Raw genomic sequence first — 56,402 nt, 5'->3', positions numbered from 1 at the left:
CCGACGCGTTCGCACCGAGCACTCGGGAGGAAGCAGCCGAGCGCCCCTATGTCGACGATCCGGGGGCACTGGCCGTCTTGAGCACTCTTGGCGCGGTCTGTATCATGGACCATCCGAAACTCGAAGATACGCCACCCCGTCATCTCGCGCTCCTCGGTAATCTCCGCGAACTCTACGTCAACAATATCGCCTCACTCGTTCGCGAGTACGATGACTGGTCGCTCCACCAGGAGATCGCCGAAACCCTCTACGCAAAAGATCCCGGCGAGGACGGTGTCCATCCGGGGCGAGTCTGTACGGACATCACCGAACGCCCCAAGTTCGGTAAGGGGTACTACCTCGAGATCCCGCTCGTCGCCGCCTCACGAAAGTGCCTCGCTCGTGCGGATGGGGATGAGAACCAGCAGGGTGAGATCCAGGCCCACATCGCGGACAACCACCTGTACGTTCCTGTCTCGGATTTTATGGAAAAGTACCGCGAGTACGCCGAAGACGCCTTTGGACGCCTGCTCGCGGTCCAAGAGGAGACGCTGACGGCGGAACAGCGGAGCTGGCTCACCGCGAACGAAACGGCGATCACTGACCGCATCGACCGGTTCTTCCAGGCCGGACAGACCCACCGTGTGTGGGAGAACTGGAGTCGGAAGAAGCGTGACCTCCTGACGATCATCAACGCTGTCTCCGCTGCTGACGACGATGTTGCCCAACTCGGTGAGACGCAGACTGCACGCGACCTCTATGAGGCGGTTGAGATATACGAGCCGGAGCGAACATGGGAGCGAAGAGTCTGTGAGTCCATCTCCTCGCCGCGAAGTCTCGGCACAGTTCTCTCGCGGAACCGCGATCACGCGAGTGTCACCGTCGAGAACGCGCGCTTGAATCGGTATACACTCTCCGAATACAGCGACGGTGCACAACCCCTCCACGTCGACAAGCTCGAAAATCTGTTCGAGCTGCCCTGTATGGCGGCGATGGACGAGCGCCTGCAGGAGAAGAAACCCGTCCGGAAGGACCTGTTCAACCTGGTGCGATTGGCGTGGTGGCTTCCCCAGTACCGGGACGCGAGTACGGAGGAATTCATCAGCGACGTGAAAGACTTGTTCTCGCGGTGGCCCTGGTACGACGACGAGGTGACTGAGTACCAGATCCGGTACGAACTCGACAACGACATCGGCGGCGAAATCCCCCTCCCGATGAATTGTGGGAATGATGATATGCAGCGGTACTGCATTGGGCGCGACCAGTGCCCGTACTCGATCTATGGGAGCCTCCCCTTCCCCGACGAGATGTACGAGCAGATCGATGACCAAGGAGCGTCTCCTTCACAGTAACTGACCGAATCGAGCGGACGCGGTCACGTTTGACAGTTCGCGTATCTATCCCTCATCTGTATATCGAGAGCGTTCAGAACTGAGGTTTGCAAATACGAATGAAGGCTTCTCCGTGAGTAATTGAGCAGTCTTAGCGGTTCTGACCCCTCGGTTTTCATTTATCGTCGGAACTTGCGTTCATATAGGATCCGCAACCTTATTCCACCAGTTTCCCGTTTCATCGATATTCAGCGGGTAGCAGCCGTCACACGTTGCATATATCAACGAGAGTTCTGAGACTCGCTTTCAGATAACAAAATACGCCCTCAAACCAGGCTTCCGCTATCCTATGCAATTCTGCAGCCGTCAAATCAGACTTCGTACCTCGAAAACCGTCCAAAGGAAGGGTGGGGTACGAGGTGTGAATCCAGTGTGTTTCGTGAGAGGGATTCAGGGGGACGTTGGAGCGAGGCGTTATCTGTGGAAATATCAGTTTGAGAGGGTACTATACAGTGGCCGGGAGGGGGCGGAGATTGGGAGAGCAGTGAGGGTGGTAGATGTGTGGACAGGCGGGGGAAGTCCCGGGTGGTCACGTCTCTGGTAACAGTATCTACATCTGTTTTAGTTTTTGCATGAATTAACTGAAGGAGAGACACTCTCTCATCATCCGTCCAGGGTGTACTACTGCGTCGTGGTATCCGTGGCTACCCAGTCAGGTGTCCAGTGATAGCTTGATCTCTCCGCGTCTTGCGTCAGTCTGATAGGAGTTCGCAGAAGTGTTCTTTCTGACGCAGCAAATCCTGGACTGATTGAGGTCAACGTAACCGACTCAGAGGGTGTTTTCAGCTGTGCGACACCCGCTCTATACATCTGTCGCTAAACTCGACGGAAGTAACGTCCGAATACACCCCAACAAGTTATTATACGACAATGGACCTACTGTTGAGAATGTCAACAAACAGATTTCAATCTTTGGACGATCTCTACCGTAAACTTCGAGAGAGAGTTGGTGACCGCCATATCCACTACGGGTTCGGGAATCCGAAAGAGCCAACGGTGATGATCGTTTCATATTTTCCTAGCCACTTCCAGGATGTGCCGGATCTCGTACCGGGGATGTCCGCAGCGGAATATCGGCAAGTCTGTCAAGTAGAGCAATGGGAAAAAATAAAGAACTACGACCTTTTCAGGTCGTACTTCGCAAAATTATTTCTCCCATCTGGGGTGACCAACGGGACGTGGAGAGTCCACTCGAGTCGATGGTTGGATGTCGTCTACGAGACGTGTGCATGTAAAACGACAGAGCCAAAAAATGAGATACCCAGCGTCGTCGAAGAACGGTATCTCGATCTACTAGAACCCGAAATTCGACTCGTGGACCCAGACGTGATAGTCACTGCCGGAGAAGTGGCGACCCAGAGTGTGGCTGATGCCCTGCTCGGCGCCGATGCTCCAAGTATCGATAAGATCACTGAGAGAAAATACTGGGATCCCGGGTTGTACAATACCCACCCGACAATGATCCCCACAGTCCACTGGTCGGCCCCAAAGAACAATCCGAATAACTTGGAGCCATACAATCGAAGTCTGGCCAACGCCCGAGATCTTCTCCATCCATATTTTTCGCACGACGACTAATAGCTAGATTCGTTCAATCCTCAATCCATGCCTGTTATTATTAAAAATTTGAATGGTGTTTGTGATTTTGAATTCGACGAGGTAGAGTAGGCTGAATACGCTCGCTGGATCTCTCAACTGCTGGGGAGGATTCGCGCAAAACTATGGATTGCTCCGATCAGCCCTATGAGTACTCCCCCGTGAGGAGGCGTGGTGACCTGTATAGCGTTGTCCGCGCCGGTGAAGGGCGACGGCGCTCAGCGTACCCGGCCTTCAGGACTGAATCCGTCTTGTAGCGGAGGTCGTGGTCCGCTGAGCGTCCTCGGTGAGCGTCGCTTCGGAATCCTCGCTCGTGGCGGCCGTCAGGACGAGGACGTCGACATCCACAGGGAGGTCGAGGTCGAAGCCGGGATAGCCAGCAGCACGACGGGTCGTGAAATCACCGGTGACGAGGATAGTTCGCCGTTTGTCGTCGGCAGTGACCTCGAAGAGGAAGCCCGCAGCACCTCGCGTGTGGCCAGCTGGAACGGGATGAACGCGGAGGCCAGGAACGATCTGCGTCCACTCATCAATCGGTTCCAGCTGTTTGAGCACGCGCTCCGTATTCGAGAGTTCGTAGTGGTCAGCGCCAGCCGCGAAGACGTCCTCGAGGATGGTGGCTGTATCGGTGGATGAGAACCCCCGTCCGTGGCTGATCCTGAACAACGATACTAATCCGTTCGGCGACGAGGAGTACATGACGGTCACGCTGACGACGACACCCCATGATGAGGGTTTCCCTCGACGACGCCGACTGGGTCGAGGGCGGGATGCCACGCCAGAGCTACGCCTCACCGTGGGCAGTAGCGTCGCCGAAGCACACCGCGATTGTCCGACGGCAGGGTCGCCTCAAGGAAATATTCGTCCAAACCGTCGTCGACGAGCTTAAGACCTATCTCGAACCTCCAACGGACACTCCATGAGGATCCCATGCTCGTTCACGAGACAAACGGTGTTGATGCTGCTGGTAACGCCGACGTGATGGGTGGGTGATTCACCATTCGTCTAACCGGTGATTCTCTCTGTCATTCACCTCACCAGCTAGCTCGTCTAACACGCCTTCGGGAACGAACTGCATGAAGTACTCTCTGGGTTGGCCCTCCGCTGTTCCGTGACAGGGCAAACAGACCGTCACCAAATTTGGCAACCGGTGCGCGACCTCCTTACTCTCTGTCCGTTCAAATTCTACCAGAAACCGGTCAATGTGGTGTACAGTCAAATCCCGGTCGAACTCCTCCATGTGTACGTCGCGAGAAAGACCACAGATAACGCACTCTTCGTCATCTCGCTGAATCGCTTCTTCTCGTCGCGTTTCCCAGAGCGGGCCGTACGACGTTTTCCCCAACTCGCCCGGCGACCGATGCCGTGGGGTTTCACCGAACGCTCGTACAGCCTCGTTCCACGAGCCGAACCGATTCGAGTAGACCCCTACCGAATACGACCCCAATTCCGTCATCTCTGGGCCGGAGGGAACGTACCCGAATACATCTTTCAACCGATAGAACTCCTGCTCCAACTCGTCATCCGTCAACTGGTGTGGTTTATTCACATCCAGATTGGCAGCTTGGAGCGCCTCGTTCCAGGTTCCGAACATCGTGATATACAATGATGCCGGGTACTCGCCCAATTGAGAAGCGCCTGAGAATGACGGAGATTGACCTAGCTGCTCTGCAATCGCTTGGAGGTGTTCAATCGCTTCGTCACGTGAGACGTCCGTATTCCGATGTGGACTGAATCCTGCTTCTCGAAGGGCCTCACTCCAGGAATCAAACGCCCGGTAGTACCACCGCGACGGTAAGTGACTGTGCTCCCGCATATCGAATATTTTGGGAACACCTTCCACCATCACAGCAACCGACCTGATCTCCTTCAGTAAATCCTCACGCGTTACCTCTTCGAATCGTGGAACGGGCTCTAGGCCAGCAGCGTCCAACGCCTCCGCCCACGATCCGAACCGGTCGATGTACGGTACGTACGTGAACGCACCGTGTGTCTTTGTGTCGGTTGTGGTCGGGAGTTTGTCGAGACGAGTCGCTAGTGCCCGTAATTCATCCAGCAGTTCCTCTTCTGGAATCCGGTAGCGGTGGTTCGGCTCGAATCCAGACTCGGTTAATGCGGCATTCCATGACCCGAACCGAGACTGATACGTCGACACAGAATAGGCGCCATAGAGGTGTACATCCTCTTGTGTCGGTGTCCGACCCAGTTCAGTCGATAAATCGGTTAGTTCTGCACGAAGTGCGTCTGTCGAGATGTGTTCGACGGGGGCCGGTTCAAGACCTGCTCGGTCAAGTGTTGCACTCCACGACCCGAACGCTCGGTAATACCACCCAATCGGGTAGTCGATCTCCTCCCGCATCTCGGTTCTGGTAGGAGTGTATCCGAGTGACGACGCAACAGACTGTACCTCTGTCAGCAACTCTTCCGGTGTGACATCTTCATACCGAGTCGGTAAGTCGAATCCCGCTTCTGCTAACGCATTTCGCCACGACCCAAATCGTGCTCGATACGTTGCTGGTGTCGGGGCATCGTGCGCCACTAAATCTGCGGTCATTGGTCGACCGCCTCCAACGGCGGTCGAGACATGGTGCAGCTCTTCGAGAAGGTCATCGCGACTGTACTGCCTTGACCGCCGAGGGATCTCCAATTCTGCCTTACGAAGAGCATCGCTCCAGCTTCCAAACGCCCGCGTCACCGTTGAGGTTCCAAACGTTCCATGTTCATCGTAATCCTCTTTTCGAGGGGTGTATCCGAGTGAATCTGCCACCCGTTGAAGGTCCTCGATGAAGTCGGAGTCGGAGAATTCGGTATGTCGATTTGGAGTGAAACCTGCTGCGATAAGTGCCTCGTTCCATGTGCCGAACTGGTCAATGAATGGGCCACGGGAGCAGATCCCGTGTTTCTTCACGTCAGACTCTTTCGGTGTTCGACTTACAATCTCGGCTATTCGACGCAGTTCATCGAGTAACTCTGCTTCGCTGAGACCCCGAACCACATTCTGTTCGAGGCCTGCGAGCTCAAGCGCATTCGACCAAGATCCGAAGCGAAGACTGTAGGTTCGACTGCTGTAGTTACCGTGTCTGCGGAGACGCGTCGTGGTTGCCTTTCCATATTCGTCGTTGAGACGATGGATTTCAGCCAGCAGTTCTTCATCAGAGATCCGATTCCCCATACTGTCTCATCAACAGGACATAGGAAATACCGTCGGGGTGGCTCTACTATATCGATCCATCTCTTTCTGGATTTGCCAGACACCGGAAGGTTACTCTTTGAAAGCCCTCGGCCGCTCGGCATCCCCCGACCCACGCTGTGCCCTTCGTTTCACTCGGTGCTTATGGGGTCGGGGGACGACCGAGGCGGCCTCGCCCTTTCTGAGTCCGCCAGGCCTGTCGATGATCCACCGAACAACGTGGTCGGTCGGACAGGTGTGTACGTAACGGCCCGCCCCGCTCGCCGCTGCCGCCCTCCGCGTCACTCGCGACCGCCCATTCCGGGCGTGTGGGCGCTCTCCGCAATCAGATGTGGTCATCTCTGTTTTAGTGAATGCCGGACCAGCCCAAGCCCCACCGCCCCACCCTCCGCTCCCGGCTTCCCTCCGGTCGGCCGGCAGCCACAACCCTTGTCCCAGTTTGAGGGAGGGCGATCGATGAGGAGCCAGCAAGCTGGTGCGAGCGGTGTGTGTTTGTCTGCCCCCGGAGGGGCGGAGGGCACACTAGAACGTGTCCCTGAGCAACGATGTCCGAGAAACGTACTCTCACAGCCCGTGGCGGGATTTCCACATCTAACTGATGTGAGCGGGGGTCAAGGGACATCGCGCACTCTTTCCGAGCGACAAACCGAGAAATGCTCTTCAGCGGAAGCCTAGTGTCGTTCGAAGCTACGTGCGGTGAAGCAGCCGCTGAATACGATGCCTAGTTAGTTCTAGACGGTGGTACAGGTACTGGTTTAGCCGGGTGCTCATACAGAAATCCCACGAGATTAGATAGGGAACCAACAACTCCTTGATGCCTGGTGTTTTGATTACTGTTTAATGGGTAAGGCCGGGTCGAAACTATCCGCCAAAGAGCGGATAGGATACGAGGTTTTCTTCTTTACCGCAGTCTACGGCCTCTACAACGTCTTCCTTGCACTGCCGCTAACCATCGATACCGTTGTCTTCATAGCTCTTTTCGGCTCGTTGTTTGTCCGTTACCATCTCGTGGTCTCCGATGAAGACTTGGACGAGTCCCGTGCTGCACGAATGACCGGTACCGCCATGTTCGTGGTATCCGTAGCCATTAGCTCTCATCTCGCGTTCAAAGCGTTGAAATCGGCGACAACAGGGTTTGGACCGGGATTGGAGCCGTATCTTGTTCTGCTTGGGGGAGCGGCTTCAGGAGTATTTCTAATCGCCGTATTCAATCATTCCGTGTTCCGCTACGATGAGCAGCGACGGGCGACGTTCAGAGAGAAGGCCGAAGGTGAGGACGGACCGATGAAGTATATCGCTCGAGTATCGTTGTTTCTCGAGCAGCAATCTGAGAGGGGGAACTACGAATTCGATGTGGAGGATTCTGTCGACTTTGAGAAGTCCAGACGTCTGTTTCTGAAAATGCGTGAAGGCAAGATCTCACCGGACGAGCACAACCAGCTGAAGCAGCAATTGAAGAGGCAACGAGATATCACTCCGATCCTGGTCGTAGGGTTTCACACGTTGCTATCAATCATCCTCCTTTTCGCCTTCGTAGCGACGGCAGAACTCTTTACCTCGACAGAGTCGATGGAGATGCTCGGATTCAGCTTTCTGGTTATCGGTGTCTACAATTCGTTTATACTCCTTCATACCCGGTTCGGGTTGCGGAGAGAGATTTCTCGGAAGCTTCGAACGATGCCTGTCGAGCTAGTAACTTGTATTATTGTAGCGTTCGCGGCTGTGTCGAACGCCGATCTGATCCATGGAGCGGCGATACTGGTGGTTATGCCGGCTGCACTGTATCTGACCTCTGGTTGGGGATTCTCATCCAGTAAGAAGCTGTTCCTCATCTTGGCACGGTTCATCGGTGAAAATCCTAGTGAAGAGTACGTCGAGTTGATGAAAGAGGTGATGGACAAGGAGGAAGGGTCAATCTGACTTTTCTGGCAGCAATTATCCCTGTGATTCGGCGTTTCCTCAAACGCCTTCCTATTTCTCCAGCAGTTTGAGGTCGTGTTCCTTGAGTTTCTCCCTGCTTCGATCTGCTTCGTGGCACCTGCTGTTTTTCAGGGGCCAGTATGGGTGAGCCCCGCCATAGGCTCGTGATTCGATGACCTCAAACGACGATGCATTTCACGACTGCGTGTTAGCTCCCGACGCGATCCTTGGAACACACACCTTCGAAGACGTCCTGTTCACCGACGAGACGGAAACCCCGGTGAACGTCCTGACCGGCGAGACACCGGCACATTCGCAAGCAACCGTCGAGGAAGCGAGGGAGTTCGCTGCGAGTATCGACACGGAGACGCCCCAGATCGCGCTTCCGGCTTCCGTCGAGTCGCAGGTCGAAACACAAAGCAAGCCCTACACGCCGGCCGCGTTCTTCCACTTCAAAGCGACAGGCTCGCTCGAACGCCACCGCGCCTACCACACCGCCTACAAGTCGGACGCGTTCGCGGTCGACTTCGAGGCTGACAACGAATCGGGCGACCTGACCATCACTGTCGAACGAGCGGACGAGACCTGAGAATCCTCCGTCACGTCGCGAGCTACTCCGAGGAACTCGCTGAATACCGTGAGCGTGAGGCCCTCCTTTCCGAAGCGGAGGAGGAAGACGAGATTGAAAAACGGCCAGACGACCTCCCAGATGACGCCCCATCGAAGGCGACAATTACGATCAAGGGGATCAACGATAACCGCTACTACTACTGGCAGTGGCGGGACGGCGACAAAATCCGTTCTCAGTACAAAGGTCCCGTCAATCCCGACGAATAGACGAGATTACGCCACAGTCGGATGACCGATGGTTCAGGGAGACACCCCGTCTGCGAAGTGAAAGACGGGAGCTGTTAGCGCTCGGGTCGCGGGGCAGTCTCGTACCGTTCGATGTCGTCGGTCTTCTCCACCCGGTCGTAGATCTCGCGAAGCGTGTCTTGTGCCCGGAGGAGTTTGTGCTCATCGAGGAACTGCCGACCACTCTCACTGATTCCGTAGAACTTGTACGGTAAATCGTTCCTCCGGCGGTCTTCGGGCAGGAGGACTTCCTCAACGATGCCAGCGTCGACGAGCTGCTGGAGGTGCTGACGAATCGTCGTCTGGCTCTTGCTCGGGTTGACGTAGTCGAGTTCCTTCAGCGTCGGCAGTTCCGACGGATGCCCGAGGATGTCCTGGAGGAGCGCGAATCGTGTCTCCTGGGTGACGACGTTGAGCCGCTCCCGAACGGACTCCAAGTCGCTTGGCGGATGATCGGACGTACTCATTACACCACATTTCGTGTAGTGCGTGCAAAAGCGTTTCGCTCAAATGCGAATCGGTCTTTTGCGATACGGTCACCGATGTATTCGCCACATTGAAGCAGGGTACGGGAGAAGTCCCGGGTAGATGAGTGAGGGGCCGGTCACTATCGATGAGCTCGCCGAGAAAGCCGACGAGTATCTACATGATGCCTCACTCACACCGGAAGAATACGAAGCGCTGAAACAGAGTGTTGCGGAGCTCACGCCGATCTTCTCAGCTGAGAATTCGTACTTCGTTCTCGGCAGCTACGGGAAACACGAAATCCGTCGTCTCCAGCTCGTGAAAGATCGCCTCAACCGGCAGCCCGGTGCGTACGCGTTCCTGATGGTCGACATTCGAAGCGAGTGGACGAATACCTACCTCAAGTTCCGACTGCTCGCCGATTACACGGACATCATCGTGGGTGTCGCCGAACACGCCCAGGGCGGATTCCTCGTCGAGCAGGGCTACTTCACAGCCCTCGAGGAGTACTTCACGAAGACCCACGTATTCAAACGCGAGTATGATTCGTTGGATGTGGATACGATCGACACGGGCATCGATATCGAGAACCCGTATAGCGGAATGCAGACTGCGATCTTCGAGATGCTCGACGATGCTGGGCGTCTCTGTCAGTGGTCATCTGAGGACGACCTCGTCGAGTGTACCGAGGCTCTCGTGAGTGATCTGGATTACCCATAGACAGACACGAATCGTTGACATCCTGCGCCTGAAGACGCGGAAACCCCACGCTACCGCACCGCCGAGTTGGGATATTAGGGTTTTCGGCGTTGGAACTGCGTCAGCCGTTCGCGGACAACCGCGCTGATAATCACCTCTTCGTGAAGGAAATCTTCGAACCACAAATCCTCCTCGGGATTGCCATCACGGCGCTATCGCTCCACCTCGTGAATGGCATGCCCCCGACGCAGAGGCCACGCCGGTACTATCGAGCGACAGGCTGAACGGCTCGACTCGCTCGAAACCCGACTCGCGGCCGGAGAGGACGAGCTCGATGAGGCGGAACCGCCAGGGCCCCACGACTCGGCATGCGTCGCCGATCAGCGCAGCCATAGCGTGGCCACCTGTACCGGAGACACCGCCAGCAGCAGTGAGGCAAGCGGTGGTACCGACGAGGACGCTGAGAGTGGCACGACGGACTCGTTCATGGGCCGAGCATGGCGCTTCGTCGGCCAGGACTCGGAGTAACCCCTGCGTATTTCGCGCCCGCGAGCGGCGAGGGCGCACCCTGCGTGCCTTCGTACTCATGGCTAATAACCACACAGCGACCAGCGACACAGCGGCAGAGCCATCGAACCCGTTCGAGAGCGAGCAGGCCCACGAGTGGGTCGGAGAGGCGACAGACGAGCCTCTGAACGCGCAAGCGTCGAGCGAATCGAGTGCGGACGGTTACGAGGACACACTGGGGGGAGACGAGCAACAGCCCCTTGGATACACCCGGTGTCCCGAGTGTAACGCCCGGCAGTTCGTGGCGAGACAGCTCGTCTACGAGACACGCACGTTCGACGAGCACGGCGCGCTCGCGTCGATCGGCGCCAACCTGCGCGGCGAACTCGAGTTCGTCTGTGCGGACTGTGGGACCTGTCTGCGGGAGATGCCCGCCGCTCGGCGGACGTTCTACGACGAGGTCGGCGTCCTCCAGCGGGACCTCCAGACGGCGGTTCGTCGGCAACTCCGGTGCTGGTTCGTCAGTGTCTGCCGGTGGCTCCCAGGAGGACAGTTGTGAGGCGGACATCGTGTGTCTGATCGGCCCCGACGCAAACGGTTTGCTGGCGGGGGCCGTAGCGATGGATATGCCCGAGATCGTCACGACCGAGGACGTCCTCGATGGTGCGCCGCGGCTTGCTGGCCGGCGGGTGAGCGTCCTCCGTATCGTCGATTTCGCCCGGGTGGAGTCGGCGGAGTATGCTGCCGACCAGTTGGATCTCTCGCTCGCTGAGGTCCATACCACGCTCGCGTACTACTATGGGCATCCCGACGAGATGCGGGCGATCCGCCACCGCCAGCAGGCGCTCGACGATCGACTGCGCGAGGAGGCGCTCTCCCCACCAGAGCCGGTCGATCCCTCCGACTCGTGAGTCACTCACCGTCGATTCTCGCCGACGACTCCCCTGTGTGATCGCAGGGGTTCACACTGGAGGACGTCACGTCACTTCGCGACAAACTCCGAAAGTCCCTCTGGACCGAGCAACGCGCCGAGTCGGTCGACCTCTCGATGGAGCACGTCACCAAGTTGGTGCACGATGCGCGGGGCGCTGATGAATGAGAGCGGTTCTCGATACGAACGTCCTCATTTCGAGCGTCATCGCAACCGGCGTCCCCCACGACATCGTCGTCAAGGGATTTCCTAGCGAGTAGCAGATTGTCGTCTCCGTTGCGACGCTCACAGCGTTTCGAGACACCCTGCTCAAATATCCGGAGAAATGTCGCCACATAATCTCTCCGTCAACCGAAACCCAGAAACGTATTTATACGAATGCGGGTTAGTGTAGACACTGATGCTCTCCAAGGCCGGACTCGCCGTCATCGACGCATTGAGTACCGGTCGTGACGCGACGGCAACTGAACTCGCCGAAGAGAGCGGATATTCGCGGGTTCATCTCTATGACGTCCTGGATGAATTGCTGGCGTCAGGGCTCCTCGCCGAGCGCCGCGGTCCGAACAACCAGCGGCGGGTCCACGTGACCGACCATCCAGTCGTCGAAGCATACCGGACTCTCCAGTCGGACCTCGGCCACGTCACCTGGGTTGACCTCCTCTCGCCGTCGACCCTCCGGGTCTGCTGGTACCTCGACGAACCGCGTCGGGTCGCTGAGATTGCAGCGCGGCTGATGATTACGCGACAAGGCGTTCACAAGGCGCTGTCGCCGCTCAAGAATCGAGCGATGCTCTTCCCATCCGGGCCAGAGTACGCGTTGAGTGAGGATCTTTCGCCACTGCTGGCGTTCGCTCGTGCTGTCGTGCGCCACGAACACCGGACACGAGTTCGGGCGGTCGCTCCGAGTGCAACCGTTGAATGGTGTGATCCACAGCGGGCGCTCGTCCGCGTGCAGACGGCTGCGGATACCACCACGTTACGGGAGGACTCCGAGTGGGAACTGACCGGACTCGCTCGGTTCGAAGAGTACGGTCTGCAGTTCTTCCTCGCTGGCGAACCCGCGTTCTGGTATGCCCCTGATGAGGACCTCACCCCTGCTGAGGTGGTGTGTCATACGCTCGTCCTCGATAGCGGGTCCCGCCGCGTCAGCTATGCGATGCTCCTGATCGAGAGCGTCGGCATCGCACAAGAGACGCTCGCTGAGACTGCAACGTGGTACGATCTGGCGCCCGTGATTGATGCGATGTATCGACCACTCCACGGCGAGTTCGACGGTATAGAGGACCTCCCAGTCGTCCTCCCGAGCAAATCGGAATACACGGCGCTCAAAGAGCAGTACGGTGTCTCATGACTGTGTTCTCTGGCGGCGACGCGATCGAAGCGTTTCTCGAACAGTTCGACAGTTGGCTCTCAGAGTCGGTGACGGTGTATCTCCTCGGGGGATCTGCGATGACGATTCAGGGACTGAAAGACCAGACGGAAGATATCGACCTGGCGCTCGGCATCGTGTCTGAGTTTGAGCACGTCTGTGAGGCGCTCCAATCGCAGGGATTCACAATCGTCGACGAGCCGACTGCGGCGTTCGAGGGCGTCGGGACGACCATCGAGCTTCGTGACGCAGCGCGCGGCTTCCAGATTGACCTGTTCGAGCAGCAAATCGTCGGCAAGGTGTGGATTACTGACTCGATGCACGACCGGGCAGCGGAGTTCTGGGCCGGTACGCACGCCACCGCATACATCCTCAGTGATGAGGATATGTTCTTGCTGAAAGCGGTCTCCGGCGGGGACCTCGCGAGTGGCCGTCGACGCGATATCGAAGACATGCGAATATACGCCCAGCGTGGACTGGACTACGACGTAATTCTGAGCGAAATCGAGAACCAGCGACCGTTCAACACCGGCTCAACAGAGGCGCGGCAGATACGTGACCGCTCACATCCACTGTTCACGATCGAGATGGCAGTGACCTCACTATCGGGACTTCCACGCACGTTCACGACTCGTATCGCAGCGTTCGCCACGGAGTTCGAAGTCGAATACACTGTCCTCGGGGCTGTCGACGATGGGAGTAGCGATACCGAGGCAATCCGAGAGCGAGTCCTCGCGAATGTGCGAGCGCTGTCCGACGACCAGGGCGACGTCGTCGACGAAGCGATTGACCGACTCATTGCAAAGGACGTTCTCAAGCGCGATGGGGAGTCAATCCACCTCGATGAGAGGTAAGTGCTGTCTGGTACGTTCATTGGGCAACGTGTTGTTCTGACCGGGCGTCGCGTCTCCGTTCGGATTCGACGTTACCCCACAAAACGCAACGAAATTGCTGCCGTGGAACGACTGGCTGAAGGACCGGTACGTCCGCAAGAGGTGTTTGTCGGCCCCTGAGGGGTGCAGGGGGCACTGCTGAACAATCGAATTGGTGTGCCCGTGACTCGAATGATGACTCAACAACACTCGACAATCGACAGCACCGCCTGTGTCTCGTTTTCGGAGACTGAGGACCGCGCAGACCGGATGAGTGGCGCCATCGACGACTGGCTCGACCAGTTGCGCGAGGGCGTTGACGACGCTGAGACGAACGAACAGTTCCAGCAGTGGTTAGACGTGATGAGCCGGTTTCACGAGTACTCGATGCAGAACCAGCTGCTCATCGCGCTCCAGCGACCCGATGCGACCCGCGTGGCTGGGTTCAACACGTGGCGCGAGGAGTTCGACCGGACGGTCCAGAAGGGCGAGCAGGCCATCTGGATCTGGGCACCGATCATGGCCAAACAGTGCCCTGCGTGTGGAAACAGCCCGTCGTACTGTGCGGACTCGGCGTGTGAAGGAAGCGAGATACCGACTGACGAGTGGGAGCGCGGTGTGGTCGCGTTCAAACCCGTCCCCGTGTTCGACGTCTCCCAGACCGAGGGCGACCCACTGCCCGAGGTGGACATTGCTGCTCATGGGGACGCGTCGACACTCTCCCCGGCGCTGGCGGCCGTTGCACAGGAGCGGGGGTACGACTACTCGCTCGTTCCCGAGGCCGAATGGTCCCATGGATCGGCCAAGGGCGTCTGTGCCCCGATGTCTGACCCACCGGTCATCGAGGTTCTGGAACGCGGAAACACCGCCGACCAGGCCCGGACGACGATCCATGAGTTCGCCCACGCTGAACTCCACGCTGAGCGCTCGGACGATGCGACGTCGACAACGGAAGTCGAAGCCGAGGCGGTCGCGTACGTCGTCGCCCAGTACGTCGGGCTCGACGCCAGTACGTCGGCGTTGTACGTCGCCGCGTGGAGCGACGGGGCTGTCGACACTATCGACGAGCGACTCGGGCGGATTCAGTGGACCGCTCGTGAGCTCATCGAGGCGATCGAGAGGCAGTTCGATGCCTAATCGGAGCGCCACCGACACACTCTTTATCGATTCGCTGTAATCTGTACTAACCAGCCATGTCACGCACGTCGACGAACGCGAACGGTGCTGTCGTTCGTGAGTTCCTCTCGGTCGCGGACCTCCTCGAGGAGCCACCGCTGGCTCGTGTGTACGCCCATCTCGCTCAGAACGAAGAGTCGACCGTCCAGGAGGTCATCGACGCACTGGAGCTCGCACAGGGGACTGCGTACAGCTACATCAACCGGCTCGTTGATGCCGGTGTCATCGAGCAGACGACCGACGATCAGCCACGACGGTACATTGCCCGCGACATCGAGCTGACCGTACGAACGGGCGATCGGGAGTACACCATTACCCCGGTCCTCGTCGACGCGGTCGCGCGGCGCACGAGCGACGAGGACATCGACGCGTACATCGAGCGCCACGGTATCGACGGGCTCGCGACGGCGCTGACCTACGCGGTTGCCCGTGAGCGTGGGGAGACGACCCACCGGCTGATGGCACGAGATCTCGAGTGCTCGCCACTGGCAGCCGAGCTTATCCTGCAGGCGCTTCGCCCGGTCGTTCACGAGCACTACGACATCGAGGCGTCGGGCGCGTCGGTCGCGGCAATCGAGAACAGCGATGCCACCGACGACGCGTGAGTGCCATCCACATCGCCGACACGGGGCTGTTTCTCGCGATGGGCCAGCCCTCGAACGAGCGGTATCGGGCCGTTCGACGGTTCGCTCAGCGTAACGACATCGTGTTCGTGGTTCCCGAACGCGTCTATGCGGAACTGACTGCTGACGCGTCCGGTCCAGACCCACTCCCGGTCGACGTCGCCATTCAGGACGGATGGACCCGTGTCGCGGAACCCCTGACGTACTCTCATGGACTGGTTTCGCGAACGATGGACGGTGTGCAGCGATATATAGCGAACGCTGACGACCGACCGGCCGACGAGGTCGAACGGGCCGATGCTGCGCTCGCGGGCCTCGCCGCCCACGCGTTCGCCGAGGGGACCGCGACTCGGGCGTTCATCTATACGACCGACCGTTTAGCTGGGGAGGGTGCTGAGGCCGTCTTCGCGAGCGAGGGGTACGGCGACTCATTCACGTATATCGATGGGTTTCGGTTTCTCGATGAGTTGACCGAGTAGCTTTGCCGGTCGCGTACGTCATCTGGCACTTCAAGCTGAATATGAGCAGTCCGATTCGATCTGCTGTTCCGATGTCGACACCCTCTCGTCGGCTATCCGTGTCTCTTGCTGCGTCGTTCAGGACCACCCTCTGCAAGCGATGTGAGTTCCTCTGAGAGACTCGCTGCGCGCTGTGCCAGTCCTTGAAAATCCGGAGCGCCCAGTGCCACCGTCGATGTGGCCAGCTGGTCGTGAACGGTCCGATAGATGGCTTCTTTATTCGCCGCATCCACCTGCTGTCCCGTCTCAATGCCGATCACCCCTCGCGATTCGAGCTCTTGTTTGACGCCATCGGCGAACTCCGGCCCGACGATGACAACCACGTGCGGGCGCTGACAGAGCGCATCGATCCGTCCGACCTCCTCATCGATGATTGGCCGCCCGATTCGTCGCTCCGTGTTCTTACAGGAGACGTACGTTGCAAACGCCGCAGTCGGATGGGTCGCCCAGACATCGACCTCTCGTGACCCGCCATCGGTTGCGTCACACTGTGCATTCGTCGTCACGTCGTATCCGAGCGTCTCGAACGCACAGGCGACGACTTCCTCGAGCGGTTCTCGCGTTTCACCCGTGAATGCTGGTGGTGTGGGGGTAGATTGCCTCTGAGTCATCGTTTTCGGGTCGTGTGGCCTTGACTCACGGCGCTCGATACCGATCGGTCGAGCGTTATCATCCGTGATGAGTTGATGCAGTCGGAATCGAACGAATTCCTCGCTCTCGATGTCGTAGATATCGGTGACCCACTTTGGAAGGGCGAATTGGGTCGCGTTGTTGTGGCGGGTATCGACGACGAACGACTCTGTAAGCCCCGTATGCTTGTCGTCGCCCCAACGGTCAAGGACATCTGTGAGGGTCACGCGCAGTGAATCGCCTGCGTTGATGTCGTAGAGCCGTGTCAGCCCGTCGGCGAATCGAACCCGATCTCCGCTGACCTGTGACGTCGTTGGCTCGCCCGCCACAGCAGGACTCCCCGTGGATTCACTGATTGCCTTCTCACCCTCGTCGGAGATGAGCGATTGAATCTCCAGCGTGATGCGCGAGTCCTCCTCGATGTCGTGCATCGCCATCAGATCACTCCGAAGAGAGAACCGGGTCGCTGAATTGTGATTCAGGTCGACGACGAACGGTCCGTCTGGAACGGTGGTCGTCCGGCCATATGGCGTCGCCGCCTCGGTCATTCGGAGTCGAAGTGCGTCGCCTGCACTGAAGCCGTGCTGTCGAGCGATGCCCTCGGCGAACTCGATGCGTCCGTTGTAGCCGACGAGCGTCGTGAGTGACTCTGGCATGGTCAGGACCACCGCCGAAGTGCTCCCGCGACCTTCTGATCGATGGCCTCGATAACTCCCGACAGATCGTCATCGAAGTAGCCACTCGAGGACGCACAGTTATCGTACTCGACGGATTTCTCATCGCGATTGTGTCGGACACTGGCAACCTGGCGGAATTCGTTGCCCGGGCCGCGATAGTACACGGTGAACGTCGTCTCGTCAAATCCGATTGCGACAATCGTCCGACTGCTCTCTTTGCTCTCGAACTCCAGTCCCTCCGTGTAGCTGGTCCCGAGGTACCTTGGATTGGATGTGACTGACTCATCGAGGGTTCCAAGCGTTCGTATATGTTCGATGACGGCCTGTGCTGCCTCCCGGTGTTCGTCGAGCGGGAAGTACGCCCCGAGGGTGTCACTATCGGGAGTGGACACGAGTTCGAGTACCTGCTTGAGAACCGTATCGAAGCTATCTGCCCTTGAGGTCCGCTTTCGGCGCTCAAGTTCCGCGTGTACTTCCTCACTGACCTTGATTGTCTTGTCGGTGGTCACCGTTTCTACCTGTTCTACTAATTCTACCATATCTACTAATACTTTCCGCCCAGAGAGAATTTCACTACGTTCGTCTAGACGGTGCGAGTCAGGTTCAGATTTGGTTTGGATTCGGTTCGATGACCAACGCCTGCTGATAGAGCCTCACGACCCCCTGGCGAGGTGGAGAGGTGTCCGGTGAGTCGCAGTTCGGCCCGCCCCACTCGGCGCGTGCCGCCCTCCGCTGCGGTCCCTCGCTGTGCTCGGGCCCGCGGTTCGCTCGCGACCAACCAGTCCGGGCATGTGGTTCGCTCCGTTCGTCGCTCACCATTCCGGGCGTGTGCCCTCGACGCCAGCGGGTATCCGTCGGGGGGTCACTGCGCTCCCCCCGCGACGCATACTCCGCTGGCCGCTCGCTCCGGGCGGACGCCGCGCGGTGCTCTGGGGTGCCGGTCACCGCAGAGCGCGCTCGCTCGCGCCCGGGGGCGCTCGCGAAGGCGCGAGCGAGCGCGCAGTCGTGACTGGTCGGGTCGTCGTGTATGGAAAACTGCGATGTAGTAGCACCGCAGTGTCGGACGCTCAGAGAGCGCCTTCAGAGTCTGCAATGGCAACTAGGAACGTATTCAGTAATGAGGTTTCGGTCGATGAACAGGGCGTCGAACAGACGGATGAGCAAGTCGACGAGGACGGCTTTGATGTGGTCGAGGAGACACCAGAACTCCGAGCCTCCGTCGAACAAGAGATCCAGGCAAAGGTGGACGTGAACCACCCGGACGGGATGGTCGACACTGGTGAGGAGCGGATCTACGGCGTGACCCTCGAACAGGAGGAGTGCATCCGGGCGCGGGAGGAAGAGTTGGCGCATATCAGCGCCCAGGCGACGTTCGGCACGCAAGAAGGACGCGCAGAGCGGACGCGAGCGGTGGTTGAAGAGACGTGTGGGCGAGTGCGAGAGGAACGTATGCATCCCCAAGAAGACTTGACGAGCGCGGAGCTCGGCGTGGTGAATCGGCAGGCGAGTCGCGTCCATCAACGGATGCGCGGCGGTGAGAGTCGAGCGGTCGTGGCGCGGCGGATTGCAGAGCGAGTCGTCAGTGGCGAAGACGTGGGGAGTGCCGTCCTCAAGACGATCGAGGATGAGAAGCGCATCTCAGGGGTCATCGTGCCCATCGCAGAGGTGCCCGAGGTCCCAGTGGGTGAGGTGACGGTGGAAGGCGAGATCGTCGAACTGTGGGAGCCCTCGACGCCGAACATCCAGCAGGTCGGGTTGATTGCCGACAAGAGCGCGGTAACGAAGTTCACTGTCTGGGAGCGTTCGAATCAGCCCGTCGTCGCGGAGGGTGAGGTGGTGCGCCTCTGTAACGTCAAAAAGAGCTGGCACCGTGGTCGGTGTTCGCTCGTCGCGACGGGATGGAGTCGAATCGTCTTCCCCGAGCGCGGGCGCTGGTGGGCGTAAGCCGGTCGCGCTCTTTTTTCGCGAGCCACCGCCCCACCCACCTCCACGGTCCGGGCGGCCACGGCCGCCGGGCTTTCGCACTGATCACTGGTGGCGTGCATCGTTTGCCGGTTTTGTTAGACACAGAGCGTGAGTCTATCGAATAGGCCGACCCGACTACAAGTCAGAGTAGAGGGTGTGCACCATTACGAACTGGGCAATTCAATCTCTGTGTCAAACAAGTGCCCTCCATCCAGTTCTAAGAACGCGACGCGTGCTGTTTGGTCCTGTAACAGAGGTTCCTCAAGGTCTATCCGACGTACATAGTCGTATTTGGGACAAGATGTCGCGGTTGATGCTGACGGGTCACCGAACGTGATGAACGTGACCTCCGCGCTCGGGATAAGCGTGAACTCGCTGAACGTGTACTTCCGGGCCGTCTCGAACAAAACTCCGTCGCCAGTGAGGACTACTGGTGAGCGCCCAGTGTTTTGCAGCGAAATCGTCTCCTCCCAGCTGTCGGTATCGCCAGAAAGCTCCCCAGACACCTCGTAATTGACCCCCAACGTCTCCTCGGAGGGTTTCACTATCTGGTCGACCTTATACGATGAACAGCCCGGTTGCTCGACGGTCGTCGCATCTGCTGCCCCATCAGAACCGAATGGGATTGCGTCGGAACAGCCCGCGAGGCTGCTGAGAGCAGCCCCAGAGAGGGCAAGGAGGGCACGGCGTTTCATACGGAACATTACCTATTGGCGAGCAAGTATCTTCTGCTAACTCGAAATTGGACTGATACACTCGCGGCACGCGTCGCTCACTTGGGCCGTTCGATACACTCAGAGCGTGAGTGTATCGTCAGAGGAACGGCACTGACGGTGGGGCAAGGTTCAGCCACACTCGGACGCCGTATTCGATGCCACCAGCGACGAGGAGGACAGCGAGTATTACTGGAACCACGACGACGAATCCAACCAACGTCTGACCTTCTCCGGGAAGACTCCATCCGTGGATGGTGTATCCGCCTGCAACCACCAGCCACAGCGCGAGTGGTGTCATGAGACCCATCGTACAGAACAGCACTGCCGGGACGAACGCGAAGCCGAAGAGAACCAATGCAAAGAATGCAGCCACGGCGACGGCTCCTACGATTCCCTTCTCGATTTCAAGTTGTGGCAGGACGAACAGCGCCGTCGTAACGAGGCTGAAGAGTCCAGCACCGAGTGCCGCGACGAGAACGCCTGTCTCTACCGACTGGTAGCCAGTGAACGACGAACTCTGGAGGTAGACGGCGAGAGCGAGAGAAGAGGAGGACATGAGCACTGGTGAGTAGTAATGACTGACAAGTGTTGCGGTCAACCGTTAGACTCGTCGCACGCATCGCTCACTCCACCCATTCGATAGACTTAGAGCGTGAGTGTATCAGCTCGGGAGTCCATTTTTCACACGGTAGACGAGAGAGCAATCATGAACGAGAGTGACCGTGCTGTACTAGCCGAGCAGTATGCAGATGGGGCGAACCTGAGCGCACGCATTCATCTTCACGAGACGTACGAGGTCGCCGACCGGGACTGGTGGCCGTGGGTGTTCGACCACTACGACCCCGTGCCAGCTGATGCCGACCTGTTCGAGGTGGGCTGTGGCACCGCGAAGCTATGGCAGGACAACGCCGACCGAATTCCTGACGACTGGAGGCTTCTGGTAACCGATTTCTCGGAGGGAATGGCCGCTGACGCACGTGAGTCGCTCCTCGATGCAGGTCTCGAAGCGACCGTCGGCGTGGCACCCGCAGAGTCCCTCCCGTACGCGGACGAAAGCGTTGACACTGTCGTCGCGAACCACATGCTCTACCACACGGACCGTGACGTCGCACTCTCGGAGATGCACCGCGTGTTACGGCCCGGAGGCCGACTGTTCGCAACGACGAACGGTGAGGCGAACATGCGTGAACTCCGGGCGCTCCTGATGGCGACGACTGACCACGAGCCATCCGACAAGGGAGCGTTCACGCTCGAAAACGGTGGGGAACAGCTATCCCACCACTTCGACACTGTCCACAGGTACGAACGTGATACGTTCCTCCGTGTCCCGGAGCTCGAACCGCTTGTCGCATATGCCGCCTCGCTTCAGAAGGTAGACGGTCAACAGGTCGCCGACTTTGCCGACCGAACCGATGACCACCTCGACGACGGCCCATTGGAGATTCAGAAGTCGATGGGACTGTTCGTCGGACAGAAAGCGTAGAACCTGAACGAGAGACGTAGAGCGTGGGGCTATCAGTCGAGAACTGTCGGCATTATCGGGAGGGTGGCATCCGCAGTCCATAGAGGATGCTCAAGAGCCCGAGAATCTGACTCACCTCACCGAGCATTCCATAGACGAACCCCCCAACGAGTGGGACGAGATATGGACCGATGAGAAGTAACACCGGAGTCCAGAATACGAGGAAGAACCCGAGCGCGATGAACAACATTGGGCGTTTGCGACTCCGCCAGTAGCCGCGTAACGCGATGTACCCGACGGCGAGCCCGAGTACTGTGGAGGTGACCGTCAGGACGAGTGCGATGTGCGATTGAACTGCTGGAGTAAGTTGGAGTGGAGTCATCGGTCCCGAACCTCGTCGACGAATCGTGTGAACCGGTCTGCCATCTGATTTCGGCGTGAAATAGAGAGCTCAAGTCCTTCCGAAGTAAGCTCGACAACGAACCGGTCGAGCGTCGCTGTATACACCTTGTAGTGATGCCCCTCGGCGTCTGGTTTCGTCTCCGCTTCTACGAGGCCGTGGTCGAGAAGCCCGTCCAATCGGCGATAAATCGTCTGGGGGGAGACGTCGCAGACGTCGCTCAGTTCCCTCGCTGACATCGGCTCAGTAACGGTTTCGGTGAGTATCGTCTGTGTACATTCATCTGCGAGGAGAGACGCGATGTCACGAACGTCTTCGTCCTCAGTGCCCATTTCACGCGTCACCAGAGCAATCTATCGGACGAGATATAGTCGCCACGACACAGTTCCACGCCGTGGAATCGTGACCCCGGGTTGTTAATATGGGCCACTGTAGTGACACTCGCATGGTCCTCCGACGCGACACTTCGACGCTCGGGACAGTAGTCGGAATTGCCTTCGTCATCGTGGCTATTGGTGGGCGCATCTTCCTCGACTGGCGATGGGGAGAGTCGTTCGCCAATCAACCGGTTGCGTTCATAGTCGGCCTCGTCGCCGCTGTCGTCGCAGTGGGAGTCACCTACCGGCTTGTGCGAAGCTGACCTCAAGGCACTCACAGAAGACTCATTGAGTGCTTCCAGCCATTACGAGACGGTGACTGAGCACAGCCCTTCGTTTCCTACACGGTACGCATCTCTCGCTCGGTCCGTTTGAGAGATGTAGAGCGTGGGTCTATCGCCCGGCATTTGCTGAGCGAAGGTCCAGCGCCCACTCATCGGTGCTCAGACTCCATGGTCTGTCGTTTGTTGTCGGGTCTACGTACTCCAGCTGAGTCCCCTCATGGGACAGTGTGAGGTCGCCACCAGTTCGCTCGCAGAGATACGTAAGAATGACACTCGAATGGGGGTCGGCCTTGTTCGGGGGGACGTAGTAGACGCCGACATGCTGGATGACACGAACGTCGAGAGCAGTTTCTTCACTCGTCTCGCGGACGGCGGTCTCGTCTGGCGACTCCATCGTGTCCACGGCTCCACCCGGCATATCCCACTCCCCCGTGTCGGCTCGCTTCATCATCAGTGCCCGACCCTGTTCGTCGAAGATGCCGCACTTCACCCCGACAAACGGGGTCAGGACAGCGAGGCCGTCGGTGAGTTCTTCCTGAACGTGATTTGCTGGCAATTCGAGCGCCTCGCCATACCCCTCTGAGGCGAGTTCGAGGATTCGCTCGTACCGTTCCTCATCGTACGGGTCGTCGGCGTAGTAGAGCCCTTCACGAGCGATAGCTTGCAATTCGTCGTAGAGGGAGAGCGCGTCCATACCAGACTTATCAGCTGGGCTGTGTTTAGTGCTACGTGCCGTAGGCCCCACCGCACGCGTCGCTCACTCGGCCCGTTCGATAGACTGGGAACGTGGTGAATCACTCGGGGCTGAATGGCCAGTCCCGGTCGGGAACTGTTTCCGGGTCGAGGGTCGGTCGTTGAATCCGCCCCTCCAGCCGTGGGTTGAGACCTACTGTACGGACATACTCCACGAGTACCTCGTACACGAGACCATACGCTTCGACGACATCGTCCGGCCTGAATGCAGGGAACAGCGTGTCGTTCTCAACGAGGAACTCGGTCGTCGCGATATCGTACTGCTTGGTCGATTCGATGGGACCTCCGTTCACGTGGGCGGACCGAAGTTCGTTCGCCACATCATCCCACACTATACTCGCTCCACTGACGTGGCCGAAGAACCAGTGAGGCGCGTCGTCGAAGTGAGCGAGCGCGAGCTGTCGAAAGACATCACACAGCGTTTCGCCATCAACACGTAGTGAGACCAACTCTCGGTCGAAGGGCATGACACCTACGAGGTCGAACGCTGTGACGGTCCCTTCAAACGGCGGTCGGCGGCGGAACCCACCCGCGGCGAACACCGCAATGTCCGCGTCTGCTGTAGTCCGAAAGGCGTCAGTGACGAGATTGCCCAATCTGCTCTCACCCCGTTTCGAGGCCATCATGTCGCACACCACTGGCGTCTCGGCAGTGCCGACGACATCCATGAGTCCTGCTGCCTCCGCTCGATTGCGGAGCGCGGTTGCTACCTCGGTATCCGGTGGACCATCAGCTACCGAGTGATGTGTAGCTGTCGGGGCTTCTCCCTCGAACGACACTTCGAGTACGAATCGACCGTTGCCACCCGGCCGACAGACGAGCGTCCCAGCGACACAGTCGACAAGTCGGTCGTGGTCGTGCCCACCGAGAATGACGTCAGCATCAACCGCTCGGGCGAGGTCGGTATCGTCGCCGAGGTGTGACAGGACGATGAGTCGGTCGACACCACGCCCACTGAGGGTGCTAATCCCTTCCTCAACGGCTGGGACGGGGTCGGTAAACTCGACATCACCCGCATACGGGTTGATGCCGACAGTCTCGGGATGTGCAACCCCGATGATGCCCACTCGTGTGTTGCCTGCCTCTATGATGGTCCATGGGACGGCACCCTGCGTACCCGCGAATCGGTCGCCGTTTCGAAACGCATTCGCACACACCCATGGCTGAGGGGATTCGTCGACGAGCTTCAGTAGGTGTTCGGGACCGTGGTCGAAGTCGTGGTTGCCGAAAGTCTCAGCATCGGGGTCGACTGCCTCGAAGAAATCGAGTGCCTGCCGTCCTTTGGTGACGACCGAGAGGACGCCGGGTCCGGTATTATCACCGGAGCCACAGATGATGGTCTCCTCATCACGCAACTCTTTGATGAGGCCAGCGAGCCGTCCAATTCCGCTGGCATCGTCATAGGCGTTCTCAACGTCGGCGTAGTGTAGGATACGGAGGGTCATTGATTCATTAAAATTTCCGAATGTACAAGATTCATTCGACGTGATAGTTGAGTGCTCACTGTTAGCCTCGCGGCACGCGTCGCTCACTCAGCCCGTTCGAGAGGCGCAGAGCGTGGGTCTAACGATACAGCCACGCTCTGTCACTATAGTTCTATAGTGGCCATAGATACTTACGAATAGCCGTCGTCGCAGCTCTCATGGGTCGGACATCGATTCAAGCGAGTAACGAGCTGGCGGACGAATTGCACTCACGGAAAGCACGAGGAGAAAGCTACGAGGACGTCATCAGACGGCTCCTTGATGTTCCGGGCGAGTACCGTGTCGATTGCGATGAGTGCGGATTTGATGGCGGTGTGTACGGCTATCAAGACGATACGAAGCCGTCACATTGCCCGAACTGTGGTTGCGGAATCGCCGAAAGCCAAGCGATGGTTGTCCGGGTGAAATCCTCTATTCACGATAGTCTGTGAGATGGGTCGCAGACGATATACACGCGGCACGCGTCGCTCTCGGTCCGTTTGAGAGACTCAGAGCGTGAGTCTACCATTGGAATATTGTAGGCAGCACATTCCGAGAGCCCGGACGCAGCGAGCTCAATTCGGTGTCTGCTGTCCATCAGCCGCTGGTACTGGCACAATGTCAAGTGTTTTCTCGCTCGTCACTCGGAATCGGAGTTCCTCAAATTCGTAGAACTCGAACTCGACACGCCCGAATGTCCCGTCTTCGAGCGTCGCCATTGCCGTGAGCATCGGGCTATAGTCGGTATACGGAACGCCTTCGTCGAACCGATACTGTTCACCACTGCTGAGCTGTCTCCAGTCGATAAAATACTCTGACGACCCAACCTCCCCAGTGAATTCACTGGTTACCGAAAACATCATGCGGTGTAATTCGTCGTGGTTGTTCTCAACGACAACGGGGAGATATTCCTGTGGTCCCCCGAACACATAGTCAGTACAACCTGCGAGAGCACTCACTGACGCGGTGGCACCAAGTGCCAATACTCGCCGACGGGAGAGAGGGGAAGTCATACGGACACTGGTGAGTTGGCGAGTATATCTTTTCTGGGTACACACATCTTGTGAACTGACCGATACACTCGCGGCACGCGTCGCTCGCTCGGCTGTTCGAGAGACGTAGAGCGTGGGTGTATCACAGGTCTATTCGGTGAGTTCGAATTTGTACCCGAGTGCCGCTTCGTCCAGTCCCCAGTAGACAAACCGATACGTTCCGGCGGAGAGCGGCTCACAAACGGCGTAGGGCACGTTGAACTGGGTCGAGTGAGCCAGCCCGTCTTGGGTCGTGGTAAATGACCACTCGAACCACGTGACTGGTGGCGATTCGTTCGATGGGGCAGTGTGTGCGAGGCTGGTCCAGCCCGCATTCGGTGGGTCCCGAATTCGATAAATCGACTGCCACCCGTTCTCGGTCTCCCAGTCGATGGTGAACATCTCGTTGTTGCCCGTCTCCGGGTCTTCACCAGTCGATTCGACCCACTTGAGCGTGAACCCGATGTCTTCGCCGTGTGCGACCGTATCGGCACTCGCTGCCAACTCGAAGCCGTTGACCTGACTGTACGAGACCGACTCGGATGGGCGGTCCAGTCGAGTGAGACTGCTGTCACACGTTGGCGGTGTGACGACCGGAACCTCCTCAGGGGTTGATGATGCCGTGGGTTCGGAGGTCTGCGTACTCGTCGGTGATGTGGGCGGACGTGTCGCCGCCGTCGTTTCGGAAGGTAGAGAGTTGATGGAGGACTGATTACCAGCCGGTTGGTCACTCGCACAGCCTGCAAGGAGTGCAACCCCTGCCCCACTGAGTCGGAGGATACCGCGTCGGGACCATGACGGAGCCATGTCCCAGATAAACTGATACGTTTTCGTATAAGCTTTCGGTACGCTTTGGGGACTGGCGGATGATACACTCGCGGCACGAGTCCTTCGTTCGGCGTGTTCGATAGATACAGAGCGTGAGTCTCTCACCTACGCAGCTGTGGCCGTCGTGTTCCGCGCGACCCAATCGGGGCGGTCCACACCTGCCTCAGCAGGGACGACAAACGAAACGACAGTCTCTCCGGTGACTCTCGTGCCCTGTAGTTCAGCGACGGTTCCTGTGTAGGTCACCCGATACTCTGTGACGCGCCCGTCATCGGTCACCGTCGCAGTCAACGTCCAGTTGGTCACATTCTCGACTCCCGATTCGGTGAGGGCAGTCCGTGTTGGTGGGGTCGTCGTCTGTATTTGAATCAGTCCGTTCGTTGTCCGAATGGTTGGGTCGCGGGCACTGGCGTACACAAGCGCGAGGCTACGTTGCCGGTCTGGGACGGATTGGTTCGGGCTGAACGTCGGTCCTCCCGTTCTCACCGTCGTGTTGTTCACCAGTATCCGCTGGAACGAGTGAGAGCCATTGTACCACTCATCGAACTGGACGACCGCGGTTTCGGTCGGCACCTGATGGGACGTAGTGATGGTCCGCCATTGCTGGTGGGTGGCTGCGACGTTCGTCCGAGTCGTGACGTTGAGTGCCTCCGTTCCGTTCGCGTACTGCCAACGAACGTGTGTCTGAATAGTGAACGACGACGCGTTGAGGCTGTCTCGATGGGCTGCTGCGAGGGTCTGCGGGTCGGAAATACCACCGGCAGTGAGACCGGGTGGCGGGTTTGCAAGGGGATGGTCGGTCGGCACGGCAGCTGGGGTCGGACTGTCTGATGTACTGGCGGGGGCGCTCCCCATGAACCCCCCACAGCCAGCGAGGGCGACCATGAGAAGAAGGGCAAGCGGGAGGGCGGAGCGCATAGGAACCAATTCTCTGGTTATACTCTTATCAGTTCGCCAAACGATTGTGGCGTGGCTACCTCTCTCGCATCATCGACACTCCTGTCTCCAACAAGGCACCCGTCAAATGATAGACTTAGAGCGTGAGTGTATCAGTTGATGGTGGTCGTCGCATTCCGGGCACTGTCGACCCACTCCGGGCGGTCGACGGTCGTCTCACCGACAGCGGTGTACTCGACCACCTGTTCACCCTCGACGGTCGTGTTCGGTGCTCTCTCTAAGGTTCCAGTGAACTCAGTTCGGTACTGTGTGACGCGGCCGTCATCGGTCATCGTCACGGTGACCGTCCCGTCGGTGACGGTAACGGAGACTCTCGCAATGGACCAGTTGCCCGTGACGCCGTCCAGTTGCACCTCGATGCTGCCGTTCTCGCTCGACACCCTCGTCGACTCGGCGGCGTAGTAGAAACGCTCAAGAGCGGTTGTCGGGCCCCACGTCGGCGTGCCGAGCGGCGGAACGGACGCGTACATCGTTCCGTTGGGTCCGTCGCCACGAAGGACGAACTGGCTCCCGTTGTACCACTGGTCGAGACGAGTCACCGACTGGTCGAACCACGGGACGTACCGTTCGGACGATGCCGGGATGCCGGTGAGTCGATACGACGTCGCCGCTCGGTCGTGGGCGTCGTTCACGCGCCCCGTACTGTTGGTCGCCGCGAGGGTCGTGCCATTCGCGGCCAGCAGTCGGTCGCTCCTCCGTTCGGTGAAACTCCGGTTGTCGAGTGCGTCGGTGTGGGCATCGACGAGTGTCTGTACGCCGGTGACGCCGTCCTCGGAGAGTCCGGGAGGCGGGTTGACCAGAGGAGAATCGGTCGGTACGTCGGCAGGGGTCGAGGTGGAGGCAGGACTTGAGCCATCACCGACGAGGCCACCACACCCAGCGAGACAGACGAGGGCGACCACTGCGAGGGGGAGGGCACGTCGCATATCAGAACGTGACACTTACTAGTTGTAAAAGAGTTCTCCACGCAAACTGGTCGAACTGATACACTCGCGGCACACGTCTATCACTTAACCCGATTGAGAAACGTAGAGCGTGAGTCTGTCGCTACGACGTATTCGACGTCAGTCTGCGGTGGCGACAGTCGTGGTCCGTTCCTGTTCGGTCGGGGCACTTATCTCCGCGCCCAGTCCGATACCTGCCGCTGCCACACCCATCGTGAGGAACATCAATGGCTCCCGAAGTCCGCTGAGCGCGAGGTCGGCATGCACTCCGAAGAATGGGACACCAACCACTAAGAGTGCGTACAGCACTGAGGGGAGCGCATCAGCGTCTCTCAGCAGGCGACGGTTCCGTGTCAACGACCAGCCAGCGAACGCCCAGACAAGACCAAGACACACCACCAGCTGCAGGCTCTCTACTCCGTCGACGTAGGTGATACCAGCAACCGCCACTCCAGCGAAACCGCCGACAGCGAGGGATTTGATATCAGTCATCCCTGTAACTGACAATACGAATGCCAATAAATCGTTGGCTGGTAACCGTGATTTTCGGTGCGTGTTTCTCCCCAACGTTGAGGTTACACTCGCGGCACGCATCTTTCACTTGACCCGTTTGAGAGACGTAGAGCGTGGGTCTAACATTCGGCCACCCCGAAAGTACTTATCGGACAGAAAGAAGGTCAGTGTATGAACCGCCGTGCCCTCCTTGCCTCGATTTCAGCGGGTATCGCTGGACTCTCGGGGTGCATCGACTCTATCGGCTCAGACTCACCTGCCGAGCCTCGTCCTGCGACTCCAACAGGGACACCGAGTTGCTCACCATCACGGACGGATACGGATGGGGGCGACCTCTCCTACTGTCTCTCTCAGTGGGAGCCGTCTTCAGGCAGCGACCAGACTCCCGAGGCTCCGCCCACTATTACCGCCTATCGGGACGACAGCGGCACAATCAGTGTTTCCGGTGGAACGTACTATGGGTCGAGCAGTTGCAAGCAAATCGGTGTTGAGGAACTGAGCGTGACCGATGAGAACGACCTCCGACTCGTTATCGCGCCAACAACCAAGGAACCTGCACCACGAACGTGTTACAGCGACATGGCCTTCAGTCTGTACGAAGTCGTCATCTCGACGGCGGAGACATCTGTCGAGACGATTCGCGTCACCGAGCGCTCAGCCGATGGTCCCGAGACAACACAGAGGGCGACACTGACTGCAGAGTGATACACTCGCGGCACACATCTAACAGTTGAATCAGTCGAGTTACGGTGAAAGAAAATCGGCTCTCGACAATGCAATATCCACCTCTGCCGAGCCGACGCCTGGCACCGTTCAGAACTGACCCTCCGATCGCCACCCCGAGTCGTCGTGGACCACCGGCCCCCATCGAGGTTGCTGGCGCGACCAGTTCGCCGACTTTTTTCCATGCTGTTCCAGTGTGATACAGCTGATAGACTCGTGCCGCGAGTGTATCATTCCTCACAGAAGATATTTACCACTCGTTGGCTGATGGACCGTATGAAACGTCGCGCCCTCCTCGCCCTGATTGGGACAGCCGCCACCGCTGGTTGTTCGGGAGCGTCTGGACTGACAGGAGACGACTCGGAGGACATGATTGCGGTGAGTTCTGAGTACAACTGCATTGAATTACAGGACCCTCCATGTACCGCGTCAGTGACGGTCGATAGCTTAGGCAATGCTACCCAACTCGTGGCGGAGGTGACCAACGCATCTGGTCCCTCTGAGAAGCACATCCTCTCCACCGAAGGTGCCGAGCTTGAAGTCGATGGACTGCGCCGTGAGCAGAATCTGAAGATATACGCAGAGACGGACGATACGCGGTATCTATTCACCGAAGTTCCAACCGACGAGCAGCGACAGCGTGAGAACACCGAGAGCACTTCGTCAGCCGAGTCGTAATCTACCAGCTCGAATTGATACACTCACGCTCTGAGTCTATCATTTGCGGCAAACGATGCACGCCGTCAGTGACAAGTATCAACTACCAACACGATCTACGTCGCTCACCACGCCAGCGGTGGTGTTTATCGCCCCCTGAGGGGTGTGGGGCGTTCTAAACAGTGCCTCGCGACATCAGCAATGTCGATTCGAGATATCTACCAGACGGGCTTCGACGAGCATCGAGAAGCGACCACCCAGTACACGCAACGTTGTCCGGAGTGCGATGGGGTGGTGCGGACGACTACGCAAGAGACTGTCTGCGAGGACTGTGGTCTCATCCTCGACGGCCAGCGCGTCGACCGTGGGCCGGAGTGGCGTCCGTTCGAAACAGAGGAGCGTGAACGAACCGGCGCACCGCTTACCGAGCGACGGCACGACTGGGGGCTGTCGACTGAGATTGGTCGAAAGCGCGATGGGCGTGGAAAGACTCTTCCAGGGCGGAAACGGCGGCAGCTCTCGCGACTCCGCCGGGAGCACTCCCGCGCGAAATGGCAGTCGACGGCTGACCGAAATCTCGCGCACGGCCTGGGCGAAGTGCGACGAATCGCGGGCGCGATGGGTCTCACAGACGGCATCGTCGAGCAGGCGTGTGCCCTGTTCCGCCGGGCCCAGCGCGAGGACCTGCTTCCGGGACGGTCGGTCGAAGCGATGGCCGCCGGAGCGGTGTACGCGATCTGTCGGACGAACGGGTTGCCGCGGACCTGTGGTGACGTCGCCGCACCCGCTCGCGTGTCGCAGAACAGAGTCGAGAACGCCTATTCGGTGCTGAATCGCGAACTCTCCTTGCCCTCGGTGCCCGTCCCGCCGGGGGCGTACGTGCCCGGACTCGCCTCGACGGTCGGGCTCTCAGATGGGACGCGCCGACAGGCGGCGCACGTCACCGAGCAGGCCCAGGAGCGTGGATTGACCAACGGGAAGCATCCCGCCGGGGTGGCTGCCGCTGCGCTGTATCTGGTTGCCGAGGCGCGCGTCGAAGAGGTGACGCAGGGGGAACTCGCAAAGGCGGCCGACGTGTCGACAGTCACGCTCAGAGCGCGCTGGACCGAACTGCGCGAGCATATCGAGGTCGATATCGTCTGAGCGCGGCCTCGCCGTCTCCTCTTTCCTCGGTCGTCTGTCGAATGGCTGCCATAGGTTGATACCCACTGAGACGCAATCATACGCTATCCGGCGTATGCCCCGAAACGACCGCACACGGTTGAGTCCCGCTGCAACCGATGCCCTCGAGACTCTGGACGAACCGATCAATCGAGCCGAGGGACTGACTCGTGAAGAGGCAACGACGGTGCTCACCGACGTCGGGATCGATTCTGGCGACGCTGACGTCTTCCTCGACGAACTCCTCTCGAAGGGCTATCTATACGCCGTCGACGACTGCCTGTACGTGACGCCAACCTGAGCCAGGGCGAGAAGCGCGTGCCCATCGGGGTATCTGATACACGATACTGTTCGTCCGTTTTTCGTCTGTAGATGATTGGCCAGCTGCCTTGTCCGTCCGCCACATTCGTGGATTAGTTGCCCCACAGTTCGACACGAGTTCGAGCGTGGGGTAACCGAGCCGCGTGGTGTCTGTCGTCGCCAGCAGGGGTGCTGGCTTCGACTCAATCGGAGCCAGAGGAGTTCTGGAATGCACCAACTCATCTACGCGCTCGTGAGCGCACCGACTACAGATTACGCGTTGAGTACAGCGAAGACGGTCTTCGATGGATTGACCGGCGGTGACCTGTCGCAGGTTCCTGTTTTCGACTACTACGTGACGTTCGACGAGTCGTCGTCGAGAGTGGCTGGGCCAGCACGATGGGGCGACCGGCCGACGGTCGCTCGGGTCGACTCTCCTGCTGGGCAACAACTGCTCGACAGCGGGTGGGAGGCGACCGAACAGGAGTTCCACCGGACACTCGGGCGTGTTCGCGAGGCACTCACAGAGTACTCTGATGAGGAATTGATGGGCAACGAGATGGCCCGCCACGCCTGCCGCACGCTCGGCGCGTATCGCGGGCCGTCAGTGTACCTGTACGACGAGCATGGCCAGGGGATTCGCCATCGTGAGGCGCTCGACCGAGTTCTCGACGCGGATGACGAGCATTCGTTGTGGATCGTTCCCGCCGACGTCCACTTCTGAGCAGGTGGTGAGCAGGTGGTTGCGAACCGGGTGTGACTGCTCGGTGGTGTTTATCGTACCCACGAGCGGTGAGGGTGCTGATACGCATCCTCGAATCATGACTGACGAACCATCGCAGACGGACGCACAGTTGACCGACTGCATCGAACGTACCGACGTGGGCGTCTCGCTCACAGTGAAGTTGAAGCGGGGAACCGCGACACGTGACCAGGACACTATCACCGCGAAGGTGAAGGCGACCACGCTCGAGGAAGCCTAGGAGGACATGGACGAGCTGCGAGCGTACGTCCGTGCACTCGCCGACGAGGTGCGGGCCATCCAACCCGTCGAGGAGTAAATCAGCCCTCGCGACTCCGGTAGCGTATATCACCCCCCTGAGGGGCGCGGGGGTGCTCGTGAGTACCCTCGCGTGTCATGAACGACGTAGAAAGCTACGAAGAGTCGAATCACGAGATGAGTATCACCGGTCCGCATCCGGAGTACGACTGCTACGGGCGGTCGACTGGGGTGTGCTACTACCGGTGTTCGGGGTGTGGGGTCGAGGCACTCCGCCGGGTGGACGTTCAGACGCACTGCCGGTGCGGTGAGCGGCGATGAGCGTCGACAGTGGGGAGTCGCTGGCGATGACCGCCCCACGAGACGTCCGGGCGCTGAGTGAGTTGCTGGCAGTGTATGAGTTCGCGCCAGAGCTATACTGGGTGTACAGCGAGGAAGGACGAGAGTACACCGTGGATGCCGAAACGAGGGCCTGTACGTGCCCGGATGCGCAGTACAACAACCCCGAGGGTGGCTGTAAGCATGCGCGCCGCATGGCGCTGTGGCGCAGTGACGAACAGATTCCCGGGTGGGTGAACCTGGAGGCGTTCGACCCGCTGCTCATTGAGCATCTCGGGCTCGTCTGTGTAAGAACGAACAGTGGACACGGCAGTAGCTTTCAGCACTTCGGCAACGGTGAGGCGACTGCCGATGACTGAGCCGTCTGAGGGCGAATCAAGCGAACTGACCCCACAACAGCGGGTCGATCCACCAACGCCCGACCTGAGCATCAGTGAAATCCCAATAATTGTGGTTCTCTAAGGGGTCTGGCTGCTACAACGGCTCAGTCGGCTGGGACTTGAGGACCGTTCCTACGTTAACCGTCCCTCTCTGCTCCGAGGGTAACTGCTCAGGGAATAATTCGAGATTGGCTCTTTTGGGCTTCGGTTTTTAGGGAGGGGTTTCGATTGCGGTACATGGACGCTGTGCAGCAGATCGAGATTCCAACTCCGTTCGAGGTGGGTAGAGTCAATTGTTACCTCTTCACTGGAGCGGAAGCGACCTTACTTGACCCTGGACCTAATACAGAAGCAGCGTACGAAGCACTCTCCGCTGGTCTGAACGAGCAGGGTTTCTCAGTTAGCGATGTGGACCATGTGCTTTTCACTCATCCCCATATGGACCACTTCGGGATGGCCAACCGAATCGTTGAAGAGTCCGGTGCCAAGACCGTCGCTCACCGCGACGCTGTCGTGGCCCTCAATGGCCCAGATAGACACTTCGAACGCGAACGGGCGTTCTTCAGGCCGTTCTTACTCTCGATGGGTGTTCCGGAGGATATCATTGCGTCTGCGCTAATGCTCCCGGAAGCGTATACGGAGTACCGGAAGCCATTTGCCGTAGATCGCAAACTAGCCGACGGCGATACCATCGATGTCGGCGGTGGACTGACGGCGATTCACACCCCCGGACACGCGCCTGGTTCGGTGTGCTTCGTCAGCCGAACTGACGATGTCGTCTTTACTGGGGATCACGTTCTCCAAGACGTTACCCCGAACCCTCTCCTGACTATCACACCGGGCGCCGGAGACGAACGAACGAGGAGCCTCCCGACCTATTTGGAGTCGCTCAACAGATTACGCCGTGTAGATGCGACAGTTGGACGAGCCGGCCACGGCGATGATATCACGGATATCGATGCTCGTATTCAAGAGACGCTTGAACATCATAATGACCGAAAAGAGCTCATTGCGGGTTTGATCAACAAGATTGGGCCGATGTCTGCTTACGATGTTATGCAAGAGATGTTCCCGGAATTGCCGGCAACCGAGGTGTTCGCTGGGATGTCTGAAGTCATTGGCCACCTCGACCTACTCGAAGACGAAAATCGGGTTCACATCGAAAAAGAGGACCAAGTCCGGCAGTACAGTATGATCTAAACGAATCGATTCTACGGACGGGGTCGCTTGCACTCAGTACCTCCCCTCCGGCAATCGATGTTAGATTGCCGTAGCATGTCGAGTCTCCAAAATTCGATAGTGTCGTATTCACTCACGCTGATTCAGCTGGTTCGACGATTAGCGGTTGTACCAACAGAAATAATTGTAACTAGCTCCACTTACCTATATGGTGGAATTGGGAAATCACTCTATGGAAGAGTTACGGACTGCACTGTCCAATACGAACGACGCGAAAGCCGTGAAGCGCCTCATGATAGCCTTAGCCATCAAAGACGATGTCTCTGTAACTCGTCTTTCGACCCGATATGGGATTCCACCATCGACAATATATTATTGGGTCAACCGATTTAAGCAGGGAACAATTGAGCAGGCATTGACCGACGCTTCCCGGCCCGGAAGGCCATCGAAGCTTACCGAAGAGCAACGAAATCGTGTTTCAAAGTGGATCTCAAATCCTCCGACTCAGTATGGGTTAGAGGATACCTCTTGGACACCAGACGCACTCTGCAAAATGATCCGACTTGAGTTTCAGGTAGAGTATTCTGTTGGCCATTGTAAGCGTATACTGCGAAACGAAGCTGAATAACGTCATTGCCGCCGAATAAAAGTAACTACGATCTGGCCGTCTACTGCTAAATTAGAATGGAGTGTTTACAATCACTTCTGTTCCAAATTGGTGGCTGCTAGTCGCACTTAGTCTATCAACTACCTTACTAATTCTCATCACACGGTACGAACCTAGTTGGTACGAACAGTTATCGCTGCGAAGCTACCGGGCTCTCTGTGAGCCATAAAGATAACAAGCATATACTTGTTATAAGATGTGTTCCTCGGCAAATCCGCAAGAGGGAGGGCTCACTGACTCGGTGGCGTTGTCTGGCTTTGTGACGAGTAGCATCAAGCTCATCGAGTCATTCAGATTCCGGTGACAACGTTCTCTAACTACCATCATAGGGGATCGCTTTGGTGCTGACTCTCACGCATGAGGCCGAATATAACCCGAATGAGCCACTACATACTGAATTCACCGGATTCGATAATAGCGAATCAGGATATGGTCTGGAGATGTGAAAATTTCTCTCGAACGAAGGTGATGGCTGATTAGTGTTGAGGAGCGGACGTTATGTCGCTAGACGGGGATTAGTGTTCTAGCTCAGGCCCTGTAATGATGCGTTGAGCCGCGTAATCATCGATTAGCTCTTCATCATACCCGAGTTCTCGAAGTATCTGGCGGTTATGTTCACCGAGAGCTGGCGCCTGACAGGGTGATTCTGGGGGTGTCTTTGAAAGCGAAAGTGGTGTATCGGTCAGCTCAAGTGACCCAAGCCGGCTGTGCGATACTTCCTTGAACACCTCTCGTTCTTTTACGTGGTCCAGTTCGGCAGCCTCTGCAACTGTTCGATGGTGTGCTGCAGGGATACCGACTGCATTGAGTTGTTGCACTGCCTGCTCTGCAGGGACTTCCTGAACCCACCCCTCGAACAATGCTGTGAGTTCCTCAGCGTCTGCCATCCTTCCTGCAGCCGTTTGGTACCGCTCGTCCTCGAGGAGGTCTTTCTGGCCAATTAGCTCACAACAAGATTCCCATATTCTTTCGGAGTAGAGCAGTAGAGCCACACAGATCCACCCATCGGCGGCTTCGGTAGCGCCATAGAGCATATCAGAATCGAAAAACGCATTACGACCACCGTGGCTGGGTACCTCTCCGAGGTTATTGTAGTACTCAAATGCTCCGTCCATGTTGTGCATAAGTGATTCGAGGAGCGAGACATCGACGAGCTGTCCCCCCTCTTCGGTAACGTCGCGATGTCGAATCGCTGCAAGTGCACTAATCGTCGCGTGGCAGCCAGCATAGTAGTCCGCGACAGACGACTGGCAACGGATCGGGGGCTTCTCGTCGTCATACCCCATGAGACTCGAAAGACCCGAAACGTGTTGTACAATGGTGTCCATTGCGGGGTTCGTGGCCATGGGGCCTGTCTCTCCGTACCCCGTTACATGAACGTAGATGAGGTCTTCATTGAGTTCTCGGAGCGTTTCATAGTCTACTTCTAGACTCTCTGCTACCCCTGGTGGCCAATTCTGAACGAAGACGTCGGAAACCTCGACCAGATCGTACAGCGTTGCGAGACCTTCCGGGGATTTAATGTCGGCACATAGCGAGCGCTTGTTTCGGTTGAACTGCTCAAACGCCGGATTGAACGACTTTCCATCTTTCTGGCGTCGATCAGTGCGATAGATATCACCGCTTGGCCGTTCAATTTTGATGACGTCTGCCCCCAAATCGCCTAAGTACGTCGCACAGAGTGGTCCAGCGATTGCTTGTCCACAGTCTATGACCCGAAGGTCGGACAACACCATGCACCTGTTCTCTCTCTAAGGTGTGATGAATGTTTTCCCTGGTCCCCTGGTGAGCGAGCACTAGGTCCCCTGTTCACTTCTTTTGTTGATTGAATGAACTATTTCCTCCCTTCCGACCGTGGTTCAATTACTGACTCATCGGTAACGGATAGTAACGAATCCACATGATATCGGCCCGCGCACAATTGTTCACTGATACTCAGGAGCAGTAGGCTCCTGAGCAGCGCTTTCGATGATATCGAATCACCTACATTGGCGACTCACGATCGAAGGACGATATGTGAACTTATCTCAAGATCCGCTCGCGGTTCATAGTGGATTAGCAACCATATTGGTGCGGTATGCGAAATGCAGTATGTTAACATCAATATACGAAATTCGAAGATATCGAATCTCGGCAATTTGGAGGTCAAACAGTGATAGGACGCACAAATCGTTAAGTGACTGTGGGTGCTGAGTGATGCCATGGTAAACAAACACAGGGGAGGGCGGACGATTAAGGCCGCTGAAACCGTGTTTGATATCATCGAAACACTGCAAGTTGAGGGCCCCATGCAGGTGACAGAACTAGCTGACAACGTCGGCAAGGCCCCCAGCACCGTCCACGGTCATCTAACAACGCTCCTCCAACGAGAATATGTAGTAAGACAGGATGGAAAGTACAAGCTTGGACTGAAGTTCACCAAACTCGGTCGTGAAATCAGATTCGACCTTGACGTAGTATCGACAGCTGAACCGACACTCACCGCTCTTGCCGAGGATACTGGAGAAGAAGCTTGGCTTACTATCGAGGAGAACGGAGCCAGCGTTCCAGTGATGAATAAGACAGTAGACCGTAGTGTCGAATCCGTTGGGATGATTGGTTCATATACTGACATTCACAACAGTGGCGCCGGGAAGTCAGTCCTCGCGTTCCTTCCTGAAGACCAGATATTAGATATAATTGAAAAGAAGGGGTTGCCGAAGAGTACGGAACATACGATTACTGATCACGAGAAGCTGCTCGCAGAGCTCGCAGAGATTCGAGAGAACGGCTATGCGGTTAGTGACGAAGAGCGATATGAAGGAGTTCGAAGCGTGTTCAGTCCGATTATCGTCGGCGAACGAGTGTACGGGTCGATTGGAGTCGCCGGTCCGGCCAACCGTCTCCGAGACTCGCTGTATCAAGAGGAGATTCCTGAACGAGTGATGGAGGCGAGCAACGAAATCGAACTCCGGCTACGATATCCCAAGTTCAACCAAGGAGAGAGCTGATTCGATTGACCGACTTATGACCGCCGCTCGCTACTATTTCGCCTTCAGATAAACGCTCCGCGAATTTTCGAACAGACCTCTATGTACGGGGGGCCTCCCAGTCACTCAAACACTTCTGTGCCGCTAGCTCACATGAGGGTGGAGGGGTGGGGGTCCCATTGGCTCGCGTAGGTGACTGAACTCTATGTTGTAAAGAACTGTCCTCCGGGTTCTTCTTGATTCTTCCTTCGTACTGGTTCCTTTCTCAGTTGTCAACGGCTACTGATTTGAGTATCCGGAGTTCCTCTTCAACTGAGATATTTTCCGATTCAATACACGCGTGTATGACCTTATGTGCCAGCTCAACATCCTTGAAGGGGGATTCTGGAGACCGGTCGAGCGATTCGATCTGTTGTTCGAGTTGATCAAGTCGATCGCCCATCTCCTGACTTGAGATTTTTCCGTCAGTATCCGCATCCTCAAAGAAGTCTTTGACAATGCTCCATCGGTTCTCCCAGTCGAATCCCTCGATTTCACTCAGTCGGTGAGAGATTGTTGAGTGGCTGACGTCGAGCAGGTCAGCTAGCTGACGCTGTGACGCATCGGGATGTTCATAAATCGCCTCAAGCGTCATGAGTTGTTTCGGTCCAACGTCATCACCGAATTTGGTAGCGACATCGGTCTCTGTATGCAGTTCAGTCTTGTCGGCTCCTGGCGGTGTTTGGCTTTGGCTCATGGTCGCGGAGGGGTCGGCTTTGTTTGCCGGTGTCTGTTCTTGATTTGGATCCCCATATTCATCGAGTACTCGCTCGACTAGTTCTGAGTCTGCACCGCTGACTCGGGACGCGATAGTACTGATAGCTATCTGTGGATGAGACTCAGCCACATCTAGGATCCGTTTGTGTATCATTGCCCGCGGAATGGGCTGTTGGTTCTCTGTTCCACTCATGGTGGCTGCAGGGGCTATCCCTGCCAACGGATTAGCTCGACGCCCCGTTACGGTAAACGATATAGACTAGAATGCTTATGCCTTTCTGTTATTTTCGGACAGGTGCTTACGAACTGTGTGTTTCTCGAGGCCACTATGGGCTATCGGAAAGCTATGAAATATACGGTCAATTACGGCAACCGATTCTCCTGCAGAACCCCTCTAGGTTGGAGTCTTGCTTCCGATGACCCACACTTATTGGTGAATCGTCCGTTACGGTATGCAATGACATGGTATGTCACTCTGGAGCAAGAGACCTACGACCAGGCAGTCGAGGAATTCTCCTGGGATATACTCCCAGAGAATTACAATATCGCCCGGGACCACCTTCGCAAGCACAACGACCCACGGGGTCGTGTCGCTCTTTTCCAAGCGTATCATGATGGGCGTCGTGAAACCTACACATTCCACGACCTTGATCGGGCTTCCAACAAGGTCGCTCATGCACTAGAGGAATTAGGAGTTGGATTTGGTGATCGGGTCGCTATCGTTTGCTCGCAGCGACCAGAGTTCATGATGACGGCCTACGCCTGTTGGAAACTCGGCGCAGTGACGGTCCCCTGTTCAATTCTCACCGGCGAAGACGGCCTTCAATATCGGCTTGAGAAAGCCACTGTCAAAACAGCCGTCGTAAGTCAAGAAGCAATTGATACGGTCAATTCGATTCGAGAGAGCTCCCTTTCGTTGGAGCAAGTAATTCAGATCGACGGCGAGGTCCAAGGCGACGATCGGCAGTTCTCGTCGCTGCTTGATGGACAATCTGCTTGCTATGAAATCAAGGATACGGACCCCGACACGCCTGCGATGATCATCTTTACTAGTGGGACGACAAGCAAGCCAAAAGGAGTCTTACACTCCCATGGTAAGGGTGTGAACGCCTGTCCTGCGGCGTACATGGAACACAACCGTGATATCATTGGGAAATCGGTGTTCTGGTCACCTGCGGACTGGGTATGGATTGCTGGCTTCGCGAACGCCATCGTCCCAGCGTTCCACTATGGTCGCCCTATTGTGGGCTATCCAAAGAAGAAGTTCGACCCTGAGTATGCCTACGAGATTATCGAAGAGTTCGGAGTCACAGACACGCTGCTTACAGCGACGGCGATTCAGAAGATGCGAACGGTCAACAATCCAACAGAGCGGTACGATCTCGCGCTGGACGTAATCCACTCAGGTGGTGAGCCTGTGCCCGTCGAACTGTATGAGTGGGTCGACCAAACGTTCGATGACGTCGACCTCACACAAGGCTACGGGCTAACCGAAGCGCAGCCAATCGTCGCGAACTGTCCTGACTGGTTCGAGCCTAAACCGGGGACAATTGGGAAACCAGTACCCGGATACGACGTGCGCATTATCGATCCGGAGACAGGCGAGCAAATGCCACGAGGAGATGAAGGAATGATCGCGGTAAGGGATAACGGTGAACCGGGGATTTTCAAGGGGTATATCGACGACCCGACGAAAACCGAAGAGATGTATCTCGGTGACTGGTTGCTTTCAGGTGATTTAGCGACTCGAGACGAAGAGGGATATATCTGGTTTGAGTCCCGTGACGATGATGTCATTATCACGAGTGGCTATAGGGTGGCTGCCGCGGAGGTCGAAGCGGCTGTCGGAGCCCATGAGGCAGTTGAGGTAGTCGGTGTTGTTGGCAAACCCGATGAGACTCGGAACGAAGTCATTCAGGCGTTTGTCCAGCTGGCACCGGACGCTAATGCGACTGAAGCGACCAAACAGAATATCAGAAAGTTCGTCAAGAACTCGCTAGCCAGGTACGAGTACCCACATGAAATCGTGTTTGTCGGCGAAATTCCAATTACTGAAACCGATAAAGTCGATTATCAGACCCTCAGACAGTGGTCGTGAACTGAGAGCCACTTGTTTGATGGCTGGTTGCTTGCGACTTGATGGAGGTCTTCATCCCCATCTGCTTGAGGGTTTATCTCGTCTATTTTCAACAAGCGCGGTAGAGTAGTATACCAGAGTCACAGCGAACAGATTCGGTCGGTCCATCTGTCCATGGGTATCGACCCGTTTTCGGACATGCAGATGCTTGCGCCGACAATCGAAGAGATAGTAGAACTATGAATACAGTTCGAACGTATCGAGGTCCTCGTAGAACATTAGCTTGCGCTTGATCTTCTCGTAGGCGACGGTGTCCTTCTCGACGAGTTCGTGAAGCTTGGATCGGGCGACAGAATCGACTGTATCCTCTGGGACAACCGCAGAGGCAAACCCCATTGCGAGCGCTCGTTCTGGTGCCAGGGGATCGCCCGATAGGTAGAGCTCTCTGGTTGCTCGCCTCCCGATTTCATGAGCAGTCATCTCTACTGCGAACTCGGAGTATATGCCGTGCTCAATCTCGGCTTTCGAAATCGTCGTTTCCTCACCGACGACCGCGATATCGGATGCGAGAGCAAATTGGAACGCGGCACCAACAATAGCCCCTTTGCAGGCCATCACAGTCGGTCGTGGATATCGATGGAGTCGTTGGTAAATCTCGTGAATCATCTGCGAGTGTGCCGATGAATCGACATCGTCGTTTGCGACAATACTCGTATCCGCTCCTGCACACGTCGTCGCTCCGTTTCCTCTGAGTAGTAGTCCCTTCTCGGGAGCACTATTGAGATCACCCAACAGTTCGTGCAAGCTGCTCGCAAGCTCCGTATCGAGTGCGTTGAGTTTCTTGGGTCGGTCCAGTGAGGCGACAATGGTAGCGTCTGTCTCGTCGATTTCCAGCGAGGGATAGCTATTGGAAACCATCTCTGAAAGAGTTCCGGTCAAATCGTCATAAGTGTTCGTCCAAGTGCCCTGTTCGTAGATAAAGCACTGCGTTGCCGTGCTCACTGGCTGAACCGGAGAGTTTTCTACCTCAGCGAACTGGCCGACCTTGGTAGATGTGTGCTTTACCTTACCGACCCGTGAACTCCGGCTCCTCGTCCGTTCCGAACGCTGCAAACCCTCTTTCGTAGTCAGTTGTCCGCGTCGCGGATGAAATCGCCTCGGTCTCCGCTGCGAGTTGGTCAGCGAACGCTCGATCGAAGCTCTCGTGCACGAGGCGCTTCGTCTTCCCAATCGCATGTGTCGGTCCTTCTGCAAGTTTCGCCGCAATTTCCTCTGTTCGCTGATTGAGGTCCTCACTTTCGACGACTTCAGTGGCGAGGCCAAGCTCAACGGCACGCTCGGGGTAAATCGGCTCGTCCATCAATATAATCTCCATTGCCTGACGTAGTCCGACAATACGAGGAAGCATGAACGTCGACCCCCCGTCGCCAGTTAGCCCGATTCGAGGGTAAGCGAACTCCAGCCGAGCGTCCTCACTCATCACAACGATGTCCGGGAAGAGAGCGAGACTGAAACCGGCCCCCGCAGCAGTTCCGTTGATAGCACCGACGATTGGCAGCTCGGCTTGATGTAAGTGGATTAAGGCCCGATGGAGTTCGGACGCTTCGGCACGCAGTGCCGCAGCGTCGCTTTCGTCGCCTGTGAACTGCGATAGATCCGCTCCCGGGCAGTATACCTCGTCCGAGCCAGTGAGTGTGAGACAGCGTGTTTCGTCGTCTTCAGCGAGCATCGTTGCGACGTCGGCCAATTCGCTCGCCATTTCCGTGTTCAATGCGTTGAATTGACTCTGGCTCTCCATCGTAACGTGAACAACACTCCCGTCGCGACGAACCACCAGATTATCATACTCTGTCGACTCCATATGCGGTGTCTGACAGCGGTACCATTAATAACCACGCACCGGTGAAATAGTAGTCCATTTGTTTAATATCTTGAACTCGACCGTCCGGTCCATTGTTGGGTTAGGTAACGGAGAATATGACCGGTCAAAGACGATGGGTGCGACCAAGCGGCAAAGCAATAGATAGTGACTCTATCACCGATCCTTGTATAGTTACTATGATTGAATAATTATCAATCAGATACATTCTCTGTGGTTGGTGCTACATGCGCTGACGAGGTTCGGTCAGGACTGCTCTGCTGTGAGTCGCACGTATTCCTGGATACCGCTTTCGAGTCCAACTTCGGGTGTGAAGCCGAGAACCTCCCGCATTTTTGTGTCGTCGAGTTTCGGGTGGGTCCCATACGGGTAGTGATCTTCGTCTGGCTCAGACACGACGGTAATATCCGCATCAGGTACGTTCTCAGCCACCAGTCCGGCAACCGCTCGAACCGACATAAAGCGGTCACGAACGTTGAACATATCAAACCCTTGCTGGCTAACGTCTAACGCCTGAATGATACTCGCTGCGGCATCTTTGACGTAGAGCCAGTTCATTTTCAACTCAGCTCCAGTCACTGTGACCGGTTTCCCTGTTGCGGGGTTCTCAAAGAGGTCCTGTAGATGGACGACTGGAGTTCCACCAGCACGGCCCGGTCCGACAATCGCACCGAAACGTAGTCCGAACACGTTCATGTCGTTTTCTGCTGCGTAGTGTCGTCCCATATCCTCTTTCAGCACTTTCGTCGATCCATAGAGGTTGTTCGGCCATCGAGGGGATTTCTCGTCGACCTCTCTCTCCTCATCGTATTCGACGTATCCATACGCCGCAAGTGAACTTGCGAACACTACCCGATTAACGTCGTGAATGCTAGCGAGTTCGAGTACGTTTGCTGAACCGACGGCGTTGATAGACATCGCAAGGGGTGGTTGGTCGCTACACGTACCGGTGAGTGCTGACGCAAGATGGGCGATTGACGTCACGTCGTGTTCGACGAACACTCTCGCTAACTGCTCAACCTGCCGAATATCTCCCCGGACAAGAGTAACGTCGTCTTCGATTCCTGTGATTCTGTCACGTACTGGAGCATAATCGAACAGAACGACGTCTTCCCCTCGTGAGACGAGTCGGTGAGCGACTCTCGCTCCGAGGAACCCGGTCCCTCCTGTAATAAGATATGCCATGAAACTACCATCGTTGCTCTACAGAAAAACCCTCGGTCGAACCTCAAAGCGGTTAGTTCGGGTGCAATCGATTAACCAATTGGTGAAGGGTAGCCGTTTTCTATTCAATTTTTATGCCATCATGATGCCGCAATAACACTCTAGGAAGGCCATCGCGAAATACGTCTCAACAGAATCTCACCTAATTAGATTGAGTGACAGTCTGTGGGGTAACAAGGCTCTGCTTCAACTGTTCAGCTCGCCATCAATGAATTGCTGACGTAGTTTGTACTTTTCAACCTTGTTCGTCTCGGTCGTTGGAAGATCAGCGACGACTTCGATGTACTGGGGGTGCATGAATTCCGGAAGCTTGGGTTCGATATGCTCATAGAGGTCAGCGTCTGTCACCGCAGCGCCATCGACGTGCTGAACGATTGCGGCGATGTCGTCCTCTCCACCTTCATCCGCCGGGACAGGGAACACGGCTGTTTCGGTGACGGCTGGATGGTCGTTAATCGAGTTCTGAATTTGCATCGAGGAAACATTCTCTCCTCGACGCCGAATTACATCACCAATCCGATCAACGAAGTAGAAGTTGTGGTCCTCGTCTCTAAACACCGCATCTCCAGTGTGCCACCAGAGATTACTCCACGCCTTGACCGTCTTATCGGGTGCTCGATAGTACTCCGACATGATGACTCCTGGACGCTGTGGCCGGACAGCGAACTCTCCTACCTCACCGGGAGGCAACTCCTCGTCGTTCTCATCGAGTACTGTCGCCTTGATGAGGGGCATCGATGTACCTATGAATCGCTCTCCAGGTGCTTCTTCGTAAACAGGCACATCGAGTGCCTTGGCTACCCTAACAGCCTCGTCTGGATTCATCCCTCTTCGAACTTCGTCTGGTGTTTGACGGTCCGCGTTGTCCGGACTGATGACCCCCGTCACTGGATTTCCGCACTCGGTCTGTCCGTACTGCCCGGTGAGTAGGTCGAATCCAAATCGCTCACACATCTCAACGTGGTTCTCCGGCAGTGGCGCCATCTGTACCTTGTTGAGAGAATTTCGATGGTCATCTGGTTCCTCGGGCTGACTCATCAGCCACGATTGCATCACTGAGATGAGTGTTGTCGTCGTCGCTTCGTACCGTTCGATTCGCTCCCAGAACTCTGAGGTACTGAACTGGTCCCACAGAACAACTGAGGTTCCGGCGATGAGTGCAGGTGCAAGACCATTGTACGTTGCTGAGACGTGGTACAACGGCAGCGAGTAATGAATTGTATCGCCTCGATCGATGGTCGCTGAGCGGAACAATGAGTAGTTACCGAAGATCCACCGATATGGGAGGACACAACCCTTCGGTTGACCGGTTGTCCCGGAGGTGTACATGATACTCGCAGGGTCACTCCAATCGATCGTGACCTCCGTTTCACCCGTATTACCGTCTTTTGCAGCGGAGAACGTCGAGCATTCGAAATGGTCATCGACCGGGACCCCACCGTCATCGGTCTTATAGACGACAAGATGGTCAACCGTGTTCAATTCGTCGGCGACCATGTTGATTCGCTCGATGTACTGGTCTTCGACTAACAGTACGCTCGGCGCTGAGTCGTTGATTTGGTAGGTGAGGATATCTCCCTTGTAGTCGAAGTTGATAGGGCTGTAGACGGCTCCGATTTTGTTGATACCGTAGATGGCAAACGCCGTCTGTAGCGGGTTGCGAAACATGACAGAAACATTGTCACCTTTCTCGACTCCAATCTGAGCGAGGGTGTTGCCGATTGCATTCGATACTGCGTCGAGTTCAGCATAGGACACCTGCCGGTCGTCATGCCCGTAGATAAGATAGGGGTCATCGCCGAATACGTCCGCTCTGTGTTCGAGCGCGCTCTTGAACGTATGGTTCTCAATTGGTCGATCATCAAACGCTGGTTGTACCTCTGAAGGGAGGCCCATGAACAGAAAGAGTCACCCGTTGGTCTGTTAAGTGTTCCGGGGAGTACTACCCTGGAAGCGACCCATCGCGGCCTCTCGATGGGGTTGGCTGGTACGTACGTCGAAGATCAATTGATCGTAGCGTCGCGGCGATCTATCGCGACTGGGCGGTCCGTCCACCGTCGACGAGCAGGATTTGACCAGACACATACGCGCCTTCCTCGGACGCTAAGAAGACGGCAGGCCCTTGCATGTCTTGGGGTGTCGCGAGTCGCCCGAGTGGAATCTTCGAGGCAATCTCGGCTTCCCACTCGGGGTCCTTCTCACGGACTGCTTCGTTGATTGGGGTCTTCGCAGTGCCGGGAGCAATGGCGTTGACATTCACCCCATCTTCTCCATAATCCGCTGCTAGCTGCCGGGTCAGGCTCGAGACGCCCCCTTTGGCCGCCGAGTACGCACTGAGATTAGCTACCCCTCCTTCCGCTGCAGCCGACGAGATGTTGATTATCGATCCTCCGGACTCACGGAGTGCTGGCATCGCTGCCCGTGTAACTCGCATTACCCCTTTGAGGTCCACGTCCAATACTAGCTCCATCTCCTCATCAGTTGTATTCTCGATATTGTTCCGGACGACAATCCCCGCGTTGTTCACAACAATGTCGATTTGACCCCATTCATCAAGGACACGATCAACGGCGCTTTGCACGTCGTTGGAATCCATCACGTCACATTCCACAGTGAGTGTCTCGCCATCGAGTTGCGCATTTACCGACTCGAAGTCGTCCGTTTCGACGTCGAAAATTGCTACGCGCGCGCCCTCGTCGACATACGCCTCAGCGATACCGAATCCAATTCCACTACAAGCACCAGTGATTATCGCAGTTTTCCCGGCTAGTCGGCCCATCATGTACGAAACAGGTATGCCCGTTCGGTCCACAAATAGCTGCCGCTGACCCTACTATACTTGAGGAATACCGAACGTCTGTAGAGGTGTTGTACGGTCTTTTCATGCATTACGTCGTACTCACCTGCCCGAACCGGAGGTCTCACTAATCGGCTTCCATTTGGTTCATTCAGCAACCACCGCTTGAACGGGTCACTGCTGTAGTTTTCTTTGATCGAACCACGGAATAGGTTGGACGCACATCGGTTTGCGCTCCATCCTGCGGCCTTGATTTGTCCCGTGCGATGTGTCTCGATCAGTCTTCGAAGTATCGCTCACGCAGTTTGTACTTCTCGAGTTTATTCGTCTCGGTCGTTGGAAGCTTCTCTTCGATTCGAATATGCTGTGGTCGCATGAACTTCGGTAGTAGGTCCTCAAGATACGAGCGAACGTCGGCTTCTGACAGTGACTGCTCTGTCTTCGGCTGAACGATTGTCGCGACTTCATCTTCACCCCCCTCAGATGCTGGAATGGGAAATACAGCTGCTTCCGCGACACCGTCATGGCTGGTGACGGTATTCTGGATTTGCATCGATGAAATGTTCTCGCCCCGGCGTCGGATAACATCTCCAATCCGGTCTACAAAGTAGAAGTGCCCAGATTCGTCCTGATAGGCTGCATCACCGGTGTGCCACCAGAGGTTGCTCCACGCCTCGACTGTCTTCTCCGGCGCCCCGAAGTACTCCTTGAGAATGATTTCGGACTGCTGGGGTCTGATTGCGAGTTGGCCTACCTCGCCGGGGGGGAGCCGTTCGTCGTCGTCGTCAAGAATCGCGACCTCCGCCCATGGCATCGGATTGCCCATGAACCGATCTTCTGGCACTTCCTCGACTACGGCGACGCCCAATTTCTCCGAGTTGCGGATGATCTCTTCCGGGTCTTGGCCATGACGTAAACCATCTGGCGTAGCGTTGTTCCCTCGTGCAGCATGGATAAGCCCGCCTAATGGGCGACCACTTTCTGTCTGACCGAAACCGCAGGTAATGAACTCGAACCCGAAACGTTCCGCGATCTCAACATGGTTCTCCGGCAGTGGTGACATCTGTACTTTATTGAGTGGGTTGCGATGATCATCCGGTTGTGCGGGCTGATTCATCAGCCACGACTGCATCACCGAGATAAGCGTTGTATTCGTTGCCTGGTACTGCTCAACACGGTCCCAGAAGCTCGAGGTACTGAACCTATCCCACAGCGATATTCGGGCACCCGTCATCAACGCCGTCGTTGTGTCCCAGTACGGCCCGACGACGTGATACATTGGTACGACCGAATGAATCGTATCCTCCTCGTTCATAACCGCCCGTCTTGCTTTCGTGTAGTAGATTGGCCAGCGATGGGACAGCAAACACCCCTTCGGCTTGCCCGTCGTCCCCGAAGTGTAGATAATGCTTGCTGGATCCATCCAGCTAACATCGACTGAGGGCCGTTCTGGGCTTCCCTCCCTGAGCTGAGCGAATGTGGACTGAGTGAAGGCTGCATCGAGCGGTTCACTTTCTGCATCTGTCTGTAAGAGGACGACCTTTGGATACGTCTTGAGATCCTCCGTTATCGCGTTCAGTCGATCGGTGTACTGATCCTCGAGCAACAAAATCTCCGAGTCCAGATCATTGAGCTGGTATGTCAACGTCTTGCCCTTATACTCGAAGTTTATCGGCGCGTAGATGCCACCGGCTTTCTTGATGCCGAACATGGCAAACAGCGTCCGTAGTGGATCACGGAAGAGGAGGGATACTCGCTCGCCTTTTCTGAGGCCGAGATTACGGAGCGAATTCGCGATTCGGTTGGCGATTTCGTTGAGTTCTGCGAACGAGACCTTCCGATCCTCTGGACCGTAGATAAGGAATGTCTCCTCACCGTATTGGTCGGCTTGTGTCTCGAGGACGCTAACCTTCGTCTCCTGTTCTTGAGGCAACCCGTCAAACGAACGTATCTGTGTCATGGTGGTTTAGTCGGTGATTGGAGGTTCGTGCTCTACTTCGAGGGGTATTACTCGCCTCGGAGATCTGCTTCGTTCCGGTTCCAGAACGTCTTGGCGTCCCGCCGGTTGATGGTATGCTTAGCTGATGCTACGAGCTCAGCGTCATATTCTCGCGTCTGATCGAGATAGCGTCGCGTTGTTTCAACGACATCGGCAGCGCGTACAACGCAGTTTACGAGTCCGATTTCTCGCGCCCGCTCCGGCGTAATCGGCTCTCCCGTCAGCACTATCTCTTTGGCTAGTCGGTCACCAACTGTGTCTGCCAAAATCACCATAGTGGGCCGAGAGAGAAGTCCCAGTTTGATTTCTGGGAACATGAGCGTCGTATCGTCAGCTAGTACGACGAAATCCGAGTTCGCTGCCAACACCATCCCTGCGCCAACCACAGCTCCTTTCCCAGCGAACCCGACTGGTCCACCGTATAGTCGGAGGAGGTCAAACACCTCGTGGATTGTGTGGCGAAACTCGACGTTTTCGGCTTCGAAATCCGGATTTGAAACGATTGCCGTATCGACGCCTGAACAGGTTGCCTCCCCATTGCCCCGGAGTAACAGGGGTTTTGGGGGGTGCTCGTGCAACCTCTTGAGCAATGACTCCAACGCAGTTGCGAGTTCGGTGTCAATTGCATTGAGCACTTCCGGCCTATTGAGGCTCACCGTCACAATATCTCCCACGTCTACCTCCAAATGGGGGGTCTCTACGGCTGGCACGGCCAGAGGGAACTAGCCAACGAAAATAGTAGTTCCGGTCGACCCAATCAGATACTCGAAAATAGACGTTTGAGTCGCAATAGATCCTGTTTTCACGCTCCAATAATCAGCGGACAGGAGGCTTCCATTTGGTCGACCGAGCAGAGGCCGAGAGTAGTACCGATAGACGGAGTTGCGCCAATGGAGGCTTTTGCCATCAGATCATGTATCTACAATTCGCCCGCATCGTATAGCGAACCGACCGAAGGTGAAAAATTCCGACTCAGCCGGAAATCGTGGGGACCAGTATTCTATTGTTTCTTCTAGCCGATATCTTCGAACTAGCGGGTGATTCACCTGTTACCGATGATCATCACTGACTTCGAGTCGAGTGTCACCATCCCAGACATAGAACCCTTCACCTGACTTCTGGCCAGTCTTTCCTGATTGAACCTTCCGACGAAGGATTTGGGGCGGACAGAACCGTTCTCCGTGCTGCTCGCGGAGATATTCGAGAATATCCAATCTGACATCAAGACCGGCGAGATCGCTCTGTTCGAGTGGGCCAATTGAGTAGTTGTATCCCTTCGTCATGACGTTATCAATGGCTGCTGGCGAGGCGACGCCCTGTGCGACCATTCGCATCGCCTCAACGCCGAGAGCAACGCCGAGTCGGGATGAAGCAAATCCAGGGTAGTCATTCACAACTTCGTAATCAAATTCAAGGTCGTCTTCTACGAGACGCCGGACGAACGCGAGCGTTTTGTCGCTAGTACGGGCCGCCAGTGGTATTTCGAGAAAGTCAATCAGGTGTACGGGGTTCCAGAAGTGAAGACCAATCGCTTGGTCAGGTCGCTTCAGATCTTCGGTGAGTTGAGTGATTGATATTGACGAGGTATTAGAGGCAATTATCGCATCGGTAGGCGCATCACGTTCGGCACGAGCGAGGACCTCTCGTTTGAGCTCGACTTCTTCGGGAACTGCTTCGATGACGAATGAGGCCTCATCTACTGCGTCGGTAAGATCAGTTGTCGTCGTGAGGTTATCTAAGGTCGCTGCTTTGGCCGCATTCGAAACCTTTCCTACCTCGATTCCGCGATCAAGGTTTGTCTCGATACGGTCGCGGCCTGCTGCTACAATATCCTCGTCGATATCGTATAATCTGACTGAGTGACCGCTCATCGCGAACACCTGTGCGATACCATGACCCATTGTCCCGGCTCCAAGTACTGCAATCTGCATGCACAGTCGTGGCTACCATCTCAGATAAATACGAGGAATAGTGTCCATTCGTTTCATCAGAGGTTCACTGACACAGACGGACGCCAATTAGTCCTCTCTCGTTTCCTCGATGTCTTCCATCGTTTCGATGTCGAACCGATCGTCTCGGTGGTTAAGCCATGCTCGAAGCCCTTCTTCTTCCCATTTCTCACCCGCTTCGTCATGCCAGTCTGTCCACTCGTCGCTCTGGTGAGTGAGCTGATGAGCTAGGAAATGAGAGTACATTGCCTCTCGCCGACCGACCTGGTTTTCGGCGTGATTAATGGTCTTCTTGCTGAGTTGGAGCGCGAAAGGTGGCTGCCGGGCGAGTTTTGTCGCCAACACCATCGTCTCTTCATCAAGGTCCTCTTCAGGTACTGCCTTGTTCACAAGACCAAGTCGTTCAGCTTCCGGCCCGGAAATCGGGTCTCCAGTCCAGATGAACTCCTTGGCCTTCCGAAAGCCCATCTCCCACGGCTCAAGCAGGAGTTCGGTCGCTGCGGAGGCCATCCGATTGACGGGCTGTTGGAACGTAGCATCAGCTGAGGCGACTGCAAGATCACACACAGACATCAGCATCAGTCCTGCTGCGCCACAATATCCGTGAATTTGTGTGATTGTGGGGACACGAAGATCTCGAATGTCCATGCTGCGTTCCCAATAATACTCCTGTTCATAACTGAGCCGCTTCTCGGCAGACCAGCCTCGTCGACTATCTTGGAAACCGTCCTCGCCCCCACCGAGATCGTGACCCGAGGAGAATGACGGTCCGTTTCCGTCGATAATGATGACTCGGGTTTCTTCTTCATCCTCGGCTTCTTTTAGCGCTTCGTCAAGTTCATCGATAAGCTGTGGCGATATTGCGTTGTGCGTATCCGGTCGGTCGAGTGTTATTCGAACGATGCCCTCTTCGTGATTGGTTCGTTCTAACGTCTGCCACGTCATACTGTCTACCCTGTTTGGTGGGATTGTTAAGCGTTTGCATCAGCCGAAACAGAACTCCGATAGCGCCGTACGTGAAATGGCCAATTTTAGCACTCTCATGGCTTTTACCCTTATTCCAATCCTCCCGTGTTGAGATAGCGGTGGGGGGCCTCATCTACAGATGGGGTGTCCAAATGGTCGAAGTTACAGCTGATCAACCGATTTGACCTGGTGAAGCGGGGCAGTTGGGGGGTCCCAACAGATGGTCGACGTTGATAGAACAAAGACGGGGGAAGAATGCGCTCGCTGGCTTGGCTATCAGTTATCGTCGAATGATGACCTTCTCACCTTCAGTAACTACCTCGTATGTAGGGATGTTGTAGTCCAGTAGCGGACTGTGGCCGTCTGTCAGTGAAAATTCCAATCGATGCCACGGGCAATTGATTGTACAGCTGTCAGCGTTTATCGCTCCCCGCGTATCTGTCGCTGGATCCGGTCCCTCGATGAATCTGGGTTGTCCAGCTTCGGCGAGTGGGAGATTCTTGTGTGGACAGTTATTGTGAATAGCGAACAACTCACCGCCAACGTTGAATACGGCGACGTCAACCCCTCCTGCATCAACCGCAACTCCTTCCCCTTCGGGGAAATCGTCGACGTACCCGACATGGTATTTAGACATCAATACCAAAGAGTTCGCTGGCCGTCTCACTCAGCAGCTGCCGCTGCAGTTTCTGATCAATAGCCGGATTGTCACGGACCCAATCCACCGTATCAAGCGTGTGGTGCGGGAAGTCTGTGGCGAACAAGATGGTGTCTTCGGCATGGCACATCTCTAGAAACGCCTTTGCATGCTTCGGTCCGCCGGGAAGTGCAATAGGTTGGGTATTGTAGTAGAAATTGTCAAAGACGTATTCACTTGGCATCCGGTCCAGATACTCTTGGTCCATCTCCATAAGGCGTGGTGTCAGCTGCAGATCGCCGGGATAGTTCTGGTACATCTCGTCACATCGCAATGCCATGAATGGTATCCAGCTGATTCCGGCTTCCTGAATGACAACTTGGAGGTCAGGGTACTTATCGAGCATCCCAGAGAAGATAATGTTCCCTTGATTCAACATCGCACTATGCGACCAATCGAGGGCAAACGCCTCGACGTATGAGTGCTTCGAGGCGCCGTGGACGTCGAATTGCTTATCGAACCCTGCACCGTGAATCAGCCAGGGGAGGTCGAGCGAGCAGAGCTGCTCAACGACGGGATCAAACTCTGTCCCACCGATGAGTTTATTTGGGCCATACCAGGCTTGTGCGGCGACGACTCCCCGTTCTGTGCCAACGCGATCGAGTTCTTCGACAGCGGCGTTCGTATCCCACTGTGGGGCAATAATTGCTCCGTGGATACCCTCTGAAACGTCGATAACCTTGTCTAGGAGATAGTCGTTGTAAGCACGTGCAAGCTCGGTTTTCACTTCCGGATAACGACCCGTAGCAAGATTGACTAGCCCCGGGATGACGACTATCGAATCGAGGCCCATCCTCTCCATGACCGTTACCATCTCTTCTGTATTCATCGGTTGACCGTGAGTAATGGTCGAACTCTCGGTCTCATGAGAGTAGTTCGATACCCAACCCCCGAGATCGGCTTTCGGCATCCCCCACTCCATCTTCTCAGCGACTGCTTTGTTTTCGATGTAGGGTAAGAGCGGCTCAGGTGAGTGGATTTCGAGGTGAAAGTCCGTATCAATTACTGTCTCAGTGTTGAAACCCTCTTCTACATGCTGACCAGTCGTTCTGCCAGACATGTGACAAAGTCTAACGTGCCTTCTAATAATTGTTCGGCTGATGGCGTAATGGTCCTATGAGCATCCAGATACTACTGGCGCTGCTCCTTCACGTATTGTCGGCCTGGGGCTCCACGAGGATGACCAGCCTTGTCTGATCAGTTCGGCTGAAAGTATCGATAGAGTGTTGGAAGGACGGTCAATGACGTTGAATGCCCTCTCCTCCGGAGCGCATTGACCATCTGGTCGATGAGCCCTCTAGCTATTCAGAACGTACGGGGCTCGAGGTCTCATGGCTGGGTATCGTTAATTGACAGCGCTTGATTGTACTGCGAGATGCTCCCATACTGCTTGGGGGCTCTTGATATCAGTGAATTGCGGTGAAATTATTCGGTTCCCTATCATTTTTTGCGTATTCACTCCTTCTGGTGTCCCGATAGGACGTGCGTCTCAGAGACTCGCTATTCGGGAGTGAAGCCACTGTCATCAGCGAGCGGAATTTTCAGTTGCTGTTGCTCGCGAATATTTTCCCAGCTATTGGAACAGCGCTGCTCTCACCAGTTCTCGATACACTAATCGAACCGCTCGGGGCCTCGCCTGCCACGATTGGACTCATGGTTTCATTCTTCACAGCTCCCGCAATTTTCGTTATCCCCCTCGCTGGCGTACTTGCGGACCGATACGGTCGTCGGCTCGTTCTCGCTGCTTCTCTCACATTATTCGGCTTCGCAGGTAGTGCGATTGCCCTCACGACCAACTTCGCTCTCGTGTTAGGGCTCCGAATGATTCAGGGAGTTGCGTTTGCAGGACTAACGCCAATTCTCGTTACGAGTGTGGGTGACCTCTACGCGGGAACAAGAGAGGCAACAGCACAGGGACTTCGGTTCTCGGGGAGTGGACTAGCTCAGATGGTGTTCCCGTTGCTCGCGGGGGTACTCGTCGCAATCAGGTGGCGATATCCATTTTTCTTGTTTGCGCTGGCGATTCCGACCGCTGTTATCTTCTTCCGATGGTATGACGAACCAGCCACCGATAGTACGACGGGTACTACTGGCCAATCGATTCAGAGCTCTGACGGCCTATCGTACCGAAAGGCCCTATTCGACCTTGTTCGCCATCGGCGTGTTCTCGCACTCACCACTGCCCGAGCACTTGGTCCCATCGTGTGGATCAGCTTCCTCACCTATAATTCAGTGATTGTGATTCGAGTAATCAATGGCACACCTAGTGAAGCGGGAGTACTCGTCGCCATTGGGAGCCTGGTTTTCGCAGCATCAGCCAGCCAATCTGGACGAGTAACGGAAATATTTGGCTCTCGCTACGTGCCATTGCTCATCAGTAATACCGCCCAGGCGGTCGGATTCGGAGTCGTATTGCTCGCTCCGGGCATCCCGATAGCGGCCGCTGGCATCGTGATCGTTGGTGTCGGGTTCGGAATCGAGATCTCGCTCTACCGAAGCATCATTACCGGAATCGCTCCGACCGCATTGCGAGCTGGATTCGTGAGTGTGGCCGAAGCAGCTAGTCGTGTCGTCATCACGCTTACTCCCATCGTCATCGGCTGGGCAATAGCAGTCACACGACCAGTAGTGGGCCTTTCTCAGGCTGTTCAGCTATCGATTCTTAGCATAATACTTTTCGGTAGCGCTGGACGAATCGGTCTGTTAATCATCGCTCGTGTGTCCCCACAACCACCTACTGAACGGATGTCACCCGTCGATGGCTGAAAAAACCGACTCGTCTCAACTGACTTCGATATTATTACTCCTACGCATTTTTACGTGATGCGTTGTGGATGGTGGCTTATTTAGTCGGGTTCGAGGACAATCTCACTCATGCTTGAATCGAAGCAGCAGAATTCTACCATATCGTATAGATGGTGCCATCCGATATGGTTACGACACTATCAGATCGATAGTAACGAGCTTGTTGGAGCTCCCAGAGATGTAGAGCGTTTTCATGGGTCACCAACGCAATAAGAGAGTGAGAACGAAATTCGCCTCAGTTAAGACGGAAGCCCTGCAGGATGTACGATTGCAGGAAGTAGACGAACAGGAAGGATGGGATAACCATGAGCGTCGTCGCCGCCATGACTTGCCCCCAGAGAACCTGATACCCCTGTACGAATGATTGCACACCAACAGTGAGCGGCCAGAGCGCTTGGTCACTTAACAGGACGGTTGGCATCGTGTACTCATTCCACGCGACAGCATACGCGAAGATGGAAACGGCGATGATACCCGGTTGAGCGATCGGCAGTGCAATGTCCTTGAACGCCTGGAATCGGGTCGCACCGTTCATTCGCGCTGATTCCTCCAGCGACTCTGGGACGGTCTGGAAGAACTTCCACATCAGCCAGAGACCAAACGGGAGTGCCAGGGCAGTCTCAGCGAGGATGACTCCAATGTACGTGTTGACCCATCCGAGGTACCGCCAGAGGACAAACATAGGAATCGACAGCATGATCGCCGGGAACATGTACCCCATGAGGATGCCTCGGGCGAACATTCGTTTGTACGGGATATCGATTCGAGTAAGCCCGTAACCCCCGAG

Annotated in this window: 57 protein-coding genes and 3 pseudogenes (2 of these 60 cut by a window edge); 30 read left to right on the top strand and 30 right to left on the bottom strand. The window is 56.4% G+C overall.

Annotation, left to right across the window (positions count from 1 at the left end; all coding sequences use genetic code 11):
* On the top strand, positions 1-1,331 hold the 3' portion of the coding sequence (locus MX571_RS20895; RefSeq protein ID WP_247421201.1) for a primase-associated protein. Its footprint begins 175 nt before the window's first position; 1,331 of the gene's 1,506 nt are visible here — the last part of the coding sequence; the start codon falls outside the window, past its left edge; it ends in the stop codon at positions 1,329-1,331.
* Positions 1,332-2,258: 927 nt separating this feature from the next.
* Complete coding sequence (locus tag MX571_RS20890; RefSeq protein WP_247421198.1) at positions 2,259-2,948, top strand: uracil-DNA glycosylase family protein; 690 nt, start codon at positions 2,259-2,261, stop codon at positions 2,946-2,948.
* 300 nt (positions 2,949-3,248) lie between these two features.
* Here MX571_RS20890 and MX571_RS20885 read toward each other — a convergent pair.
* Positions 3,249-3,605 (bottom strand): annotated as a pseudogene (locus tag MX571_RS20885) (MBL fold metallo-hydrolase); the annotation flags it as partial.
* Between the two features lie 86 nt (positions 3,606-3,691).
* On the opposite strand from MX571_RS20885, the gene MX571_RS20880 reads away from it, so the two are divergent.
* Complete coding sequence (locus MX571_RS20880) at positions 3,692-3,889, top strand: hypothetical protein (RefSeq protein ID WP_247421192.1); 198 nt, start codon at positions 3,692-3,694, stop codon at positions 3,887-3,889.
* Between the two features lie 71 nt (positions 3,890-3,960).
* On the opposite strand, the gene MX571_RS20875 is transcribed toward MX571_RS20880, so the two are convergent.
* A complete protein-coding gene (locus MX571_RS20875) occupies positions 3,961-6,138 on the bottom strand; it encodes a homing endonuclease associated repeat-containing protein (RefSeq protein WP_247421189.1) in 2,178 nt (725 codons plus the stop codon).
* Between the two features lie 858 nt (positions 6,139-6,996).
* On the opposite strand from MX571_RS20875, the gene MX571_RS20870 reads away from it, so the two are divergent.
* The 3 genes and pseudogenes from MX571_RS20870 to MX571_RS20860 all read left to right on the top strand — a co-directional run.
* On the top strand, positions 6,997-8,076 hold the full coding sequence (locus tag MX571_RS20870) for a hypothetical protein (RefSeq protein WP_247421186.1): 1,080 nt from the start codon (positions 6,997-6,999) through the stop codon (positions 8,074-8,076).
* A gap of 172 nt (positions 8,077-8,248) precedes the next feature.
* Positions 8,249-8,665: a DUF8025 family protein gene (locus MX571_RS20865; RefSeq protein WP_247421182.1), complete on the top strand. Its 417-nt coding sequence runs from the start codon at positions 8,249-8,251 to the stop codon at positions 8,663-8,665.
* A 5-nt stretch (positions 8,666-8,670) separates the two neighbouring features.
* A pseudogene (locus MX571_RS20860) lies at positions 8,671-8,913 on the top strand (DUF6788 family protein); the annotation flags it as partial.
* Between the two features lie 74 nt (positions 8,914-8,987).
* Here MX571_RS20860 and MX571_RS20855 read toward each other — a convergent pair.
* Positions 8,988-9,398 (bottom strand): helix-turn-helix domain-containing protein, encoded by a 411-nt coding sequence (locus MX571_RS20855; protein WP_247421180.1) that lies wholly within the window; start codon positions 9,396-9,398, stop codon positions 8,988-8,990.
* 121 nt (positions 9,399-9,519) lie between these two features.
* On the opposite strand from MX571_RS20855, the gene MX571_RS20850 reads away from it, so the two are divergent.
* The 8 genes from MX571_RS20850 to MX571_RS20815 all read left to right on the top strand — a co-directional run bounded on the left by MX571_RS20850 (position 9,520) and on the right by MX571_RS20815 (position 16,052).
* The gene (locus MX571_RS20850) at positions 9,520-10,116 is read left to right on the top strand and encodes a DUF8170 family protein (RefSeq protein WP_247421177.1); all 597 of its coding nucleotides are present in this window, start codon (positions 9,520-9,522) and stop codon (positions 10,114-10,116) included.
* 565 nt (positions 10,117-10,681) lie between these two features.
* Positions 10,682-11,161, top strand: a complete 480-nt coding sequence (locus MX571_RS20845) for a hypothetical protein (protein WP_247421173.1) — start codon at positions 10,682-10,684, stop codon at positions 11,159-11,161.
* A 67-nt stretch (positions 11,162-11,228) separates the two neighbouring features.
* Positions 11,229-11,513 carry a DUF433 domain-containing protein gene (locus tag MX571_RS20840; protein ID WP_247421171.1) on the top strand — a complete coding sequence of 95 codons (285 nt, stop codon included), beginning with the start codon at positions 11,229-11,231 and terminating at the stop codon, positions 11,511-11,513.
* Between the two features lie 420 nt (positions 11,514-11,933).
* On the top strand, positions 11,934-12,884 hold the full coding sequence (locus MX571_RS20835) for a winged helix DNA-binding protein (RefSeq protein WP_247421168.1): 951 nt from the start codon (positions 11,934-11,936) through the stop codon (positions 12,882-12,884).
* Positions 12,881-13,756: a hypothetical protein gene (locus MX571_RS20830; protein WP_247421164.1), complete on the top strand. Its 876-nt coding sequence runs from the start codon at positions 12,881-12,883 to the stop codon at positions 13,754-13,756. The genes MX571_RS20835 and MX571_RS20830 overlap by 4 nt, the downstream gene beginning before the upstream one ends.
* Before the next feature lie 288 nt (positions 13,757-14,044).
* On the top strand, positions 14,045-14,911 hold the full coding sequence (locus tag MX571_RS20825; RefSeq protein WP_247421145.1) for an ArdC-like ssDNA-binding domain-containing protein: 867 nt from the start codon (positions 14,045-14,047) through the stop codon (positions 14,909-14,911).
* Positions 14,912-14,967: 56 nt separating this feature from the next.
* Positions 14,968-15,555: a DUF7437 domain-containing protein gene (locus MX571_RS20820; protein WP_247421143.1), complete on the top strand. Its 588-nt coding sequence runs from the start codon at positions 14,968-14,970 to the stop codon at positions 15,553-15,555.
* On the top strand, positions 15,552-16,052 hold the full coding sequence (locus MX571_RS20815; protein WP_247421141.1) for a PIN domain-containing protein: 501 nt from the start codon (positions 15,552-15,554) through the stop codon (positions 16,050-16,052). Before MX571_RS20820 ends, MX571_RS20815 begins: the two co-directional genes overlap by 4 nt.
* A gap of 92 nt (positions 16,053-16,144) precedes the next feature.
* On the opposite strand, the gene MX571_RS20810 is transcribed toward MX571_RS20815, so the two are convergent.
* The gene (locus MX571_RS20810) at positions 16,145-17,377 is read right to left on the bottom strand and encodes a restriction endonuclease (protein ID WP_247421139.1); all 1,233 of its coding nucleotides are present in this window, start codon (positions 17,375-17,377) and stop codon (positions 16,145-16,147) included.
* A 2-nt stretch (positions 17,378-17,379) separates the two neighbouring features.
* Positions 17,380-17,907: a hypothetical protein gene (locus MX571_RS20805; RefSeq protein WP_247421137.1), complete on the bottom strand. Its 528-nt coding sequence runs from the start codon at positions 17,905-17,907 to the stop codon at positions 17,380-17,382.
* Positions 17,908-18,490: 583 nt separating this feature from the next.
* On the opposite strand from MX571_RS20805, the gene MX571_RS20800 reads away from it, so the two are divergent.
* On the top strand, positions 18,491-19,342 hold the full coding sequence (locus MX571_RS20800; protein ID WP_247421135.1) for a DNA-binding protein: 852 nt from the start codon (positions 18,491-18,493) through the stop codon (positions 19,340-19,342).
* Between the two features lie 185 nt (positions 19,343-19,527).
* On the opposite strand, the gene MX571_RS20795 is transcribed toward MX571_RS20800, so the two are convergent.
* Positions 19,528-20,058: a hypothetical protein gene (locus MX571_RS20795; RefSeq protein ID WP_247421134.1), complete on the bottom strand. Its 531-nt coding sequence runs from the start codon at positions 20,056-20,058 to the stop codon at positions 19,528-19,530.
* Positions 20,059-20,176: 118 nt separating this feature from the next.
* A complete protein-coding gene (locus MX571_RS20790) occupies positions 20,177-20,635 on the bottom strand; it encodes a hypothetical protein (protein WP_247421131.1) in 459 nt (152 codons plus the stop codon).
* Between the two features lie 150 nt (positions 20,636-20,785).
* Between MX571_RS20790 and MX571_RS20785 the strand changes: the two genes are divergently transcribed.
* Complete coding sequence (locus MX571_RS20785) at positions 20,786-21,562, top strand: class I SAM-dependent methyltransferase (protein ID WP_247421128.1); 777 nt, start codon at positions 20,786-20,788, stop codon at positions 21,560-21,562.
* Between the two features lie 52 nt (positions 21,563-21,614).
* Here MX571_RS20785 and MX571_RS22940 read toward each other — a convergent pair whose 3' ends face one another.
* Positions 21,615-21,923 carry a DUF7521 family protein gene (locus MX571_RS22940; RefSeq protein WP_438267251.1) on the bottom strand — a complete coding sequence of 103 codons (309 nt, stop codon included), beginning with the start codon at positions 21,921-21,923 and terminating at the stop codon, positions 21,615-21,617.
* Complete coding sequence (locus MX571_RS20780; protein ID WP_247421126.1) at positions 21,920-22,273, bottom strand: ArsR/SmtB family transcription factor; 354 nt, start codon at positions 22,271-22,273, stop codon at positions 21,920-21,922. Before MX571_RS20780 ends, MX571_RS22940 begins: the two co-directional genes overlap by 4 nt.
* A 113-nt stretch (positions 22,274-22,386) precedes the next feature.
* Here MX571_RS20780 and MX571_RS20775 point away from each other — a divergent pair, with 113 nt between their 5' ends.
* Positions 22,387-22,581, top strand: a complete 195-nt coding sequence (locus MX571_RS20775; RefSeq protein ID WP_247421122.1) for a multidrug transporter — start codon at positions 22,387-22,389, stop codon at positions 22,579-22,581.
* A gap of 130 nt (positions 22,582-22,711) precedes the next feature.
* Here MX571_RS20775 and MX571_RS20770 read toward each other — a convergent pair whose 3' ends face one another.
* From MX571_RS20770 to MX571_RS20740, 7 genes are all read right to left on the bottom strand, one after another.
* Positions 22,712-23,296: an NUDIX hydrolase N-terminal domain-containing protein gene (locus tag MX571_RS20770; protein ID WP_247421119.1), complete on the bottom strand. Its 585-nt coding sequence runs from the start codon at positions 23,294-23,296 to the stop codon at positions 22,712-22,714.
* A 100-nt stretch (positions 23,297-23,396) separates the two neighbouring features.
* Entirely contained in the window at positions 23,397-24,800 is a 1,404-nt protein-coding gene (locus tag MX571_RS20765) for a bifunctional metallophosphatase/5'-nucleotidase (protein WP_247421116.1), read from the bottom strand.
* A gap of 593 nt (positions 24,801-25,393) precedes the next feature.
* Positions 25,394-25,831, bottom strand: coding sequence for a hypothetical protein (locus MX571_RS20760; RefSeq protein WP_247421111.1), 438 nt, complete (start codon positions 25,829-25,831; stop codon positions 25,394-25,396).
* A gap of 129 nt (positions 25,832-25,960) precedes the next feature.
* On the bottom strand, positions 25,961-26,251 hold the full coding sequence (locus MX571_RS20755; RefSeq protein ID WP_247421108.1) for a hypothetical protein: 291 nt from the start codon (positions 26,249-26,251) through the stop codon (positions 25,961-25,963).
* A gap of 531 nt (positions 26,252-26,782) precedes the next feature.
* Positions 26,783-27,595, bottom strand: a complete 813-nt coding sequence (locus MX571_RS20750; RefSeq protein ID WP_247421105.1) for a hypothetical protein — start codon at positions 27,593-27,595, stop codon at positions 26,783-26,785.
* 131 nt (positions 27,596-27,726) lie between these two features.
* Entirely contained in the window at positions 27,727-28,560 is an 834-nt protein-coding gene (locus tag MX571_RS20745) for a hypothetical protein (RefSeq protein WP_247421096.1), read from the bottom strand.
* Positions 28,561-28,698: 138 nt separating this feature from the next.
* The gene (locus tag MX571_RS20740; protein ID WP_247421093.1) at positions 28,699-29,070 is read right to left on the bottom strand and encodes a hypothetical protein; all 372 of its coding nucleotides are present in this window, start codon (positions 29,068-29,070) and stop codon (positions 28,699-28,701) included.
* A gap of 192 nt (positions 29,071-29,262) precedes the next feature.
* Here MX571_RS20740 and MX571_RS20735 point away from each other — a divergent pair, with 192 nt between their 5' ends.
* The 10 genes and pseudogenes from MX571_RS20735 (at position 29,263) to MX571_RS22850 (ending at position 35,458) form a co-directional block, all read left to right on the top strand.
* Positions 29,263-29,796, top strand: coding sequence for a hypothetical protein (locus tag MX571_RS20735; protein ID WP_247421090.1), 534 nt, complete (start codon positions 29,263-29,265; stop codon positions 29,794-29,796).
* Positions 29,797-30,090: 294 nt separating this feature from the next.
* Positions 30,091-30,492, top strand: a complete 402-nt coding sequence (locus tag MX571_RS20730; RefSeq protein WP_247421088.1) for a hypothetical protein — start codon at positions 30,091-30,093, stop codon at positions 30,490-30,492.
* 180 nt (positions 30,493-30,672) lie between these two features.
* Complete coding sequence (locus tag MX571_RS20725; protein WP_247421084.1) at positions 30,673-31,614, top strand: transcription initiation factor IIB; 942 nt, start codon at positions 30,673-30,675, stop codon at positions 31,612-31,614.
* A gap of 94 nt (positions 31,615-31,708) precedes the next feature.
* The gene (locus tag MX571_RS20720) at positions 31,709-31,933 is read left to right on the top strand and encodes a hypothetical protein (RefSeq protein WP_247421080.1); all 225 of its coding nucleotides are present in this window, start codon (positions 31,709-31,711) and stop codon (positions 31,931-31,933) included.
* 228 nt (positions 31,934-32,161) lie between these two features.
* The gene (locus MX571_RS20715; protein ID WP_247421077.1) at positions 32,162-32,656 is read left to right on the top strand and encodes a DUF7995 family protein; all 495 of its coding nucleotides are present in this window, start codon (positions 32,162-32,164) and stop codon (positions 32,654-32,656) included.
* Positions 32,657-32,753: 97 nt separating this feature from the next.
* A pseudogene (locus tag MX571_RS20710) lies at positions 32,754-32,993 on the top strand (DUF7389 domain-containing protein).
* Positions 32,994-33,070: 77 nt separating this feature from the next.
* The gene (locus MX571_RS23000) at positions 33,071-33,253 is read left to right on the top strand and encodes a DUF8118 domain-containing protein (RefSeq protein WP_465261053.1); all 183 of its coding nucleotides are present in this window, start codon (positions 33,071-33,073) and stop codon (positions 33,251-33,253) included.
* Positions 33,250-33,630, top strand: a complete 381-nt coding sequence (locus tag MX571_RS20705; RefSeq protein WP_247421074.1) for a hypothetical protein — start codon at positions 33,250-33,252, stop codon at positions 33,628-33,630. Before MX571_RS23000 ends, MX571_RS20705 begins: the two co-directional genes overlap by 4 nt.
* A 258-nt stretch (positions 33,631-33,888) precedes the next feature.
* On the top strand, positions 33,889-34,851 hold the full coding sequence (locus tag MX571_RS20700; protein ID WP_247421071.1) for an MBL fold metallo-hydrolase: 963 nt from the start codon (positions 33,889-33,891) through the stop codon (positions 34,849-34,851).
* A gap of 187 nt (positions 34,852-35,038) precedes the next feature.
* The gene (locus MX571_RS22850) at positions 35,039-35,458 is read left to right on the top strand and encodes a helix-turn-helix domain-containing protein (RefSeq protein WP_368409088.1); all 420 of its coding nucleotides are present in this window, start codon (positions 35,039-35,041) and stop codon (positions 35,456-35,458) included.
* A gap of 554 nt (positions 35,459-36,012) precedes the next feature.
* On the opposite strand, the gene MX571_RS20695 is transcribed toward MX571_RS22850, so the two are convergent.
* On the bottom strand, positions 36,013-37,233 hold the full coding sequence (locus MX571_RS20695) for a CaiB/BaiF CoA transferase family protein (protein ID WP_247421068.1): 1,221 nt from the start codon (positions 37,231-37,233) through the stop codon (positions 36,013-36,015).
* A gap of 465 nt (positions 37,234-37,698) precedes the next feature.
* Here MX571_RS20695 and MX571_RS20690 point away from each other — a divergent pair, with 465 nt between their 5' ends.
* Complete coding sequence (locus MX571_RS20690) at positions 37,699-38,487, top strand: IclR family transcriptional regulator (protein WP_247421066.1); 789 nt, start codon at positions 37,699-37,701, stop codon at positions 38,485-38,487.
* Positions 38,488-38,731: 244 nt separating this feature from the next.
* Here MX571_RS20690 and MX571_RS20685 read toward each other — a convergent pair whose 3' ends face one another.
* Positions 38,732-39,415: a MarR family transcriptional regulator gene (locus tag MX571_RS20685; RefSeq protein ID WP_247421063.1), complete on the bottom strand. Its 684-nt coding sequence runs from the start codon at positions 39,413-39,415 to the stop codon at positions 38,732-38,734.
* Positions 39,416-39,679: 264 nt separating this feature from the next.
* On the opposite strand from MX571_RS20685, the gene MX571_RS20680 reads away from it, so the two are divergent.
* On the top strand, positions 39,680-41,320 hold the full coding sequence (locus tag MX571_RS20680; protein ID WP_247421057.1) for an acetate--CoA ligase: 1,641 nt from the start codon (positions 39,680-39,682) through the stop codon (positions 41,318-41,320).
* 216 nt (positions 41,321-41,536) lie between these two features.
* Here MX571_RS20680 and MX571_RS20675 read toward each other — a convergent pair whose 3' ends face one another.
* The 11 genes from MX571_RS20675 to MX571_RS20630 all read right to left on the bottom strand — a co-directional run bounded on the left by MX571_RS20675 (position 41,537) and on the right by MX571_RS20630 (position 53,870).
* Positions 41,537-42,217, bottom strand: a complete 681-nt coding sequence (locus MX571_RS20675) for an enoyl-CoA hydratase/isomerase family protein (protein WP_247421054.1) — start codon at positions 42,215-42,217, stop codon at positions 41,537-41,539.
* Positions 42,218-42,365: 148 nt separating this feature from the next.
* Positions 42,366-43,160 carry an enoyl-CoA hydratase/isomerase family protein gene (locus tag MX571_RS20670; protein WP_247421051.1) on the bottom strand — a complete coding sequence of 265 codons (795 nt, stop codon included), beginning with the start codon at positions 43,158-43,160 and terminating at the stop codon, positions 42,366-42,368.
* A 264-nt stretch (positions 43,161-43,424) separates the two neighbouring features.
* The gene (locus MX571_RS20665) at positions 43,425-44,363 is read right to left on the bottom strand and encodes an NAD-dependent epimerase/dehydratase family protein (RefSeq protein ID WP_247421048.1); all 939 of its coding nucleotides are present in this window, start codon (positions 44,361-44,363) and stop codon (positions 43,425-43,427) included.
* 225 nt (positions 44,364-44,588) lie between these two features.
* Positions 44,589-46,298 carry an AMP-binding protein gene (locus tag MX571_RS20660; RefSeq protein WP_247421045.1) on the bottom strand — a complete coding sequence of 570 codons (1,710 nt, stop codon included), beginning with the start codon at positions 46,296-46,298 and terminating at the stop codon, positions 44,589-44,591.
* Between the two features lie 133 nt (positions 46,299-46,431).
* Complete coding sequence (locus MX571_RS20655; protein ID WP_247421042.1) at positions 46,432-47,184, bottom strand: SDR family NAD(P)-dependent oxidoreductase; 753 nt, start codon at positions 47,182-47,184, stop codon at positions 46,432-46,434.
* A gap of 292 nt (positions 47,185-47,476) precedes the next feature.
* A complete protein-coding gene (locus MX571_RS20650; RefSeq protein ID WP_247421040.1) occupies positions 47,477-49,159 on the bottom strand; it encodes an AMP-binding protein in 1,683 nt (560 codons plus the stop codon).
* A gap of 47 nt (positions 49,160-49,206) precedes the next feature.
* Positions 49,207-49,908 (bottom strand): enoyl-CoA hydratase/isomerase family protein, encoded by a 702-nt coding sequence (locus MX571_RS20645; protein ID WP_247421037.1) that lies wholly within the window; start codon positions 49,906-49,908, stop codon positions 49,207-49,209.
* Between the two features lie 339 nt (positions 49,909-50,247).
* Positions 50,248-51,129: a 3-hydroxyacyl-CoA dehydrogenase family protein gene (locus MX571_RS20640; protein ID WP_247421034.1), complete on the bottom strand. Its 882-nt coding sequence runs from the start codon at positions 51,127-51,129 to the stop codon at positions 50,248-50,250.
* An 87-nt stretch (positions 51,130-51,216) separates the two neighbouring features.
* Positions 51,217-52,092: an enoyl-CoA hydratase-related protein gene (locus MX571_RS20635; RefSeq protein WP_247421031.1), complete on the bottom strand. Its 876-nt coding sequence runs from the start codon at positions 52,090-52,092 to the stop codon at positions 51,217-51,219.
* A gap of 301 nt (positions 52,093-52,393) precedes the next feature.
* On the bottom strand, positions 52,394-52,750 hold the full coding sequence (locus MX571_RS22845; RefSeq protein WP_368409087.1) for a Rieske (2Fe-2S) protein: 357 nt from the start codon (positions 52,748-52,750) through the stop codon (positions 52,394-52,396).
* A complete protein-coding gene (locus tag MX571_RS20630) occupies positions 52,743-53,870 on the bottom strand; it encodes an amidohydrolase family protein (protein WP_247421027.1) in 1,128 nt (375 codons plus the stop codon). Before MX571_RS20630 ends, MX571_RS22845 begins: the two co-directional genes overlap by 8 nt.
* A 422-nt stretch (positions 53,871-54,292) precedes the next feature.
* On the opposite strand from MX571_RS20630, the gene MX571_RS22840 reads away from it, so the two are divergent.
* Positions 54,293-55,576, top strand: a complete 1,284-nt coding sequence (locus MX571_RS22840; RefSeq protein ID WP_368409086.1) for an MFS transporter — start codon at positions 54,293-54,295, stop codon at positions 55,574-55,576.
* 274 nt (positions 55,577-55,850) lie between these two features.
* Here the strand turns inward: MX571_RS22840 and MX571_RS20625 are convergent, their stop codons facing one another.
* Positions 55,851-56,402, bottom strand: the 3' portion of a protein-coding gene (locus tag MX571_RS20625) for a carbohydrate ABC transporter permease (protein WP_247421025.1). 342 nt of this gene lie beyond the right edge of the window; 552 of the gene's 894 nt are visible here — the last part of the coding sequence; the start codon falls outside the window, past its right edge — the gene reads right to left on this strand; its stop codon occupies positions 55,851-55,853.

It is taken from the genome of Halomarina salina (genome assembly GCF_023074835.1).
Classification (GTDB): Archaea; Halobacteriota; Halobacteria; order Halobacteriales; family Haloarculaceae; genus Halomarina; species Halomarina salina.
The sequence above is the reverse complement of the archived record's forward strand: the minus strand, read 5'-3'. Positions and strand labels throughout refer to the sequence as shown.

What these genes read in the sequence shown, in the direction of transcription:
- MX571_RS22845 (WP_368409087.1), bottom strand. Translation starts at nt 52,750, where the DNA reads ATGTCTAAATACCATGTCGGGTACGTCGACGATTTCCCCGAAGGGGAA.
- MX571_RS20770 (WP_247421119.1), bottom strand. Translation starts at nt 23,296, where the DNA reads ATGGACGCGCTCTCCCTCTACGACGAATTGCAAGCTATCGCTCGTGAA.
- MX571_RS20820 (WP_247421143.1), top strand. Translation starts at nt 14,968, where the DNA reads ATGTCACGCACGTCGACGAACGCGAACGGTGCTGTCGTTCGTGAGTTC.
- MX571_RS20700 (WP_247421071.1), top strand. Translation starts at nt 33,889, where the DNA reads ATGGACGCTGTGCAGCAGATCGAGATTCCAACTCCGTTCGAGGTGGGT.
- MX571_RS20780 (WP_247421126.1), bottom strand. Translation starts at nt 22,273, where the DNA reads ATGGGCACTGAGGACGAAGACGTTCGTGACATCGCGTCTCTCCTCGCA.
- MX571_RS20695 (WP_247421068.1), bottom strand. Translation starts at nt 37,233, where the DNA reads ATGGTGTTGTCCGACCTTCGGGTCATAGACTGTGGACAAGCAATCGCT.
- MX571_RS20775 (WP_247421122.1), top strand. Translation starts at nt 22,387, where the DNA reads ATGGTCCTCCGACGCGACACTTCGACGCTCGGGACAGTAGTCGGAATT.
- MX571_RS20765 (WP_247421116.1), bottom strand. Translation starts at nt 24,800, where the DNA reads ATGACCCTCCGTATCCTACACTACGCCGACGTTGAGAACGCCTATGAC.
- MX571_RS20660 (WP_247421045.1), bottom strand. Translation starts at nt 46,298, where the DNA reads ATGGGCCTCCCTTCAGAGGTACAACCAGCGTTTGATGATCGACCAATT.
- MX571_RS20655 (WP_247421042.1), bottom strand. Translation starts at nt 47,184, where the DNA reads ATGATGGGCCGACTAGCCGGGAAAACTGCGATAATCACTGGTGCTTGT.
- MX571_RS20755 (WP_247421108.1), bottom strand. Translation starts at nt 26,251, where the DNA reads ATGTTCACCATCGACTGGGAGACCGAGAACGGGTGGCAGTCGATTTAT.
- MX571_RS23000 (WP_465261053.1), top strand. Translation starts at nt 33,071, where the DNA reads ATGAACGACGTAGAAAGCTACGAAGAGTCGAATCACGAGATGAGTATC.
- MX571_RS20790 (WP_247421131.1), bottom strand. Translation starts at nt 20,635, where the DNA reads ATGTCCTCCTCTTCTCTCGCTCTCGCCGTCTACCTCCAGAGTTCGTCG.
- MX571_RS20685 (WP_247421063.1), bottom strand. Translation starts at nt 39,415, where the DNA reads ATGAGTGGAACAGAGAACCAACAGCCCATTCCGCGGGCAATGATACAC.
- MX571_RS20865 (WP_247421182.1), top strand. Translation starts at nt 8,249, where the DNA reads ATGACCTCAAACGACGATGCATTTCACGACTGCGTGTTAGCTCCCGAC.
- MX571_RS20715 (WP_247421077.1), top strand. Translation starts at nt 32,162, where the DNA reads ATGCACCAACTCATCTACGCGCTCGTGAGCGCACCGACTACAGATTAC.
- MX571_RS20650 (WP_247421040.1), bottom strand. Translation starts at nt 49,159, where the DNA reads ATGACACAGATACGTTCGTTTGACGGGTTGCCTCAAGAACAGGAGACG.
- MX571_RS20720 (WP_247421080.1), top strand. Translation starts at nt 31,709, where the DNA reads ATGCCCCGAAACGACCGCACACGGTTGAGTCCCGCTGCAACCGATGCC.
- MX571_RS20675 (WP_247421054.1), bottom strand. Translation starts at nt 42,217, where the DNA reads ATGGTTTCCAATAGCTATCCCTCGCTGGAAATCGACGAGACAGACGCT.
- MX571_RS20690 (WP_247421066.1), top strand. Translation starts at nt 37,699, where the DNA reads ATGGTAAACAAACACAGGGGAGGGCGGACGATTAAGGCCGCTGAAACC.
- MX571_RS20835 (WP_247421168.1), top strand. Translation starts at nt 11,934, where the DNA reads ATGCTCTCCAAGGCCGGACTCGCCGTCATCGACGCATTGAGTACCGGT.
- MX571_RS20810 (WP_247421139.1), bottom strand. Translation starts at nt 17,377, where the DNA reads ATGCCAGAGTCACTCACGACGCTCGTCGGCTACAACGGACGCATCGAG.
- MX571_RS20840 (WP_247421171.1), top strand. Translation starts at nt 11,229, where the DNA reads ATGCCCGAGATCGTCACGACCGAGGACGTCCTCGATGGTGCGCCGCGG.
- MX571_RS20760 (WP_247421111.1), bottom strand. Translation starts at nt 25,831, where the DNA reads ATGACTTCCCCTCTCTCCCGTCGGCGAGTATTGGCACTTGGTGCCACC.
- MX571_RS20845 (WP_247421173.1), top strand. Translation starts at nt 10,682, where the DNA reads ATGGCTAATAACCACACAGCGACCAGCGACACAGCGGCAGAGCCATCG.
- MX571_RS22940 (WP_438267251.1), bottom strand. Translation starts at nt 21,923, where the DNA reads ATGACTCCACTCCAACTTACTCCAGCAGTTCAATCGCACATCGCACTC.
- MX571_RS20890 (WP_247421198.1), top strand. Translation starts at nt 2,259, where the DNA reads ATGTCAACAAACAGATTTCAATCTTTGGACGATCTCTACCGTAAACTT.
- MX571_RS20875 (WP_247421189.1), bottom strand. Translation starts at nt 6,138, where the DNA reads ATGGGGAATCGGATCTCTGATGAAGAACTGCTGGCTGAAATCCATCGT.
- MX571_RS20870 (WP_247421186.1), top strand. Translation starts at nt 6,997, where the DNA reads ATGGGTAAGGCCGGGTCGAAACTATCCGCCAAAGAGCGGATAGGATAC.
- MX571_RS20855 (WP_247421180.1), bottom strand. Translation starts at nt 9,398, where the DNA reads ATGAGTACGTCCGATCATCCGCCAAGCGACTTGGAGTCCGTTCGGGAG.
- MX571_RS20740 (WP_247421093.1), bottom strand. Translation starts at nt 29,070, where the DNA reads ATGACTGATATCAAATCCCTCGCTGTCGGCGGTTTCGCTGGAGTGGCG.
- MX571_RS20635 (WP_247421031.1), bottom strand. Translation starts at nt 52,092, where the DNA reads ATGACGTGGCAGACGTTAGAACGAACCAATCACGAAGAGGGCATCGTT.
- MX571_RS20880 (WP_247421192.1), top strand. Translation starts at nt 3,692, where the DNA reads ATGATGAGGGTTTCCCTCGACGACGCCGACTGGGTCGAGGGCGGGATG.
- MX571_RS20670 (WP_247421051.1), bottom strand. Translation starts at nt 43,160, where the DNA reads ATGGAGTCGACAGAGTATGATAATCTGGTGGTTCGTCGCGACGGGAGT.
- MX571_RS20735 (WP_247421090.1), top strand. Translation starts at nt 29,263, where the DNA reads ATGAACCGCCGTGCCCTCCTTGCCTCGATTTCAGCGGGTATCGCTGGA.
- MX571_RS22850 (WP_368409088.1), top strand. Translation starts at nt 35,039, where the DNA reads ATGGTGGAATTGGGAAATCACTCTATGGAAGAGTTACGGACTGCACTG.
- MX571_RS20825 (WP_247421145.1), top strand. Translation starts at nt 14,045, where the DNA reads ATGAGTGGCGCCATCGACGACTGGCTCGACCAGTTGCGCGAGGGCGTT.
- MX571_RS20680 (WP_247421057.1), top strand. Translation starts at nt 39,680, where the DNA reads ATGACATGGTATGTCACTCTGGAGCAAGAGACCTACGACCAGGCAGTC.
- MX571_RS20750 (WP_247421105.1), bottom strand. Translation starts at nt 27,595, where the DNA reads ATGCGCTCCGCCCTCCCGCTTGCCCTTCTTCTCATGGTCGCCCTCGCT.
- MX571_RS20665 (WP_247421048.1), bottom strand. Translation starts at nt 44,363, where the DNA reads ATGGCATATCTTATTACAGGAGGGACCGGGTTCCTCGGAGCGAGAGTC.
- MX571_RS20730 (WP_247421088.1), top strand. Translation starts at nt 30,091, where the DNA reads ATGAAACGTCGCGCCCTCCTCGCCCTGATTGGGACAGCCGCCACCGCT.
- MX571_RS20785 (WP_247421128.1), top strand. Translation starts at nt 20,786, where the DNA reads ATGAACGAGAGTGACCGTGCTGTACTAGCCGAGCAGTATGCAGATGGG.
- MX571_RS20800 (WP_247421135.1), top strand. Translation starts at nt 18,491, where the DNA reads ATGGCAACTAGGAACGTATTCAGTAATGAGGTTTCGGTCGATGAACAG.
- MX571_RS20725 (WP_247421084.1), top strand. Translation starts at nt 30,673, where the DNA reads ATGTCGATTCGAGATATCTACCAGACGGGCTTCGACGAGCATCGAGAA.
- MX571_RS20745 (WP_247421096.1), bottom strand. Translation starts at nt 28,560, where the DNA reads ATGCGACGTGCCCTCCCCCTCGCAGTGGTCGCCCTCGTCTGTCTCGCT.
- MX571_RS20795 (WP_247421134.1), bottom strand. Translation starts at nt 20,058, where the DNA reads ATGAAACGCCGTGCCCTCCTTGCCCTCTCTGGGGCTGCTCTCAGCAGC.
- MX571_RS20705 (WP_247421074.1), top strand. Translation starts at nt 33,250, where the DNA reads ATGAGCGTCGACAGTGGGGAGTCGCTGGCGATGACCGCCCCACGAGAC.
- MX571_RS20850 (WP_247421177.1), top strand. Translation starts at nt 9,520, where the DNA reads ATGAGTGAGGGGCCGGTCACTATCGATGAGCTCGCCGAGAAAGCCGAC.
- MX571_RS20630 (WP_247421027.1), bottom strand. Translation starts at nt 53,870, where the DNA reads ATGTCTGGCAGAACGACTGGTCAGCATGTAGAAGAGGGTTTCAACACT.
- MX571_RS20640 (WP_247421034.1), bottom strand. Translation starts at nt 51,129, where the DNA reads ATGCAGATTGCAGTACTTGGAGCCGGGACAATGGGTCATGGTATCGCA.
- MX571_RS20830 (WP_247421164.1), top strand. Translation starts at nt 12,881, where the DNA reads ATGACTGTGTTCTCTGGCGGCGACGCGATCGAAGCGTTTCTCGAACAG.